A 57,671-nucleotide genomic window follows, 5' to 3' on the forward strand; every position below is an offset into this window, starting at 1 on the left:
TTGGTAATGCGCTAGAGCTTATTCAGCTTGGTAAGCAAGACGTAGTATTCGCAGGTGGCGGTGAAGAGCTACATTGGTCACTATCAAGCCAGTTCGACGCTATGGGCGCACTAAGCTCCAAATATAACGATATTCCAGCTGTGGCATCACGTACTTATGACGCAGCACGTGACGGCTTTGTAAGTTCTGGCGGCGGTGGTATGGTCGTTGTTGAAGAACTTGAGCACGCACTAGCACGCGGCGCAAAAATCTACGGCGAGGTAGTAGGTTACGGCGCTACATCAGACGGTTTCGACATGGTTGCGCCATCGGGTGAAGGCGCGATTCGTTGTATGAAGATGGCAATGCAAAATATCGATGCTCCAATCGATTACTTGAACACCCACGGCACGTCTACGCCTGTAGGCGATGTGAAAGAACTTGCGGCGATTCAAGAAGTGTTTGGCCAAGCGGGCGTACCTATTAGTGCAACAAAGTCTCTGACAGGTCACGCACTAGGTGCAGCGGGTGTAAACGAAGCTATCTATAGCTTGTTGATGATGGAAAATAACTTTATCGCGCCATCAATCAACATCGACACGCTGGACGATGCAGCGCAAGGCTTAGATATTGTTACCGAAGCACGTGAAGCAACGCTAAACACAGTGATGTCTAACAGCTTTGGCTTTGGCGGCACTAACGCAACGCTGGTTATGCAGCGTTATAATGGTTAATTAAAACCGCTTGAACCAGTAAGCTTTTTTAACTTCAGTTAAGAAGTTTCAATAAAACAAAAGGGCGTAAACCTGAGCACCGTGGGTGTTTGTGTTTACGCCCTTTATTATTGTAGATACCTATAGCTTTCTAAAATAAAGATTCCGAACACGACCGTTAGATATCCTGAAGCCATTCACCTCACCGTTAACATCGCGCTCGAATAGGATATCGCCAACTTGTGAGCTAAAAAAGTCACCTTTGACTGGCGCAACATAATGGTCGCTTAGACGGTGATGAGAAATTTTCAGCTGTTTATTTTCTGGTGAAAAGTGATAAGTGGAAGAAAGTTCAGGGCTGAAGTAACTGCCGGCGAATTGCGATAACCAGGTTTTGGTTATTTTGACTGGTGTATAGCCAACCGACACATACGTATCGATATTGTCTACCCGCACTGTCATTAAGCTTTTTTCGTCATTTTTAGTAAATTCAACATAAATCTCTCCCTCAACATTCAGCATTTTGAAGGTGTTTTCGCTGATAGGAGCGAGTTCGCTTACATCATCTTGGCCTCTTGAATACATTAGCTTACCGTTTTCTAAATATATCTCTCGTGAGTACGCTTCTGGTTCATGCCAATAGTGGCCCACATAGGCATTGAGTGTCTCTTCATCTAACTCAATAGAATCAGTTATTTGTTTAGGTGAGATCGACTCCAAAAATGCGTTAGCAATCGCATTCTGAGGGGGAGGGTTGTCTTTCTTCAAAAGCCTGTCAGCAATTTGTAGAGCCAATTCCCATGGCCTTGCATCTGCGCCATTATTTAATATTGCTATCGCTAAATTTTGTTTAGGAAATCGAGCTAAATACGAACGAAATCCTGCGTCTCCACCGCTATGCTGAATATATTTGGTACCTTTGTAATGGCTAATAAATTGCCCATATGCGCCACCAAATGTTTCTCCATTGTTTAAGGACGCAAGGGTATTCATTTGCTCGATTATAGCAGGGCTACCCACAGTCGGTTCGGTGAAATTAGCTGACCATTTCAGCAGATCTTCTGCGGTCGTAAACAAACTGGTTGCACCAACATTTGAAAAGTTCAACACACTTTTTTTGTAAGCATTACCATCGAGCTCGTATGAGTAGGCCCTATTGCTAACGATCTTCTGATGGTCGTCATAAAACAAGCTGTTACTCATATTCAATGGCGTGAACAGCCTTTCTTGTGTGAATTGAGCAAAAGATTTACCGCTAACCCGTGCAACAACCTCTGCTAATAGTGTAAACCCGGTATTTGAGTACAGAAACTCTTCTCCCGGTTTGAAGTTTAGCTCTTTTTGTCGGGCTACTATTTTTAGTACGTGTTCGGTAGTGATTACGTCATCTAATCGCCAACCAGCCATACGCAACAAATTCCATTGATCTCGCATGCCGCTTGTATGTGATGCTAAGTGTCGTAAAGTTATAGTGTGACCAAAGTCTGGCACTTCTGGAATGTATTGTCGTATGTCATCATCGAAATTTAACTCACCTTCTTCTGCAAGTAGAAGAATGGCGAATACGGTAAATTGCTTGGATACAGATGCAACGTGAAACATAGTTTCTGGCGTAACAGGTATATCGTATTCTAGGTTTGCACTACCATAACCTTTTGAAAATATAATCTCTCCACCCTGCAGAACTGCAACTGAGGCCCCTGGCTTATCAATATCATCGAATTGGGTAAATAGTCGGTCAAACTCGATAGTTTGTTGTGAAGGAATATTTAGAGGCTTTTCAGGTTTTGAAGATGGTTGGCAGGCGAATAAACCAATCAATAGCAGAAAACCAACCACTAGACGGGCTGCAAAATTAGACATTATAACGATTCCTTGTTATCACTTATTTTCAATATTTTTCCGATGAAGAGCAAACTTCAATACGCTGCAGAAAAACGTAAAAGCTATTTACAGGCAAAGGTTAGAGTAAAGTTGTTTGAATTTGTAGGCAAACATATTTTCTATTAACTACCCACTGACAAAAGTGCCTTAGTACTTATTCTTTTCACTTTGACTTGGTTGCTATTTCCTATCATTTGCTAAATATACTAAGTTTATAACGAATTTATTTAGTATCAGTTGGCCTAAAAAAGCAGTTTTACCTTTTTTTAGAGGTCGACTAGTTTGATACTTGAGCCTTATTTATTTGTTAAAACCTTCTTTCTTCGAAAGGACTTTAAATGGATTTTGTTCTTTTTTTAATTACAGCATTGGCCTTAATAATTAGCCTTATAAGAGAAATTAGGAAACGAGGCCACGACAGCATAGGCGTTGTCGTCTGGAAATATTTTAGCTATTACACAACACTTTCGAACCTTCTTGTTTTAATTTGGTTCGCAGCTTTGTCTTTTTGGCCTGAGCATTCAGTCACTCAGTTTGCTAAAAACCCTAATGTAGCTACTGCAATTACTTTTTATATAGTTACAGTTGGAATTGCTAACTACCTTATCTATGGGTGGCTTAAACTCTCATTGTTTGAACGTATTTCAGACTTATTAGTCCATGCCGTTACACCAGTAGTCACACTTTCCTACTGGTTATTCTTTGTAGAAAAAACGCAGCTTCAATACTCTAATTTAGGCTATTGGCTCATTTTTCCGCTGACTTATGCCGCCTACACAATGTCTCATGGGAAATGGACAGAATTTTACCCTTACGAATTTACAAATGTTCAAACGTTAGGGCTTAATAGAGTTTTATTAAATGGATTAATATTATCTATAAGCCTTCTCGTTGGCGGCGCTCTATTTATATTTTTAGGGAAAACGCTTGGCAAGTTCTAATAGTTCACTTTAGCCACTTGTTCTGATTGTTGGGAAGCTAATACATGGCTATGTCACATCGTTTCTAATTTTAGCCCACGCGTTATAGACCATTGGTGTGGGGGAGAAGGTCTGCTGTTTGTCTGTAGTTGCCAGAAAAGACTATTCTTCGGCTGCGTACATTTACCAGCCACTTAAGTTGCCTGTGATAATTTCGGCTTTTATTATCTCTCAATTATCAAATGCTGACATTTAACTAAGTCTGGTGTAATACTGCACCAGTGATGTCTATTGGAGTAAATGTCATGCCTCGTCAAAGTATTACTCTGACTGAAAAAAATGATGCGTGGCTCAAGAGTCATGTTGAAGATACGCGAGAATATGCAAACAAAAGTGAACTCGTGAATGATTTGATTGGCCGGGCCAGACGTGCTGAGGAAATAAATCAAAAGCTCGTCAGTGCAGAGAGAAGTGGATTCATTGAACAATCGCCTGAAGATATGCTGAAAGAATTTAAGGCTGAGTTAAAAAGATAAAGGGAAAGCTACAAGCTATCGCTGAATGCAAAAAAGGATCTTAGGCGTATTTATACATATGGATTTGTAGAATTTGGCGAACTCCAAGCAGATAAGTATTTCGAAGGTTTTTTTAGACATTTGAAAAAGTTGCGAGTGATCCATCGGCATATCAATCAGTTGACCATATTCGACAGGGGTATAGACGCTGCGCTTATGGCTCAGACAGTATTTACTATCGATACAATGGTGTTGAAGTTGAGATAATGGCAATTCTGGGTGGGCAAGACATCATTGAATGGCTCTAAATCAAGCCAACAAACAAAACTCGGTGTCCGCTCCTCTTTTTTGGCAGACCTTAAAGACGGAAACGAAGTTGCACCGCTCAATACATTACGTCACGTACAAATCCATATCTAACTAAGTAAAACCGCAAGCTCACCCTAATATTAGTAAAGGGCTACTGTGTTATTACTAAGTTTTCGGAAAATTACTACAAGGCATTCCATAGCGGAATTCTTGTATTAGTTAAAGGTTTTCAGCTAACTTTTGAATTGCTTCAACAACTATTTCTGGCTGCCTTTTGTGAATAGAATGCTGACGTTCCCCTGAAAAAATGATTGTGCTATTGGTAGAGCGAGTGGCAACGTCTTCCTGCAAAGTCGCCCATACTAAATCTCTAGTTTTTGTATTATCGATTTCAGAAGACGCTTTATTTCGCGCAACAACCACCAAAGGCAAATTGCCAAAGTTAGGCGTTAATTCACTTAATTCACTAAGGCTTGTTGGAAAGTATTCGGCTTCATCTAAGCTGGTATATTGATGTTTGGTTGTACTTTTTTTGGCTTTTTCTTCTGGATTAGTGTTGGAAAGATACAATCTGGGAATACCGACAGGGGCTGCCCACATTCCAAATTTGAAAAGGTATTTTTGAAGAAAGCTTGCCTGAGGCATTTTATTTATCTGATCTTCATGGGCAGAGTCTACCAACACCAAAGCGGCTATATATTCGGGATAGGTGAGGGCATAGCGTTGCATGTTTACCCCGCCAAATGAATGGCCTACAAGGATTATTGGTCCAGTAATGTCTTTTTTTTCTAGAACCGAGTGAAGTTCAGCGACAATGACTTTACTGTCTCTATCGTGCGGGCTTTCCTCACTCCACCCAAGTCCAGCTCTGTCATAGGTAATAACCCGAGAAAACTGTGAGACTTCCTCTGCTACTTTGTTCCAGACTGATGAGTCATCACCCATACCAGCATCAAAAATTACGGTAACTTTTCCTGTTCCAATGTCCTCGACATACAGGTTATAGCCACCGATATCTATCATTTCTCCACGCTTGTCAAAAGAGGTGGAATCGACATAGCTTGAATATGACTGATAAACAAAACCAACCATGAAAAGCAAAACTATGCTGGCAGATAAAATTTTCAATGCGAACTTTCCTTTTCTTTGCGCTTTTGCGCTTTTAGTAATATTCCACAAACTCTTGAGCGATTCAGCTAATTATTTCGGTCAAATAAACTGGTAACGACTAAATAAAGTATCTGGCTCGGGAATAGTGATTTTCCCATAATGGCGTTTCAGTAAACCTTCACTTTCAAGCTCACCTAAAAGCTGATTAACCGTTTGCCTACTGCTATTTATCATTTGCGCCAAAGACTCCTGCGAAAGCGTAAGTGTAATCGCGTTGTTTTTAGGTAAATGCTGGCCATAGCTGGTGGTAAGCATTAATAGCCGTTTCACCAGCTGGTGTTTAAGGCTAAGCCCTGCGCTTGAGTCAATAAATTGAAATGCACTGCGCACTCGCGTGCATAAAAGGCGAGTAAAATGCGGATACAGTTCTGGGTACTGTTCAAGTAATGCCTTAAACGCGTTTTTTTGAATAATAGCGACGGTGGAGTTTGTCTCACAGAAGTTGTCGTGGGTACGAGGGAGGTCGTCAAACATTGATATTTCACCAAACCAGGTGCCGGGCCCCAGCAACGCAAATAGCATTTCGCGGCCGTCTACTCCCACGGTCACGACTCTTAAGCGGCCTTCGCACACACCATAAAAACCTGCGCCGTCTTCACCTTTGGCATGCAATTGCTGTCCTGCTTTTAAGTGCTTAAGGCGCATCTTTTCGAACATAGCTTCCTGTAAATAAGAAGGGATCGCGCTAAACCAAGTAGAGCCAGCCAGAACAGGTTTAAATTTTTCCATTTAACAAATTACTTACAATGTCGTATATCCGACAGTGTATAGCAATTACTGCGCGTAATGTAAGCGCTAAGAGAAAGTAAATGGAAGTTTCATTGAAGCGCTTAAGGTGAGGAGCCTTCAGAAAGGGGCTGACAAACCAAAAACGACAAATCTCAATGGAATCATTTTAGTTATAAAAAGAGTAAAGCTATGACAGATTCAGTAAAGTCGAAGGTAAGCAGTGAAGAATGGCAAACCCGTGTTGACCTTGCCGCGTGTTACCGTGCGGTTGCTATGTATGGGTGGGATGACCTTATTTTTACTCACATTTCCGCTCGTGTACCAGGGCCTGACCATCATTTTTTAATTAACCCTTACGGTTTAATGTTTGATGAGGTTACTGCATCGAGTTTGGTAAAAGTTGATTTGCACGGTAACAAAGTAATGGAAAGTGAGTACGATATTAACCCTGCAGGTTTTACTATTCACAGCGCAGTTCATGAAGCACGTGACGATGCCAAATGCGTTTTGCATTTGCACACGACAGAAGGTGTGGCGGTTTCCATTTTAGAGGACGGGCTACAGCCTTACTCGCAGCAGTCCCTTTTTCCACTGGCGTCCCTTTCTTATCATGCCTACGAAGGCGTGGCGCTAAACCCAGAAGAAAAAGCACGGCTGGTTCGCGACCTTGGCGATACTCAATTTATGATATTGCGCAATCACGGGCTTTTAACCTGTGCTGATAATATTCCAGATGCCTTTTTGTTTATGTTTATTATGCAGCGCGCTTGTGAAATTCAGCTAAAAGCCCAGGCTACAGGTAAGCCGTTGATTCCAATTCACTCGGCAATTCTAGAGGGTATTCGCGCTCAAGCCGAGCAAGTTACCAGGCAAGCGGGTGGGTCACTGGCGTGGCCGGGCATTAAACGTCGTGTTGAGCGTCGCTTCCCTGGATACGATAAGTAATGGTTTGAAGTTAAACGTTATCTAACAGAAAGCTCTACAATGGTGAGGTAGGCAAAAAAACTAGCCTAATAGCTCTTATCTTAAAAGCTATCGTTTTAAACAGATTGTTTGTACTTCGGCCTTATCTTAAATATTGCAGCCAAACCTGTATTAAATGACGTAAATTAAAGCCAATTAAAAGCAAGTAAATTAAGGGCGCTAGGTTACTAAAAGCCTAACTTAAGGTACACTTAGCGTCATGAAAATACTTCTTGAAGATACCATTCCTTTCGGCAAAGATTACCTTAACAGCGTAGGTCAAGTTGAAACCTATGCTTGGCAGTCTCTTGTGCCAGAGATGTTGTGCGATGTTGATATTCTTGCGCTGCGTTCTACCACCAAGGTTACCCATGAACTGTTAACGAACGCTAACAAGCTTAAGTTTGTTACCACAGCAACGGCAGGAACCAATCATCTAGATAAAATACATCTAGACAAGGTCTGTATTGCCCATAGCAGCGCAGCAGGGTGTAATGCCGTGGCAGTTGCTGAGTACGTATTAAGTGTTTTATTACATGCACAAAAAGCCCAAAAGCTCGACTTATACGATGCGACAGTAGGTATAGTAGGGGCCGGTAACGTGGGAAGTGCGCTATCACGTATTTTAACGGCAATTGATGTTAAACACTGCTTGTACGACCCTCCGCTACAACAAGCGTTAGCAAGTACTGGTAAAACACAGCACAACGGTCAGTCGTTTGTAGATTTAGCACAAATCGCAAAGTGCGACGTTATTTCCCTTCACGTGCCTTATATTAAAGGCGGTGAATATCCCACGTATCAGATGATCGACAAAACTTTTCTTGAAGCATTATCGCCTGACCAGCTGCTTATCAATGCATGTCGGGGTGAGGTTATAGATGAAGAAGCGCTACTTAACCTGCTTCAACAAGAACAGGCGCCAACGGTGGTGCTCGATGTATTTGATAATGAGCCCACAATAAACACAGCGCTATTTGACCATGTTTGGTTCGTTACGCCACATATTGCGGGTCACTCTGTAGAAGGCAAAGTGCGCGGTACACAAATGATTTACGAGCAAATTTGTGAGGTAGTGGGTACAGCACCAGATAAAGAGCTCAGCGACTTTCTAGATAAGACCAACCCAATAAACGCTGAGTTAGCATCGCCAGAAGCATCTCGCTTATCGGTTGAAGATCTTACTGCGGTATTTCACAAGGTGTACGATGTCGCTATTGATGACGAAATAACGCGAAACGCTTTTCCATCAACATCAAAAAATAACGAAAAGACGAAATCTGATGTAGCGAATACGTTTTCTGCACTGCGCAAACAATATAGAGTACGTCGCGAGTGCAGCGCCTATGCGTTACAATTGCCAAAGAACACCAGCAAACAAATTCAAAACACTTTCACCAAACTAGGCTTTTCCGTTAGTCTGGTTTAGATATTTTTTTATTAGGAGCATAAAGCATTATGTCGCAAGCGTTTGACGTAGCGGTACTTGGCGCCACTGGTTTAGTGGGCCAAACCATGATTGAACTATTAGAAGAGCGAGACTTTCCGGTAAACCGTTTGTATCCGCTTGCCAGTAAACGTTCAGCTGGTAGTACTGTATCGTTTAAAGGCGAAGACATTGAAGTATTAGATGCTGACGACTTCGATTGGTCATTAGTACAATTAGGTTTTTTCTCAGCCGGTGGAAGTATCTCAGCAAAATTTGCGCCGCTAGCAGCAGAAGAAGGCTGTATTGTAATCGACAATACTTCAGAGTTTCGTTACGAGCCTGATATCCCTCTTGTAGTGCCAGAAGTTAACGCGCATGCACTGGCAGAGTTCCGCAATAGAAACATAATTGCGAACCCAAACTGCTCAACAATTCAAATGTTAGTAGCTCTTCAACCAATCCAAGAAGCTGTTGGTATTGACCGTATTAACGTGTGTACCTACCAGTCAGTGTCTGGCGCAGGTAAAGAAGCCATGGAAGAGCTGGCTAAACAAACTGCGGGTTTGCTAAATGCGCGTGAAGTGAAGTCAGAGTCATTTAGTCGACAAATTGCCTTTAACGTTATCCCTCAAATCGACGTTTTCCAAGATAACGACTACACCAAAGAAGAAATGAAAATGCTGTGGGAAACCCAAAAAATCATGGGTGACCAAAGTATTTTGGTAAACGCTACTGCGGTACGTGTGCCTGTATTTTACGGTCATGCGGAAGCAATTCACTTAGAAACACGTTCTCCGATAGATGCACAGCATGTTAAAGAGCTTCTAGCCGATGCACCAGGTGTTACCGTGTACGACGGAAATGAGCAGTTCCCAACTCAGGTTAGTAGTGCTAGCGGTAACGACATTGTGCACGTGGGCAGAATTAGAAACGACATTACACACCCTTGTGGCTTAAATTTATGGGTAGTTTCTGACAATATCCGTAAAGGCGCAGCAACAAACAGCATTCAAATTGCTGAAACGCTAATTCGCGATTACCTGTAAACGGTTCAACAGAGGTTCTGCCTCTGATTAATCGGATAAGCACAGGAAAAGGTAAACATTTTTCTGTGCTTGCCGATACGCAAAATAAGCAGGGTGTTTGGTGCGATGTAAAAAATGCGTCTGTTGCACTGTAAAAGAGATAATGTGTGTAGCGAAGTTGGCGTACTTGACGCAATGGGAAGATAAATCTAAGGGCATTAAACAAGCAGCATTTAGAAAAACTTTAGGCATTAGATTAGACCAATACTACTGTCTAACTAGATCACCCTTAATAACTGGTTTATAGTTTGTAGGGTTAGGAACAGAACAACGTTAAAAACAATAGTCAGTCAGACACTTAGGCGAAGAGTAAGAACTCTAAAAAGCGCAAACAAATCTTACTGCCAGGGTCATATTAGACTGAAAAACGCTAGCTTGACGATTAATGGTTTCAAGGTGGCTTAAGAATAAAAATAAAAGCCAATAAATTTTTCTGTAGTGATTGGCTAAAAAATCCGCCCATACGACCGGGTGGTAAAGACGCTTGAGGGCATATAGGACTGCTATGAAATTGCATTTGACGGGCTTACTTTTACTCACATTATGTTTGTCTGGCCCTATAATCACTGTTGATGCACAAGAACGCGCTACCTTCTTAAAAGGTCCTAAAGACGCAACTGATCAATATTCGGGTCTAGAGTACGGACCTATAGACGCTAACGATACCCTGTGGCGTATCGCCGAGCGCTATCGCCAAAACAATAACCTGAGTGTTTATCAGGTTATGACTGCTATCTATGAGCTCAACCCCAACGCATTTGAAAATGGCAACTTAAACTTGTTAGTAGATGGCGCGATTTTGAAGCTGCCGTCTGAGCGTTATATTGCCAGAATCGACAAACAAAAAGCCCAAATGCGAGCTGAGCAAGACGATAGGGCATTCGCTGAAACGCTTAACAAGCCTGGTAGCAGCGTAACGAATATTAAGCCAGCATCCCCACTAGTCAACCAACAAGACCTCACTCAAACACAAACTGACATTGAGCAAAAGATCACCCGCTTAGATCAAGAACAAACCCGTCAGTTTGACGAACTGCGTATGCAGTTTGCCGCCTCACTAGAAAATGTTGAAGCGATTCTTAACGAAAACAGACGCTTGTACGAGCGTGTTGAGGCCGTTAATGGCGAACTAGAAACCTTGCGTAGCCAAGTTGAAGGTGACGTTAAGAGCCAGCTTGATATGCAAGTGGCGCTGCAGCAAGAACTGCTCGATATGATTAAAGCCGAGCAAGCGCAGCGAGAAGCAGAAAAACAGTCTTCGTTTTTAAGCGCACTTACCAGCCCGCTAAGCTTAATCATCGGTTCTGCAATTCTGTCCCTGTTGTTGGTAGGTGGCCTCATAATGTGGCTGCTGAAACGCAACAGCAAGCCGGAAGAGGCGCCTGCACCTAGCCCTACTATTACCGCTGATAACGATGAAGTACCGGTTCCAGATGCTGATATTGATGATCTTTCAAGCGCATTAGCCCCTGATCTAGATGATAAAGCGGAGTTGTCAGATGATGATTTGTTCAATGATGACGACCTGCTTGATGACGTTCTGACTTCAGATTTAGAAGAAAGTCTCGATGACGAGCTAGAAACCTTTGCTGACCTTGAAGATGATATGTTAGTGCCAGACGATGGTGGAGACGATCTGTTCGAGGCTGGTGATGATGAGCTTGACCAGAGCGAGTTAGACAGCTTGTTTGATGATGATGACCTGTCAGACAAGGTGTTAAATGACAAAGACGCAGATGACCTAGAAGGCTTTGACCTTTCAGGTGATGACGACATTTTTGATGAAGATGCCGTAGATGATAGCGAGCCTGAGGCCGCGGCTACTGAAGAAGCTGTATCAGTAGATGACGACGATTTTGATATTGATGATTTGCTTGATGATGTACAAAGTCAAGGCACCGAAGAACCTGAAAGTAATGAACTCAATGAGTCAGGTGATATAGACCCTGATGATATCCTTGCTGAGGTTAACGGAACTGCCGATTCTGAAAACGTCGACGAAGACGATATAGACGCCTTGCTTGCAAGTTCTGTTGATTCGGTATCAGAGGCTGGAGACGAAGAAGAAAGTAATGCATCATTACCGAATGTAGAAGATGAAGACGATAAGCCAGAGATAAGTATTGACGATTTGCTTGAAGAGCATGGCGTTGATGCAGGCCTTACCGATGAGTTAGACAGTAACGATGACCTTATCAATGAGGACATGCTGAGTAAGCTCGACGATGAGATAAATCAGCAAAACAACGAAATAGATAAGATCACCGACGATTTGCTTAACGAAATAGAGCAAATTGAAATGATGGGTGGTTTAGGCGAAGAAGATGACGAAGACGATATTGAAGATGAAATAACTACATCGGCACCGTCACCTCAGTCTATCCAAAGTCTTGATGCTATCACTGATGATTTAGATGAAATAGTCACCGATGAAATAGAAACGGATGCTGATTTTAGTGACCCTCTATCCGACGACCTTATCGCTGAACTTCAGGCAGAGGATGAACTTGCGGAAGAGCCCTCAGCGGGTCAAATGCCTTCAGCGGATCAAATACCTTCAGCGGATCAAATACTCTCAGCGGATCAAATGCCTGAAGATGAAAACACTTCAACTGAGTCACCTTCTCAAGCAGAAGATGAAGGGGATTTTGAGGACCCGTTAACTGACGAGTTACTCGCTGAGCTCGAAGCCGAGCTGGAAGGTGAACCAGAAGTTAGCCCAGACGCTCACGATGAAGATACCGACTTAACTCTTTCTGACGGCGAAGAAAACGAAGATGACTTTAGCGACCCTCTAACTGATGAGCTTCTCGCTGAACTAGAAGCTGAGGAATCTAACACCAGCGAAGACGTAGATCAGCTAACAGACGAACTGCTTTCTGAACTTGAATCTGAAATAGAGTCTGAAAATGACACAGATGCAGAATTTAATGCTGAAGACGAAACCGTTACACAGCCTGAAGAAACAGAACCAGCGCTAGAAGAGCAATCTGAATTGGGCACTGAAGTAGAGCCTGAACAAGATGCCGATATAGAGTCAGAATTAGAGCCTGAATTAGAAGCAGAGCTAGAGTCTCAGCCAGAACCTGAAGCAGAACTTGAATTCGATACTGCATCAGAAGAAGGCGAATTAGCACCTGCAGAGAAGGTTGAGGCGGAAGCTGACGCTGATAGCGAGCTTGAAGATAATGTAGAGCCACAGTCAGAACCAGAATTAGAGCCAGAAGCGCAACCAGAGTTGGGCACTGAAGCAGAGCCTGAACAAGATGCCGATGTAGATTCAGAACCCGAGCCTGAATTAGAAGCAGAGCTAGAGTCTCAGCCAGAACCTGAAGTAGAACTAGAGTTTGATACTGAATCAGAAGAGGGCGAATTAGCACCTGAAGAGAAGGTTGAGGCGGAAGCTGACGCTGATAGCGAGCTTGAAGACAATGTAGAGCCACAGTCAGAACCAGAACTAGAGCCAGAAGCGCAACCAGAGTTGGGGGCTGAAGTAGAGCCTGACCAAGATACCGATATAGAGTCAGAGCCTGAACTAGAAGCAGAGCTAGAGTCTCAGCCTGAGCCTGAAGCAGAGTTGGAATTCGAGGAAGAAGTAGAAGCTGAGATAGAGCCGGAACCTGAACTCGAAAGTGCCAATGAGAGCGCCGAAGACAATACGGAAAGTGATGCAGACGATCCGTTAGATGACGCCATCGAGGCGTTTGAAAAGCAAATGATGGATGACATTCCTTCTTTCGGTGAGATAGAGCCTTCAGCGGACGAAAAGCCTTCAACTGAGCAAGAGTTATCAGCTGAACAAGAGCCTTCATCGGATGATTTTGCCCAAGATGAATCTGAGTCACCGGCAGAAGAAGACAGTGATGATTACGACGACAGCCTGTTAGATGAAGCATTTGATGAAATAGACAGCTTTGAACTTGAGCAAGAGGTCGACGGCGTTGATGAAAGTGATCAGCAACTCGAAGACTCTGGTAACGCTGAAAACATGGACTCAGTCCAAGGGCCAGATTCAAGCGAGATTGACTCAGAAGACAGTAAAGAAAAAGAATACAACGAACTTGATGACGTGCCTGGTCTTGACGATTGGTTGTCAGGCTCTGACGAAGGCGATGCTGTTGACGACAACGAGATACTCGATGACTTAGACAGTGCTGAGTTTGATGAACTTCTTCAAAGCCTTGAGTCAGATGACGCCGTAGATGCAAGCGACATCGAAAGTGAAGATACACAAGAGTCAGTTTCCGAAAATAATGAAGATACGCTCGAACTTGAACAGGAAGCTGATGATGAGGCCACGTTTGAGTTGGAAGATGATGTCGCTGACAACCTTGAAGCAACTGAAAACCTTGAACCAACGGAAACTGACGATACCTTCGAGCTAGATGAAAACGACGAAACTTTCGAGTTAGATGATGGCGATGACATAGAATCAGCGCTGGATGATAGCGAAGAAGAAACTTTCGCCCTTGAAGACGATGACTCTGAACTAGCGTTAGACGACCTCGACATTCCAGATGATGTGGACTTAGATATCGCCACGCCTATGGAAATTGAAGAGGACCAGCAGGGTGCTGAACAAGCTGAGCCTGAAAAGGAACAAGAGGAAGAGCTGAAGCTTGATAATCCTGATTTAGATTTAGCTGCTTTACTAAGTGATGTCGACGCGGATAGTGAGCCTCAAACGGCATCTGAAGATTTTCTTGATGTAGAAGCATTGATGGACGATGGCGACGACTCTGACGAACTTGACCCAGATAGCCAGGCGCTAGATCTCGATGTGAGTTTATCTGACTTTACTGGCGTTTCTGACGAAGACACAGTAATTGACATAGATAAAGACGCAGGGCAAAACGCCAATTTAGATTTGGCTCGTGCATACATTGAAATGGAAGACGCAGATGCTGCGAAAGAGTTACTTGAAGAAGTAATGAAAGATGGCAGCGAAGAGCAGAAACAGGAAGCGGCCTCAATTCTACAAAAAATTACTTAATTCACTTGTAGAAGTAGGCGTAAACCTGCATTGGTTGTCGTATTAAGCGGCCTGTATATTGATAAGATATACAGGCCGCTTTTGATTTCGTTAACTTGCTTTTATTTGCCACGCAGTAGCTGGGCTTTGATTATAAGCAGCATTGCATGTTGTAAGCGAGATGACTACACTTAGCGCCTTTTAAGAAACGGGGTAAAACTGATATGGGGCGAATTGCCTTAGGTATTGAATACGACGGTGCTGCTGTTTACGGTTGGCAACGCCAGCGCGAAGTACCGAGTGTTCAAGAGCATCTTGAAAAGGCACTATCGACAGTAGCCAATCAACCTATTGAAGTGCAATGCGCTGGACGCACTGATGCTGGTGTGCACGCGACTGGGCAAGTGGTTCACTTCAGTTGTGATGCTCCACGTTCAGAGCGCGCATGGACGCTTGGGGTTAACGCTAACCTTCCAAACTCTGTTGCTGTTACTTGGGCGAAAAACGTAAGCGATGATTTTCATGCTCGTTTTTCTGCTACCCATCGCCGCTATCGCTATGTTATCCATAATGCAAAAATGCGCCCAGCAATTTTGAACTCGGGCGTTACCCACATTCACCGTGAATTAGACGAGAGAAAAATGCACCTTGCTGCCCAAGCGCTATTGGGTGAACAGGACTTTACGTCGTTCCGTGCGGCGTTGTGCCAAAGTAAAACCCCGTTTCGTAATGTGACCGATGTAAGTGTGTATCGCCAAGGTCGCTATGTGATTATTGATATTCGTGCCAATGCATTCTTGCATCACATGGTTCGCAATATCACAGGCGCGCTAGTTGAAATTGGGGCAGGGGAGCAAGACGTGAATTGGATTGCTCACTTATTAAGCCTAAAAGATAGAAGCAAATCAGCAGCCACGGCAAAGCCAAATGGTTTGTATCTGGTAGATGTAACTTACCCTGAAGAGCATAACTTGCCTAAACCGCCGTTAGGCCCGCTTTTTCTTCCAGAAGTATAAGCCTTTCGCCTCGCGGCCGAAAAAACTCTCGCCTGAGTTAGCTGCCTTTTCTACGGTAGTTAACTTGGGCAAAATCAAATGGACCACCCTCAAACCATTACTTGCCAACTTCTAAGACCAGTTTTGTTTTTTCCATTTCGTTGTATTGTGGTCTAATAGCGCGCTATATTAGGTAGCTGTTCTATTGTGTTACGTATTTTTTCTTTGTAATACAGTATGAAACTTAAAAATTTAATGTGTTGTTGACCACAAGTATGAACAAACATTAATCGTCATGGTCGGCAAACAAAAACAAAGGATTCAATTTCCATGAGCTGGATTCAAAAAATTCTTCCTCGCACGCAAACTTCAACCAAAGGTAATGTGCCAGAAGGTATCTGGACAAAGTGTGGTTCATGCCAAGCCGTGCTGTATAAGAGCGAACTGGAAAAACTTCAGGAAGTTTGCCCTAAATGCGACCACCACATGCGAATTACTGCACGCCGTCGCATCGATGCGTTTTTAGACGATGGCGATCGCGTTGAGTTAGGTGCAGAGCACGAGCCGCAAGACGTACTTAAGTTTAAAGATTCTAAACGCTACAAAGATCGTATTGTTGCAGCGCAAAAGTCGACTAACGAAAAAGATGCCCTAGTGGTAATGCAGGGCAAGTTAAAAGGTATGCCTGTCGTCGTTGCATGTTTTGAATTTGCGTTTATGGGCGGTTCAATGGCCTCAGTAGTAGGTGCACGTTTCGTTGCCGCTGTTAATGCATGTTTAGAAAATGATATGCCGCTAATCTGCTTTAGTGCAAGTGGTGGTGCGCGTATGCAAGAAGCGCTTATGTCACTAATGCAAATGGCTAAGACATCGGCGGCGCTTGCTAAGATGAGCAAAAAAGGTTTGCCTTATATTAGTGTGCTTACCGACCCAACAATGGGTGGTGTATCTGCAAGCTTGGCAATGCTTGGTGACGTAAACGTAGCAGAACCGAAGGCGCTTATTGGCTTCGCGGGCCCTCGCGTAATCGAGCAAACAGTAAGAGAAAAGCTGCCGGAAGGTTTCCAGCGTAGTGAATTCCTTGTTGAGAAAGGTGCAATTGATATGATCATTGACCGCAGAGATATGCGTGATAGATTACACAGCCTGTTGGTTAAGTTGCATAACAAGAATTAGTGAATAACGAAAACAATTTAAAACCTGGCTCAGTGCCAAATAAAGAAGGCGCCTCTGCGCCTTCAGCTTCGCAAAAAAGCCTGAGTCAGTGGTTATCCTACCTAGAATCTATTCATCCTAGCGCCATCGATATGGGGCTAGACAGAGTGAAAGAAGTGGCTAACGCCATGGCATTATCGCTCAGTCAGTCGTTGGTTATTACCGTCGCAGGAACAAATGGGAAAGGCACAACTTGCCGCTTGCTTGAACAAGCCATGTTATCGCAAGGCAAAAGTGTTGCGGTATACAGCTCACCTCATCTAACCGATTACCGTGAACGGGTGCGTTACAATGGCGAATTACCGCCTGCCAGTGAATTTGTCGATGCTTTTGAATTTGTAGAAAGTGCGCGAAAGAGCAATGCTGACGAACCCATCACCTTAACTTATTTTGAATTTGGTACGCTCGCTGCAATGAAAATGATGCAGTCATGGGCAGTCGATGTAGTTATTCTTGAAGTTGGTTTAGGTGGACGCTTGGATGCCACGAACATTATAGACCCTAATCTTGCCGTTATTACGACTATTGACCTTGATCATCAGGATTGGCTTGGCAATACACGGGAAAAAATTGCTCGTGAGAAAGCCGGTATTATGCGTAAAAATGGTAGTGCAGTAGTGGGTGAACTGTTTCCGCCATCTTCTCTTTACGATGTGGCTAATGAGTTACAGGCAAACGTACGCTGGGCCACGCAAGACTTCGTCACAGTAGTGGCAAGTGACTACAGCGAGTGGAGCTGGAAAGGAAAGAGTAACAGCTACGCGTCGCTACCTTATCCCAAAATCCCTCTACAAAATGCAAGCACAGCATTAGCAGCACTTGAGCTTTTAGACTTACTGCCCGAAGAAAGCGTGGTTAGGGACATTATCGAAAATACCACTATGCCGGGACGCCAACAAACAATTAGTGAATCGCCTCTCGTTGTCGTAGATGTCGCCCATAACCCACAAGCTACCACGGCCATGCAAGAGTGGCTAAATCGTTACGACGTTAGCCAGATGCGCGTTGTTGTGGGTATGCTTAAAGATAAGTCAATTGCTGAAACCTTGGCGCCTCTTTCAGGGCTTAACGCAAAGTGGTACTTAGCTTCAACAAGTGGGCCGCGAGGTTGCAGTGCAGAAGTACTTGAAAATGCACTTGTTAATGCCGGCACAACCATAGAGAATATAGATACGTTTCAAGACGTGACTTCAGCATATCAACGTGCGCTTGCAGATTATCAAACTGGTGAACTTATTCTCGTTTTTGGTTCTTTTGTTACCGTTGCAGACGTACTTGCTGAGCAAAACTAACACGCGCATTGTAAGTAAAACCGTGTATTCAAGCAGGAGAGCACAGTGACATCGGCATTAAAGAATAGACTGGTGGGGACAATTATTGTTGTCGCCCTAGCGGTTATCTTTTTACCAGACTTTCTTGATGGCAAGAAGCAAACGAACAGAGAGCCCTTTGTCTCTGTTCCTGCAAACCCACCTAAAAAGCCCATCGTAGAGCCTGAATCTTTCCCATCAGAGCGGGTAGCGAAAGCTGCGGTTCCGGCGGTGGAGATTGAAGATGAAACAGCGTTAGATGAAGAGCTGCTTGCATCAAGTACTGGTAACAGCAAAAGTACTGACCAAGCTACTGCTGCTAAAGCGCCAGTGCCAAAAGCATTTGAAGAAGAGGACGAGTTAGCGAGCCAAACGGTTGTTGATACGAAAAGTGCCACTGCCGATGATGACGCAGGCTGGGTTATTCAACTTGGCAGCTTTCGTCATGAAAAAAACGTAAAGGCATTGTTGGCGAAGCTAGAAAAGGCTGGGTATCGCGCGTTCAGTCGCAAAATTCAAACCAGCTCTGGGCCGCTCAATAAAGTTTTTGTAGGCCCTGATTTAGATAAAAAGAAACTGGAATCGGCACTTCCCCATTTGAAAGAGCTAACGAAACTCAAAGGGAAAGTCACCACGTTTAAAGTTGAGTAGGGCGTATTCTTTCTACTTAAACCACGCTTACTGAAAGGAAGTGTCACGGATTGCATTACAGACTAGTAATATTTCTATCTTCTGTTAGAATGCGCGCCATCTCGCCAAAGGCTCGTTGCTTCATCACAAAAAGCAACATCAACGCAATAAAGAGACGATGAACTGGGTAGACTTTTCCATACTGGGTATCATTGCGGTATCTACCTTAATAAGCCTTATTAGAGGGTTTGTTAAAGAAGCCATCTCGTTAGTGGTGTGGTTTGCTGCACTCTTTATTTCAAGTAATTTCTACGCTGACCTTGCCGTTTACTTTACAGCCATTGACGATCCTTATCTGAAAAACGGCGCTGCAATCGCTGCGCTATTTATTACAACGCTCATTCTGGGCGGCATGATCAATTACGTCATAAGCCAATTGGTACAAGCAACGGGGGTGTCTGGCACAGACAGGGCCCTAGGTATAGTTTTTGGTGCTCTGCGTGGCGTGCTGATAGTTAGCGCATTGCTCTTTTTTATGGATACCTTCACCGGCGCCGCTTCCTCTAATTGGTGGCAAGCATCGGTGCTCATTCCAGAGTTTGGTGTCATCATTGAGTGGTTTTTCAGTTATGTGAAAGACTCCTCCAGTTTCTTAAATCCCGCTTGAAATAGGTAACGCACATGTGTGGTATAGTCGGAATAGTTGGTAAAACGCCCGTAGCTCAGTCACTGTACGACGGTCTAACGGTTATTCAACACCGTGGACAGGATGCCGCAGGCATTATGACTATCGACCAAAATATGTTTAATTTGCGTAAGGCAAATGGCTTGGTTCGAGATGTTTTCCATACGCGTCATATGAAAAGGTTATCAGGCAACATGGGTATTGGTCATGTTCGCTATCCAACCGCGGGTACGTCAAGCTCTGCGGAAGCACAGCCATTTTATGTAAACTCGCCATTTGGTATTGCCTTTGCTCACAACGGTAACCTAACCAATGCACATGAGTTACAAGAAGAAGTGTTCCGCATAGCACGCCGTCACATTAATACCACGTCAGATTCCGAGCTATTGCTTAACATCCTTGCTCACGAACTACAGCAGGTAGCAGGCTTAAGCGTAAGCGCTGAACACATATTTGAAGTGGTAACTAAAGTTCATAAGAAAATACGCGGTGCGTATGCTGTAGTTGCAGCCATTATCGGTCAGGGTATTGTAGCTTTTCGTGACCCCCATGGTATTCGTCCGCTTGCACTTGGTAAGCGTATGAGCGAACTAGGTGAAGAGTGGATGGTAGCCTCTGAAAGCGTTGCGCTTGATGCTGTAGGCTTCCAATTTGTTCGCGATGTAATGCCAGGTGAAGCGGTATTTATTACCGAAGAAGGTCAGCTTCATACCAGATTGTGCGCCGAGAACCCGGTAACGTCACCATGTATCTTCGAGTTTGTATACTTTGCTCGTCCAGATAGCTTTATTGATGGTATTTCAGTTTATGCGTCCCGCGTAAACATGGGCCGCAAGCTAGGTGAGAAAATTAAGCGTGAATGGGCAGATCTTGATATCGACGTAGTTATCCCTATTCCTGAAACGTCGATGGATGTAGCGCTGCAAATTGCGAACACGCTTGAACTGCCTTATCGTCAGGGGTTTGTTAAAAATCGCTATATCGGCAGAACCTTTATTATGCCTGGCCAAACCATGCGTAAAAAGTCAGTGCGTCGTAAACTAAACGCCATCTCATCTGAGTTTAAAGGCAAAAGTGTATTGCTTGTAGATGACTCTATTGTACGCGGTACTACATCGGGTCAGATTATTGAAATGGCCCGAGAGTCTGGTGCTAAGAAAGTGTACTTTGCGTCGGCGGCACCAGAAATTCGCTTCCCGAATGTATACGGTATTGATATGCCTTCGGCAAATGAGTTAATTGCATACGGACGAGAAATCGATCAGATTGCAGAGCTTATTCAAGCAGACGGTCTTATTTTCCAAGATATTTCTGACCTGGTTGAAGCCGTTCGCGAAGAGAATGATACGATTCAGCGTTTTGAAACATCAGTATTTGACGGTAACTATATCACTGCCGATATCAACCAAGAGTATCTTGAGCGCATAGATATGTCGCGGGGTGAGGCAGCAAGAAAAGCACCTGTGGTGCAAGCTGAACTGAGTAACCTTGATGTACATAACATTGATGCCGCTGATTAGCATCTTTGAAATAAGTTGATAGTGAACGGGAAAAGCCGCTTTTAGAGCGGCTTTTTACTATCCTATCTTGTGTATAACTGAAAGCCTTAGTGCACGAACACTGGCCCGCCAGTTAACCCCCACACTAATACCGAGCCTGTCATTAAAATAACCAGTAAAACTAGCCCACATGTGACTACCGAGCTTGAGTAAATGAAACCTTTGTCTTCTGGCATATGCATCAAAATAGGTACGCCGGAATAGAGTAGGTAAACTGAGTAGCTAATACCCACTAGCAGTGCCGTCATCACTACCCATAGTTCAGGATAAAGACCTGCAAAGCCGACCATGAACAATGGTGTTGCGGTATAAGCCGCAAGTTCTAGTGACTGGGTATACGTAGGCGTTGCATCGAACGCTTTAGCCAACTCATGAATTAACACTGCCAGCGCCACAACACCAGCAATTAAGCCAAAATACATACCGATACCCATCAAAATAGCGGTATTCTCGCTTAGCCGTATTATGTCTCCAGCACCAATGCTCCACCCTGTATGCGCACTAGAATAATAGGCTACGAGGGAAGGAATAAGTGCAATAAAAGCAATGTGGGTAAGCGCGTAAAAATAGGTTTCGTGTTTGGTATCAATGGTTTGCCATTCTTCTCTTGGGTGAGTGTAAATACCAATTAGGTGATTTAAAATCATAATGTCCCGCCTTGTTCACCAACGTTATTATTTTAAAGAATATTGTTGTGAGGCAGGGTAAACACACGGACTAACCGTAAAACTAAGAAAACACGAACACGACGCAAGGCGTCAAACACTGCCATTAACAATATGTTTACAATCTGAGTGTGCAGCAGAAAAGCAAAGCCGTCAATAAAAATTGATTAATTTATAAACGGCCATGGGGCTAGCTGGATTGAGGAACCCCGGAGTGAAAACGCAGTTCCTTATCGTCACTTTCAATAAGTGATTTTTCAACACTTCCAAAATGAGCGATGCGCTCTGAAATATCGGTTTTGGCGATTTGCTCGGCAAGGGTAAGATAATCTTCAAAGTGTCTGGCTTCTGAGCGTAACAGCGACACATAAAATTTGCCTAAACCTTCGGAAACATAGGGTGCGAGTTTGGCAAAACGCTCGCATGAGCGCGCTTCAATGTAAGCGCCACAAATAAGCTTATCAACCAGCTTTTCAGGCTCGTAAGTGCGCACGTGACGTAACAACCCATTCGCATAACGGCTTGATGTCACTGACTTATATTCAAAGCCTAACTCGTGCATAATTTCGAGTACTTGATAAAAATGGTGAAGCTCTTCTTTAATAAGCATGACCATCTTATCTAACATGTCTTTTTTAAACGGATCTAAACCTTCAACATTAAACACGTTTTTAGACAGGTGTTTAGTATTTAGCAATTGCCAATCGCCCTCATGGCGGTAGGTGAAGTCTTCATAGGGCTTCAGCCAGCCAAGCAATACTTTACTCGTTTCCTCATCTGCCACATAGCGACGAAGTAAATACATAGCGGACTGCGCTGCTTTAAGCTCGCATATTAAGTGATCGGTAAGAATAACCCGAAGGTTTTCTTCTTTCTGCGCTTCGTCAATCCACGACTGCGGCGTCTCGCAATGCAGAAAATCATTGACGGGGGACAGAAGAGAAGTGACTTCAGAAGAAGATATTACAGACATGTTGAAACTCGGTTTTAAGTGCTACGAATTTTCAGTTACATTTGAATTTGTCAAACTTCCAACATTAATGTCGACAAGGCAGTTGTGCGCGCTCTAGACTGAGACTATCCAAATTCGATGCTTCTGAACTAAGCACCGATTTTACTTGATACCCGCAAGCCGTTACAACTTAAAATAGAGGCCAATAAATTACAAAATGAATTACCTTGCTCACCTTTTTTTAGCGCGTCCTACTGCCGACTCCCACTTTGGTAATTTACTTGGCGATTTCAGGCGTGGTGTTGATATAAACACATATGGAAAAGCGGTACAGCTAGGCCTTAAAAACCACTACGAAGTGGACAAGTTTACGGATAGTCACGACAGTGTTTTGGCTGCAAAAGAACTATTTGATAAAAAGCGCAGGCGATTTGCGCCTGTGGCGCTAGATATTTATTTCGACCACTTGCTAATAAAGCATTGGTCAACGTTCACGTCGCAAAGCTTTGATGAATTTCGAGAGCAAAGTTTTTCCTTGCTAGAACAGAGACTGCCCGCTATGCCAAGGGCAATGCAGCATAGCGTAGGACACATGATAACCCACGATTGGTTTGAAGATTATGCCAAAGAAGAGGGTATTGCTAGGGCTATTTCAGTCGTTGCTAAACGAATTCGGTTTGCGAACACTTTTCATCACGTGGTAGATGATATAAGTGCGAATAAAAAGGAAATAGAAGCGAGATTTTTAACATTTTTCCCAGACCTCATCGCTCATATAAAAGACAGGGGCCCTGAAAATAGCAGTGAGAATTAGCCATCTTAACAGGAACGTATCGAAGAAATTGGTAGTTCTATCGTTGATTGCTAAGTTCACTTATTAACAGCGATATAGTCTTAATTGATAGGTTCTCAAATATAGTGCAATGCTGGTCTGTATGAAAAACAGGTTAGCTTGCGCTCAACAAATACAAAACCAATAACTAACGACACACAAAAGACGAAAAAATGAAAAATCATCTCTCTTTCAATAGAAATACAGGAGACCTGCTATTCAGTCAGGTTAACTCAAAACACAAATCACAAATTCACCGTTTACTAGCGCGTGCTAAAACAACTCACCGTCCATCAGCGTGGCTAATGGCAGTCATGATTGCTTTCATCGGTTTAACAACCGGTGCTTCAGCCCAAGAGGAAAGCTCGGCCTCTCACGCTCGCGCGATTAAAATTGATAGTAGTGTAGTAACAGAACATGAAACCAAAATTCTTGGTAAGCGCGTAAAGTACAGCGCCACGACAGGTACACAGCCGGTTTGGAATAGTAAAGACGAAGCGGTTGCCACTTTGTTTTATACGTACTACCAGCGAACCGACGTAAAAGAAAATACCGAGCGCCCGCTTATCATTTCTTTCAACGGTGGTCCGGGCTCTGCGTCAGTGTGGATGCATGTAGCATACACAGGCCCACGTATTCTAAATATTGATGACGAAGGTTACCCCGTTCAGCCCTATGGCGTTCAAACCAACCCTTATTCTATTTTAGATGTTGCTGATATTGTATTTGTTAACCCGGTAAACACAGGGTATAGCCGAGTACTGCCGAAAGCTGATGGCAGCATGCCGTCGAAGGATGAACAAAAGAAGATGTTCTTTGGCGTAAACGCGGATATTAGCTATTTGGCCGACTGGGTGAATACCTTTGTTACACGTAATAATCGCTGGCGTTCGCCTAAGTATCTTATCGGTGAAAGTTACGGAACAACACGGGTTTCAGGCCTAGCATTAGAACTTCAAAATCGCCAGTGGATGTATTTAAACGGCGTCGTTTTGGTCTCACCAACAGATATTGGCATTGAGCGCAACGGGCCAGTAAAGGCCGCTAATCGCCTCCCTTATTTTGCCGCTGCTGCTTGGTACCACAATAAACTTGAACCAGAACTGCAAAATAAAGACCTAACTGAACTCTTACCCGAAGTCGAAGACTTCACTATCAACACGCTTATTCCGGCACTCGCTAAAGGTGGCTTTATTAGTGATACAGAGAAGCGTGATGTACTAAAACAAATGGCGCGTTATTCTGGTTTAAGCGAAGCGTCTATTGCGCAAAATAACTTAGATGTAAGCACAGCTTTCTTCTGGAAAGACTTATTGCGAGACGAAGGGAAGACCTTAGGCCGTTTGGATAGTCGCTATTTGGGCATAGATGCTAAGGAAAGTGGCGATCGCCCTGACTACTGGGCTGAATTGACCTCATGGCTACATTCCTTCACGCCCGCTATTAATTACTATTTGCGTGAAGAGTTAAACTACAAAACCGACATTAAGTACAACATGTTCGGAAACGTGCACCCATGGGATAGAAGTAACAATCAAACGGGGCAGAATTTACGATTAGCTATGGCGCAAAATCCATATCTAAATGTAATGATTCAAGCGGGTTATTACGATGGTGCAACGAATTACTTTGATGCCAAATATACCATGTGGCAGCTAGATCAAAGTGGCACCCTAAAAGACCGTTTAAGCTTTAAAGGTTATCGCAGCGGACACATGATGTACCTGCGTCGTGATGACTTAAAACAGTCTAACCAAGACCTACGTGAATTTATTGAAGCAAGCACACCGAGTAAAGGTGCGCCTGCGATGTATAAGAGATAGTCAGAGGTAAATGCCTGCTTTTTTGAGCTGCGCTAAACACTCGGCGCAGCGCGCTTTTAGCATATCTCGTAATAGCCTAACCGCTGGTGTAATAGACTGGCGGCTTGGGCAAATAAGCCAAAGTTGCGTGGGCTTCGGTTGGTAGTCTGGCAACAAGGTAACAAGCCGACCATTTATGATGTCGTCGCAGGTATCTAAACTTGATTTAACGGCGACGCCGTTCCCTGCTACAGCCCATCTTCTTACCATCTCACCGTCATTGGCTGTTCTGTTGCCCTGCATTTTTACCTTTACCGGTTTATCGCCGTGTACGAAATCCCATTCGTTATACACTTTATCGTGCAGCTGATAAAAAAGGCCGTTGTGACCTTGCAGGTCTTCGAAGTTTTTAGGTGCCCCATAAGTGCTGATATAAGACGGAGAGGCAACAAGTAAGCGTGGTACATCACATATTTTAAACCCATAAACGCTCGCATCGTCAGGCGAGCCATAACGTAAAGCTAAGTCTATTGGGTCGCGATAGAAGTCGATATTACTGTCATTTAAATTGAGCTTAACGCTTATTTTTTCATGCTCTTCCATAAAATCGTCAAGCCAAGGGGCAATCACATTGCGGCCTAGATCAGACGATAACCCAAGCCTTAATTCACCTTCAATAACGCCGGTATCACCTTTTAAGTTCTGCTTGGCGGTAGTCAGCATCGACATGGCTTGTTCGCATGTTGGAAGGAAACGTTCACCTGCAGAAGAAAGCCTAAGCGAACGGGTTGTGCGAATAAACAATTCAGCGCCAAGTGCTTGCTCTACACGTTTGACCGCCGCACTTGCCGTTGCGGTTCGCATATTTAAATGAGTTGCTGCTGCGGTAATGTTTCTAAATTCGGCTACTTTTATTACAACATTTAAGTCATCGAGTAACATGATTTTCAAAAACCATTTGATAATGTTTCTAGTATTGTGCTGTTTATACAAATTTAATCAAGGGTATGATGGAAATATTATTTAAAGGAGAAACGAATGATGAAAGCTATTGGCTATACCCGCTCGCTCGATATAAATGAACCTGATGTATTGATGGACTTAGAAGTCGATAAACCTAGTGCTTCAGGTAGAGACTTGCTTGTAAAAATAAGTGCGATAGCGGTTAACCCAGTTGATTATAAAATTAGGCAGCGAGTAAACCCAGAGGGCGGAGAACCCAAGATACTAGGCTGGGACGCAGTAGGTGAAGTAGTTGATATTGGTGCTGATGTTACCGAATTTACGGTAGGCGACAGGGTTTACTATGCTGGCGATCTAACACGAGCCGGTTCAAATGCTGAATTTCAACTGGTCGACGAACGTATTGCCGGTAAAGCACCTAAATCTTTATCTGACAGCGATGCAGCAGCACTTCCGCTAACCACAATTACTGCTTATGAATTATTGTTTGACCATCTTGCCCTTAAGCAGCAGGACGAACAAAGCGACGAAGTGGTGCTTGTCGTAGGCGCGGCTGGTGGTGTGGGCTCTATTATGCTTCAGCTTCTCAAAACGCTTACGGGTGCAACGGTTATAGCTACTGCATCGCGAGAAAGTTCTAAACAATGGGTTCAGGAATTAGGTGCCGATTACGTGGTTGACCACAGTAAACCCATGGCAGAGCAAATTAAATCGTTAAAAATTGGTGAAGTGACACACGTTGCAAGTTTAAATAATACCCACCAGTACATCGATACTTACGTAGAGGTGATGAAACCGAAAGGTAAGCTTGCATTAATTGACGACCCAGAAAGTTTGGATGTAGCAAAGCTTAAACAAAAGAGCTTGTCGTTACACTGGGAATTCATGTTCACCCGCTCTATGTTTGAAACTGATGATATGGCAGAACAAAGCCGTCTTCTCACTCACGTAGCAGGGCTCATCGATGAGGGCAAAATTAAGACTACCGTAGGCAAACACTTGGGGAAAATTAATGCTGCCAACCTAATAGAGGCGCACAAGACTTTGGAAGAAGGGCGCGCAATTGGTAAGCTTGTACTAGAAGGCTTCTAGCCTTTTACTTCCATTTGTCTCATTCGTTAATTCGCTTTTCTCAATGCTAAATAAAAAGCGATTTAGCCACATTGGCTTAGGGCGAAATGACTGCCCTAAGCCTTGTCCCAAATCATGTAAAACTTTCTAGCCTTTTTGTAAAAGTGACGACTTTTATAGCTTTCTTTTTGTTAAGTGATTGATAATTAATGGTTTAATCCATGGAATCTAACTTGCTGTAGATGGTACGCATAGCATTAAAAACAATGTGAAATGTGTTCAATCTTAAATGACAAGGAAAAATCATGGCTGAATCATTCAAATATGAAGGAAACAAGGGAAAAGGCGGCGAATTACATCAAAAAGCAGGGGATGGGTATCCGACTATGACGACCGCCCAAGGCTGCCCTGTACATGATGACCAGAACTCTTTGAAAGCTGGCGTACGCGGACCAACAGCTTTAGAAGACCACGTAATGCGTGAAAAGATATTTCATTTCGACCACGAGCGCATTCCAGAAAGGGTAGTTCATGCAAGGGGCTATGGTGCCCACGGTTACTTTGAAACGTATGAGTCACTTTCGGATATAACTTGCGCCGATATTTTTCAAGAAAAAGGCAAAAAGACCCCAGTATTCACTAGATTTTCTACCGTAGCGGGTAACCAAGGTTCTCCAGATTTAGCGCGAGATGTACGTGGTTTTGCTGTCAAATTTTATACCCAAGAGGGTAATTGGGATTTAGTTGGCAACAACATTCCTGTTTTCTTCATTCAAGATGCTATCAAGTTTCCAGATCTAATTCACTCGGCTAAACAAGAGCCTGACCGAGGTTTTCCACAAGCGCAAACCGCGCACGATAATTTCTGGGATTTCGCAAGTTTGAGCCCGGAGTCCGTTCACATGCTTATGTGGGCTATGTCAGACCGTGCCATTCCGCGTTCATTCCGCTTTATGGAAGGTTTCGGCGTTCATACCTTCAAACTGATAAATGCTAAGGGTGAAATGAAATATGTGAAGTTTCACTGGAAACCGAAGCAGGGCATGCAGTCAGTTGTGTGGAACGAAGCACTCAAAATTAACGGTGCTGATCCAGATTTTCACCGTCGGGATCTGTGGAACTCTATTCTTGCTGGTGACTTCCCAGAATGGGAATTGGGTATGCAGATATTCGACCAGGAGTTTGCAGATAATTTTGAGTTTGACGTTTTGGACGCAACCAAGCTTATTCCAGAAGAGCAAGTACCAGTAAAAATTGTAGGTAAAATGGTACTTAATAAGGTGGTAGATAACTTCTTCGCTGAAACTGAGCAAGTTGCATTTTGTACACAAAACATTGTGCCTGGTATAGATTTTACCAACGACCCACTACTGCAGGGGCGTAATTTCTCTTATCTAGATACGCAGCTAAAACGTTTAGGTAGTACCAATTTCACTCATCTACCCATTAATGCGCCTAAATGCCCGATGCGTCACTTCCAGCAAGACGGCCACATGGCAATGCATAATCCGAAAGGGCGGGCTAATTACGAACCGAATTCTTGGGAAGCTGATGAAGACAATCCGCGCGCGTGTCCTGCTCATGGATTCCAGTCACATAATGAAGAGGTTTCTGGTGAAAAGGTTAGACATCGTTCAGAAACTTTTGCTGACCATTACAGCCAAGCTCGTCAATTTTATATTAGTCAAACTGAGACTGAGAAGGAGCATATTCGCGATGCATTCGCTTTTGAGCTATCCAAAGTAGAGCGTTTAGCGATTCGTGAAAGAGTTGTTTCACATCTGCTAAATGTTGATAAGGATTTGGCTAAAGCGGTTGCTGAAGCGCTAGGCTTTAGCGAAATGCCAGAGCCAGCAGAAGCTGCAATGGAAACTAGAGAAGATCTTGCTGAATCTGATGCGTTAAGTATTTTGAAGAATGCGCCTGATACGTTTAAAGGTAGAAAGCTGGGTATCTTAGTAAGTGATGACCTTGACGGTGAATTACTTGGTAATGTACAAACTGCCTTAGACAATGAAGGCGCTATGTATGAAATTGTTGCACCGCAGATTGGCGGCGTTACCTGCGATAAAGGCAATTCAGTAGATGCACAGCAGAAGGTCGATGGCGGACCGTCAGTATTGTACGATGCAGTTCTGCTGTTGATGTCTAAGTCAGGAGCCGAAAAGTTAGCGAGCAAGCCTGAAGCAAAAGACTTTGTTTCAGATGCATTTGCTCACAATAAGTTTATCGGCTACACAGATGCTGCAATGCCACTTATCAAGGCAGTTGGCTTAGATAGCATGATGGATGACGGTTTTGTGGACCTTAAACAAAAGTCAGCAGACGAATTTATTAAGACATTACGTGGTATTCGTTACTGGGCTAGATCTTAACCCAGCCTTTGTACTTGATTAGAAATAGAAGGGCGCTTTTTTAAGCGCCCTTTTTTATTGCGTGCCCCGTCCTGTAATTGACCAGTCCTGAACTACGTTAAGATTAAGAACACTTCTTTATAAGGACACTAGATAACTCTAAATCTCGGTGGTTCTGTACTTATTTTTCAATGGTAAGAATGTTTTACTGACAACAATATCTTAAAACAGTTTTACTGTTCTCTATATTCTAAAGATAGAAATTGCATTCGAAATTTGTTGTTTTAATTCAATTGCCTATGACTTTTTTGATGCTTTTGGTTGCAGTGAGCGAATCTTTAATATCTTGTTCCTTCGGCATGGGTCATGCACCCATAAGAATGTGTATATTCATTAAGGAGGAACAAATATGTCAAAGCAAGACCAATACACAATGACCGACCCTCGTACTCAATATGATAACGATGGAACCCATTACAACGATGACCAACCTGATCCTGCATTAGATAAAAAATTAGATCCGTCAGCCGACCATGGCGAAAATACTTATCGAGGTAGCGATAGGTTGAAGGGGCGAAAAGCGCTCGTAACAGGCGGAGATTCCGGCATAGGTAGAGCAGTTGCTATCGCTTTTGCTAGAGAAGGCGCTGATGTCGTCATTAATTACCTTCCCTCTGAACAGGAAGATGGTGATAAAACCGTTGCTATTCTAGAAGAAGCAGGCGTAAAAGCTAAGGGCATAGCCGGAGACATCAAAGACGAAGACTTCTGTGTTTCCCTTGTGGAAGAGGCGAATACCTTTTTGGACGGTCTCGATATTCTTGTAAATAACGCCGGCAAGCAGAAGTTTGTTGAAAATATTGAGGATATCACTACCGAGCAATTTAGAACTACGTTTGAAACTAACGTTTTCGCTATGTTTTGGATTACCAAAGCAGCAGCTAAGCATATGCCCCCAGGTGGTAGCATTATCAATTCTACATCTATTCAGTGTTATCAGCCTTCACCCGGCCTTCTGGATTATTCATCAACTAAAGGTGCTATTACTTCGTTTACCAAGTCGTGCGCTAAAATGTTGATAGAAAAAGGTATCAGAGTGAACGGCGTAGCCCCTGGACCCATTTGGACACCCATACAGCAAAGTGGTGGGCAAGCACCGAGCAAGCTTCCTAACTTTGGTGAAGATACGCCTATAGGCCGTGCAGGGCAGCCCGCAGAACTTGCGCCGGCGTATGTGTATCTAGCGTCTCAGGAATCTAGCTATGTCACTGCCGAAATACTAGGCGTAACAGGCGGGAAACATCTTCCGTAATAATTTTTTTAAAGAAATTTTATTTTCTAAAAAGATATTATTCAAAGAAGGGGCGTAATATAACGCCCCTTCTTTATTTTCTTAAAGCTATCGGCTGTTCCGAAGCGCTAAAACAGCGCGTTCGCAAGTGCTTTGCAACTACAATCTGTCAGCAGCGTCAGAGAACCATTGCTTATGGCGTTTCTCATCTGCCCAATGTCTTTCTATTGTTGCTCGCTCTTGCGGTGTAAAATCGTCATGGTCTAAAGCCTTTTCATACGCTTTGGTTGTGACCTCTTCATTAACAACCATTGCTTTCAAAATCGCTTTATCGTTGATAAGACCCGCGATGACAACTTTTCCCTTGGTCAGCACTTTCTTAAAATCAGCTTCAGTAACTCTATCCTCACTCCGTTGCACTAGCATTTGGTTTAGTGATTCTATATGCGCTTGATGGTCGTCTCGGAACATCGCTATTGTTTCCTTGAGACTTGGCTCTTCTATACGTTCTAGCGTTGCCTCGTAGGCGGCAAGAGCATCAAAGTCTAATTGGCATAGTTCCGATATCACTGTTGAAGTAGATGACATAGTTCTCTCCTTAATATGTCGGTTAAAATTATTTGTACCGGCATATCTCGGTAGAAGATTAACTATATTTAATTATTTTCTGTACACAGAGACTCGGGTCTAGTTAGCCCTTTTGAAGAGCTTCTATAATTTCTTGTGGTTCGGCTCGCGTTCTATAATCTACATCAACGTAGCGCCAAATAACTTGGCCATCTTTATTTAAGATGAATGTTGCGGGTATTGGAAGGATATTGCTATTCCCATTATTAATTGCTTCTAAGTCAAGCTGGCGGTCGTTACGCATATGCTCAAGTAAAAATTCTGGCACTTCCCACGCTACGCCATACGTAGCAGCAACTTTTGCCCCCTGGTCAGATAAGACAGTGAAAGGTAACTGCTTGATTTGCTCCGCGCTTAAACTGCTGTCGGGGCTCTCTGGACTAATGGCGACTAGTTGCGCGTCTAACGCTTTAATTTCGCCATTGATATTTTGCAGTGCGTTCAGCTGTAAGTTGCAATATGGACACCAACTGCCTCGATAGAACGTGAGTACCACTGCACCTTTATTTAGCGCTTCAGATAGCTGAAAAAACTCTCCCGTCGCAGAGGGAAGCGTGAAATCCGGCGCAGTGCAATTAATATCAAGCGCCTTTTCACCCTGCTGGAATGTACGCGCCTTTTCGATTTCTCTATCAACACCCTCCATAAAGGCAGGGTTGTTTTTTCGTCCTGCGTCGACTTTTGCTTGAGTTTGCGATTTAAGAGATGACATAGAGTACCTGACCTTATTTTTCAGCAACTATAAATTAGTGCTATTGAGTTAACTAAGCATTTGATAGTTGACAGGTAATACCTTTGTTTGTTCCTCGTTACTATAGTGTCGTAGCACCTTTGCGATAAATGCACAGGCAGACTCGGCTGTCAGCATGAACACTGTTAGGTTTCCATAAATATCGCTTTGTTTTGAGTTAATGCGACAAGGCTGCCATTACGGCAGCCTTTGCGTTCAACAAGCTAAAGCTTTACTAATGTTCTGCCTGACAGCTCGCCTTTTAATATGGCATCTATTTTTTGGCTAACGTCATCTAGCGACACTTCTTCAGTTAAATCGTCAAGACAGTCTAGTTTCCATTCGCTAGCTAATTTATCCCATAGCCTCAATCTAGGCGGCATGCGGCATTGCACCGAGTCGATACCTAGCAAAGACACGCCGCGTAAGATAAAGGGAAATACACTTACATTAAGATCAGCAGAAGCAGTCAGCCCGCAACACGTTACCGAACCACCATATTGGGTGGCCTTAATAGCCTGCGCTAAGTATTCGCCGCCTACAGTATCGACAGCGCCCGCGTATAGCTCTTTCAACATAGGGCGCTCTTTACTTTCTAACAACTCGTCGCGAGTGATTACTTTATTTGCGCCGAGGGTTTTCAAGAACGACTCATGTTCTTTTTTGCCGGTACATGCCACTACAGAAAAGCCAGCTTTCGCTAGTAGTGCAACTGCCACAGAGCCCACGCCACCTGTAGCACCCGTTACCAAGATATCACCTTTATCAGGTGTTATGCCGTGTTCAACTAACCCTTGTACTGATAGCCCAGCTGTGAAGCCAGCAGTGCCAATAACCATAGACTCCCTTAACGTTAGGCCATCTGGCTTAGGTACCGCCCATTCACTGGGTATACGGATGTACTCGCCAAAGCCACCGGAGGTATTCATGCCAAGGTCATAACCTGTGATGATAACCTCATCGCCTTCTTTGAACTGACCGTCATCACATGACACCACAGTGCCCGCTGCATCGATGCCAGGGGTATGGGGAAAATTTCTGCTAACACCAGGGTTACCTGTCGCAGACAAGGCATCTTTATAGTTAAGTGATGAATACTCAACCTTGATGAGCAGTGAGCCGTCTGGCAAATCATCGAGTGAACGCTCCGTGATGGAGCGAGTAAATGATTTGTCTTCCTGTTTTTCTACAAGCAAAGCCTTAAACGATGTCATACCTGTCTCCGTTGGTCGAAAATTTACACTACCCATTGTGACTATATATGAATTTTGTGCAAGTATGCACTTTTTAGTATGGTAGTACCCTAAAAGATACTATTGAAGTTGTATTTAGCTTTTTGCTTGTGTGCTTTTGCAAAAGGCGAGCTGATATTGAAGCAGTATCTTTTGCTTGATTGAGCTGAGAGGGCGAAATGGCAACAAATTTGAAAAGTGTAGAAACAGAGCCGTGCGATACGATTACTAAAGTCGAAGGTAACGCCGCGAATGCAAAACAGTGCGCTAATGAAAGCTCAAACGACCCTAAGCAATACATTTGCGGTGTAGCGGTATCGCTTGAGATTATCGGTGGTAAATGGAAAGGCGTTATTTTGTGGCATCTCTGTCATAAAACACTACGTTTCAGTCAATTACGAAGACGTTTGCAAGGCGTCACTCAAAAAATGCTTACTCAGCAGTTAAGAGAGTTAGAGCGCGATGGTTTGGTTAACCGGAAGGTGTATGCTGAAGTACCTCCTCGTGTGGAGTACTCACTTACTGAATTAGGTCGCACGTTAGAGCCAACCCTACGACAGCTATGTGATTGGGGTAGGGCCTACAACGATAACTACAGATAATGCGACTCAGGCTGCCAAATAAACTTGTTTTAGCTGAAAATAATGAAAACGTTAAACAACGAATTAGGTAAGGACGGCTAAGAACGGCGAGTACTGAGCAGATCAGCAGTACTCGCCTTAGTAGTCTTGTATTTTATGACTTAAGCGATTAACGAACTAATAGACAATGCGCTTTCTTCACCGTCTGCAACTGTCTTAATAGTCGCGTCCATCACGCTAAAATCTACGTGTAGTGACGCTGCATTGTTGCCATTTGCCCAAGACAGAGTCAAAACATTATCACTGTAATTTACGTCAAACGTGCCATTAAAGGCATCGCTTTCGTTTCTTAGGGTTATTAGCTGCATTAAGCCTTTAACTACTGGCTTTTTAACTGCCTCTTCGACCATAGTGGAAGACAAATAAGGGCGGTTAATGTCACGACCAACATTGGTGTTGGCGAGCAGTTCCATATCGTTATGGGCCGCAAGTAAGCCACCGTAATAAACCTGAGGAATACCCGGGCTAAAGAACTGAATAGCGCGAGCAACTAAATAGGCGAAATCATCCTTACCCAATGCGTCATAATAGGTGCAGTTAACCTGGTAAAGGTCGACATTGTTCGCCGCTGCGCCTGTGGCTTTCTTAGATTCACCGTTAGAATTTTCATGTATTTGGTCTACAAGTGCGTTAATTGCTTCAGCATTTAAAAGACCAGGTTTGTCACCACTTCCACCGACGTCGACAATCCCAATACCGTCGTGGGTATCAAGTACGGTAAAGCAGTTTCGTGGCGAAATAGAAAGCCAGTGTGCCAATGCGTCTGCATTTTTAGTAAACAAGGTGTGCAGTACAAGTGGTGGTAAAGCAAAGTCGTAGACGCTGTCGCAACGTGCGGCAATATCAATTTGAGTCTGATAGTGGCTGTGTATTTCTACTAAGCACTGCATGCCCATGTTACGCGCTCGGTTTGATAACTCTTCAATAAATTCAAAGGTTTCTTCAAGCATAAAGCAGTTCGAGCCTGCGCGTTTTATGGCGTAGCCTGCTGCGTCAAGGCGTATAAGGTCAACATTACTTTCAGTAAACGACTGAAGAATAGATGATAGATAGTCTTTGCCCAGCTGTGACTCTACATCAATGTCGATTTGATTAGAGGTAAAGGTGGTCCAGAATGGAACCGTCTCTGGGTTACCAGTTTCTGTGCCTACTTCATAATCGCTAAAAAATGGTGTTGGGCGAGGGCGGAACACTTGTGCTATTTGTTCGTCGATTAGCGCTGGGTCATTACCCTTGAAAATATCTTCTTTAGTTAAAAACAGTGGCCAATAGGTAGATTCGCGCCCGTTTTTCAACACGTCTTTAAACGCCTCGCTTTGGCCAGACATATGGTTAACAATAAGGTCAGCCATAATATCGACAGATTCACCCAGCTTTCTAACGCTGTTCCAATCGCCCAAGCGCTCATCCACTGACGTGTGGTCAATAGGGTCAAAACCTGCGTCTTCACCATCGTAAGGATAGTAGAAAGGAAGAATGTGAACACCGGTAAACAGGCCATTCAATGGACCTTCAAGTATTGCTGTCAGGCTCTCAATGTTGCCATCGCCAAGTCGATCAGCATAGGTGATTAGTTGAACGCCATTGCGTATAGACATGATAATTCTCCAAAACTCAGCATGCGCTAGCTCGTACTGCTCTTGTTCGCGAGTACACATTCCTACGGGTTAGGCACTATCAGCCTGACAGGCTTATAGTTGACCGTATAAAGGGCTTAGCTTAATTCTTAATGTTTTACCGTGGTTTCAATCAATATGATTGTAATACCCATTAAAGTGAAATCTTAATCGATTAAGTTAAAATAGCAGTAGAAAGAATATTTGTAAATGAGAAGTTTAAAAAATGGAACGCTTGAACTGCTATGCGGCGTTTTTGTTCACGCATAACTCCCGCATGTATTAGAGCAAGGTAGTAAATTTGAGGGCTGCCTAGTAGTAGGTAATAGTAATAGCGAACACGATAATCCCAAGAACGAGCGGACCGTTACTCCTGTGCCCCAGTGTTGGATGACTCACTATTATTTAATTCGTCGAATTCTCGCTTTGCTTCTTTCCACTTATCAAGTTTTTCAAAATACACGTCCCAAATGCATGGGCAACACGAACCACCGCCGCAACAATCGTCTCTTAATGGTTTTTCCGGCTCTTCAGGTAGCGACTTCATAAAAATTTAGTCTGCCTTTTTTATTCAAATATGCCTATGCACTAAGAGTATTCTTTATGTTCAACGTCAACCCTAAGCGCAGGAAATCAAAGCTGCATAACATGATATTACTCGTAAAAGCGCCCGAAAACAAAAAGCCCCGTTAAATAACAGGGCTTAGCTCATTATAGTGCACTATTTTTTACTAGTAAGCGTTATTCAATAGGTTGGCCGTCCTGCGCTTTATGGCCATTTAGGTTTTCTGGTGCAGCTACAACCGGCTTGGGCTTAACTGCGCCGGCTTTAGCCAAGATATCGCTGTTGCCGGTAACCAAGTCTGCTAAAGAGCCATTGTCGGCATCGACTAAACCCACTTCACGCAGCATAGAATCTACTAGTGGGGCGTTAGCACGGTAATTTAGCGCTGCCTGCGTTACTTGCTCAGCCAAGCCGTTGCCCGAGGTTGCAACGGTGTGCTCACCTTTTGCACCGCTACCTTGGCCGTAGCCTTGTAAAATTTTAATACCTTCAATGTTTTCAAGAGGCTTAACCGCTTGCTCAACAAGTTCAGGTAATATCTTAAGCATCGCAAGGGCTTTTTGTAGCTCAATTTGTTCGGTTTTGAGCGTATTCTCAGCTTCGTAAAGCGCTTGTTTACCTTGCGCTTCAACGGCAAGCACTTTCTCGTCCGCGTCGGCTTGCAGCATTTTAGCATCGGCTGCAGCTTTGGCTTCCGTAAGAATTGCGGCAGCAGAGTTTTCAGCCGCTTCTTTCTTAGCTTGCGCTTCAACAGTTATACCTACAGCTTCACGCTCCGCCTCTTTGCGAGCATCGATAACTTCAATTTGCTTCTTACGCTCAGCTTCTGCTACCGATTTAGCGGTAAGTACTGCTTCTTCTTTTTCCACTTTTTGCTTTTCAGCTTCTGCAGCTTTAGCGCGAGCAGCAGATTCTTCTTCCGACTTGGTAGCAACAGCAATTTGCTTCACTTGCTCTGAAACTTCAACTTCTTGCTGCTGGCGAATGCGCGCTTGTTCTAGCGCCTGGCGCTTGGCGATTTCCTGAGTTTCTATTTCACGAGACTTCTCAATTTCTGCCGCTTCGATAGCGCGGTTTTTAGCAATTTCTGCTTCGCGCTCTTCACGTTCTTTCATTTCTCGTTGCTTAGCAATTTCAGCTTTTTGCTCTTGGCGTTTAAAAGCAAGTACCTGTTCTTGCGCAAGGCGGGCTTCTTCTTCATCGCGTTTTACGTCTAACGATTGTTTCTCGGCAGCTAGGTTACGCTGCTCGATGAAAATACGGTTTTCTTGCTGAATGTCGTTCGTTTCTTTGCGCTTTTCTTCAATGATTTTAGTCAATCGAGCGCGGCCTTCAGCATCGAATGCATTGTTTTCATTGAAGAACTGAAGGTCTGTCTGATCGAAGCCAGTTAAACTTACCGATTCAAGTTCTAAACCGTTCTTCTCAAGGTCGTTAGCTACACTCTGCTGAACTTTTTGTACAAAATCAGCGCGCTGCTCGTGCATTTCCGTCATGCTCATTTCAGCAGCTACGGCACGTAATACGTCAACAAACTTCGACTCCATTAATTTTTTGACTTCTTCAGCGCGGGTTGTGCGAGTACCTAGCGTTTGCGCAGCCATTGAAATGCCGTTGGCATTCGGTGCTACACGCAAATAGAAGTCTGCTTTAACATCAACACGCATACGATCTTTAGTGATTAACGCGTCTTTTTGTATTTTCTCTACCTCTATACGAAGGGTATTCATGTTCACCGGAATAATTTCGTGAACAACAGGTAGAACCAAAGCGCCACCGTCTTTTATCACTTTTTCACCGCCTAGACCGGTTCTTACGAACGCAGTTTCTTTGGTAGCGCGGGTGTAGAGTTTGGCAAATATAAGGCCTATAACAATAAGCCCTACAACGATAGCACCGGCAATAAAGAGTATTGACGGCAAGTTAGATGGTTGAATTGTATCCATACTTTTATCTCTTTTAGGTTATAGATAGCGGGTGGCTAACCAGCTGTGTTGTTTTTTCTGAACTAAAATGACGCGCTCTCCCTGTGCGAACAATTCTTCATCTTCGAATGGTTCAACTAACACAAAATGAGGCTGAGAATAATGATCAGTAAATTTCGCTTCTGCCGGATTACCACGGCTTGCTTTACCAATGGTGATTTCCGCCACGGACCCGATAAAATCTTCGCTATTGACCGCACTAGACTCAACGCTTGGTAATACACTGGCGATAATTTTTACGGTTTTGGCTGCAACAAACAGCCCAACACCGAAGGCGAGAGGAACAGAGATAGCAGCAGGCAAAGTAATTTTAAATATGCTGGCTGTTAAGCCGTTTAGCATTAGGCCTGCAAGCCCAAATAAAGTAAGTAATACAACTAGGTATATGAGGAAAGGGACTTTATTGATATTTAACCAGTTAGCCAACGATGTACTTAAAAAGCCTTCGCCATCGACTTCAGCAAAGTCGTCGCCAAGCCCCAAAAAGCTCGCACCGAAAATAGTACTTATGAGTTCTAATATAAAAACAAAGAATACGGCTATAAGCGCAATGCTAAACCAGAAATTTGCAGGGGAAAGAAGAACATCTGTCATTTACACCGTCCATGATGACTAACTTGCTTTTATTCTTTATACCACAGAACAAAAATTAAGCCAGCGCGTAACGCATGTACTTTGGACTAGTTTGTAAGAAATGATGTTCGGCAAAACGCTAGTATTACCTAGATGGCTTGTAAAAAGAGGAAGACTTGATTCGTTCGAAAGACTGCTATTTACTAAAGTTATGTTGCTGCAGCATCACGTCGTTTCCTGTAACCTTTAAAACGCTACCTTGATCGTACCAATCACCCAGTACAATTCGCGTGGCAGGTTTGCCATTAGCTTCAAGGCTGTGAATGTTTGGCCTGTGTGTATGGCCGTGGATCATGCGCTGCACACCCCACTTTTCCATCACTTTCACCACCTCTTCAGGGGTAACATCCATGATATCTGGTTTAAGGTTTTGTTGCTTAGCCTTACTTTCCTTACGGCCATTATCGGCAACACGCTGTCTATACCATAAAGGAAGGGCAAGCATTAAACGAGGCCACCACCAACCACGAGATTTCTTGCGAAACTTCTGATAGGCAACATCACGAGTACATAACTCGTCACCGTGGGTCAGCAGGGTAGGCGTGCCGTACAAGTCTATGACCTCTTGTTCGTTTAACAGGGTCATGCCTGCTTTTGATAGCCACTTTTCTCGTATTGCGAAATCGCGATTGCCGTGTATAAAGTAAATCGGGCAGTGCTGACTAACTTCCTTAAAGGCTGTCGCTATAGCAGTATTAAACGGGGTAACATTGTCGTCGCCAATCCACACTTCAAATAAGTCACCAAGAACATATAGTGCGTCGGCGTTAATCGCGTCTTCTTTTAAGAAGCGCATTAAACACTCTGTTATATCTGGACGGTCTGCACTTAGGTGTAAATCGGCAATGAAGTAGGTGAACGACATAAATCTTCTTAAGTGTGGTTTAAAAAGCCGCGTTAACGATCACGCGGCTTTTATGTAACTAAAGGCTTGTTTTGAACAGCATGCCAGACAAGCCAATATTTAGTTAGGTATTTGACAGTTATCTAAGCAGTTACTTAGGCTACAACTGCTTTTTCAATGATCACTGGCTCAACAGGTACATCCTGGTGGTAGCCATGGTTACCGGTTTTAACCGCTTTGATCTTCTCTACCACGTCCATACCTTCAACCACTTTACCGAAAGCACAGTAACCCCAACCGTTTACAGACTTACTAGTGTGGTTAAGGAAGTCGTTGTTGTTCACGTTAATGAAAAACTGTGCAGTAGCTGAGTGTGGGTCTTGAGTACGCGCCATCGCGATGGTACCTACTTCATTTGCAACACCGTTGTCTGCTTCGTTTTCGATAGGCTCTTTAGTATCTTTCTGTTCCATATCAGGCGTAAAACCGCCACCTTGAACCATAAAGTTGTTAATTACACGGTGAAAGATAGTGTTGTCGAAAAAGCCGTCTTCTACGTAAGAAAGGAAGTTAGCTACTGTTTTAGGTGCTTTATCTTCAAAAAGCTCTAGGGTGATGTCACCGAAATTTGTTTTTAACGTAACCATTGTGGTTTGTCCTGTGTGTTAGCGTATATGTAAAGTGGGGGCATTTTAGCGCAAAACGAGTCAATAGCGCAAAACGGGTAGCAAGCGCAAAGAGACGGGTATGGCAAATAACAGCAATATCGCTGCAAAAGGCTTGTACCATTTAAATCGTGACAGTGCTAAACTTTGCGCCCCAAAATTATGACAAATAGGAAATATAGACATGCTACATCTTTACAATACCCGAACCCGTGAAAAAGCGAAGTTTGTTCCGCTTCAAGAAGGGAAAGTGGGTTTGTATGTGTGTGGTATTACTGTTTATGACCTAAGTCATATGGGTCACGCCCGTACCTACCTAAGTTTCGATGTTTTAGTACGCTACTTGCGTCACCTTGGTTTAGAAGTGAAGTACGTGCGTAATATCACGGATATCGACGATAAGATTATCGCTCGCGCCAATGAAAATGGCGAAAGCTTTGAGGCACTAACTGCACGTACTATCGCTATGATGCACGAAGATTTTGCGGCGATTAACTTACTAGAACCAGACGTTGAGCCAACAGTAAGTGGCCATATGGATGAGATCATTGAAATTATTCAACGTCTTATGGACAAAGGCTACGCTTATCAAGCTAAAAGCGGCGATGTGCTATTCGACGTAAGCAAGTATGAAGATTACGGCAAGCTGAGTAAGCAAGACCTAGAGCAGCTTAAAGCAGGTGCCCGTGTTGAAGTGGCGGCAGGTAAAGACGACCCGCTAGATTTTGTATTGTGGAAAACTACCAAGCCGGGAGAGCCTGCGTGGCAGTCACCATGGGGCGAAGGTCGTCCGGGCTGGCACATTGAGTGTTCTGCTATGAACCACAAGCACCTTGGCGCACACTTTGATATTCATGGCGGTGGTTCAGATTTAACCTTCCCGCACCATGAAAACGAAGTAGCTCAGTCGTGCTGCGCATACGATACGCCATACGTAAACGTGTGGATGCATGCGGGTATGGTGCAGGTTAATGATGAAAAGATGTCTAAGTCTTTAGGTAACTTCTTTACCTTGCGCGATGTGCTGAAAGAGCACGATTCAGAAACCTTGCGTTTCTTCTTGATGTCAGCGCATTATCGTAGCCAGTTAAGTTACTCTCAAGACAACATAACTCAAGCGAAGGCAGCCCTAGAGCGTTTATATACTGCGCTGCGTGGTGTAACCGTAGACGAGAGCACAGACCTTAGCTACGGTGGCTATTTAGCACGTTTCGAAGCAGCTATGAATGATGACCTAAACGTACCTGAAGCGTTTTCTGTATTGTTCGATGTTGCACGTGAGCTTAATCGCCAAAAAGACAATGCTGAAGAGGCAGGTAAACTGGCTGCTGTTCTCAAAGGGTTAGGTGCTATTTTGGGTATGCTTCAAAGCGACCCAGATACTTACCTTAAGGGTGGTGAAGGCAACGATGACGAAGCGGCTGAAATCGAATCGTTAATCAAACAGCGTAATGACGCTCGTGCAGCTAAAGACTGGGCAGCTGCAGATGCTGCGCGTGATGCCTTAAACGCAAAAGGCGTAGTGTTAGAAGACGGCCCAAGCGGCACGACGTGGCGTAAAGCCTAATTAGCAGCCTGTACCATTTGACAGAAAGAAAGCCCGCAATTTTGCGGGCTTTTTTATTTGGTAAAGAGAAACGTTTAATAGCTTCTATGATTGGGATACCGTATTAGGCTTAAACCTCAGAAAGTAAAATTGTATTTCCGGAGCTTAGGTTTAGCGCTTGTGCAGTTTGTTGAGAGATAATAGCAATTTCGCCTTGCTCATTCACTTCGACCACCATGGCATAAAACGGTTGGTTTCGGGTTGCCACAAGCATTAACCTGCCTTTTGTAACACTATGAACGATTTCTACCTTGATTTGTTTCGTCGTTTGAACAGTCTTAAGCGCTGCTACTTCAGCTTCCATACTTGGTGCACCGTCAAAAATGTCGATGTAGTTGGTAAACTTAAACCCTTCTTTTTCCAGTAATGCCATGGCAGGTCGTCCATCATTGTGAGGCTTTCCAATGGCGTGTTGAGCATCGTCAGGTAGCATGTTCACGTACAAGGGAAGCTTAGGCATTAAATCAGCAATAAATTGGTTGCCGTTAACGGCGCCGTATAAATCTGCCTCGGCATAAGTCATTGGAAAGAAATGGTTACCTAAAGCGTTCCAAAAAGGGGAGTGGCCTTCCTCGTCAACGTACCCTCGCAAATCGGCCATTACGTTTTTGGGAAAAACACTTTGATGCAAGCCCATGAATAGATACCGTACTTTAGTCAGTAGTTTGCCGTTAAAGTCTTTTCGGTATTGGGGGAGAAGAAAAAGCGAAGCCACCTCTGCATAGCCTTCAAAATGATGACTAAGGTGCAGCACATCGTGGGTGTATTGTACACCAAGCGCGTTATTGCGCTGTGTTACTTTTTCTCGTTTATAACTATAGAAACTATCATCTTTTCCCAACTCACCAAAAATGGCAGATGTACCAACTAGCTCGCCGGAATGAAGCTCCTCCAAAACGAATAACAAATAATCAGGTCGTTCTTTTTTATACAGTTTTTGCTCTTCGATTATTGAGCGTTTTAGCTTGGAGTTAAGTGTTAATCTGTCGGGTGGGAATGTGGTCATGCCCGGTGAAGCAGCTCGTGCTAGTGCAAGTAAGCCCTCCAAATCACCTTCTTTTACCAACCTAATACGTGTCTGTGGGCTTGGTCTACTTGTCTCGTTTACTTTGCTATCAACCACCTTGCGTTGAAGGTGTATACCAGCCACCATACAGCGTACGGAACCACCTCCCATTTCAATAGTGGGAACAGCGATAGGAAGCAAAGTAAGATCGGTGGGGAGCAAAGCTCGCTGCGTTTCATCTAATGAATTAAAAGCGGTTTGTGATACGAGTAATAAACGTTTTCCGCTGTTATTCAATAGCTCAAGGCAGTTTCCAGCAAATGCATTTACTTGCGCTTCGTTAATTTCTATTACAGTTTTACCCGATTCCTTAAGTGTTGATAGCACCAAAGGCCTGTCGCAGTCTTTTATCATGCTAGTCGCAACAATGGCAAAGTCGCTACCCACACTCATCATCACATTAGTGTGATAAACGGCGGTACCGTTGGCGTCAAAGGCGCTAAAAAATACAGGTGTTAAACCAATTAATTTGCACGCCGCTGTTACAGCTTTTTTGTTGGCTCGTTGAGAAAGGCAGACATAGGCTAACTTGCTTTCATGATCGATTACCATGGCCCCTGTTCCTTCCACAATCAGGTTGTCTTTTTCTAGATAAGACAAATCCGTTGTTTGCGCTACGCCATAGTGTTTTTGCAGATAGCTGACTATGTCACCTCGCCTTTCATTTCTGCGGTTTTCGCAGTACATAGGGTAGGTGACAAGCAAACCATTGGGGTGTGTACTTAACCAATTGTTCGGAAACACGGAATCAGGTGTTTTTTCGTCTTCAGTTTCAAATACTTCAACTATTATATGGTTTTTGCGTAAAGTGCGAACCATCTCATCAAATTCTATGCACGCATTCTTTGATATTTCCTCTATATTTTCTCGCTTCAATACAAAGGGCTTTTGAAAACTATTGTCTTTGGCTGTTTGCTCGTTTGGACGAAAGTGACAGGGGCGTACCATTAAAACGGAATTTGGTGTAGTTAATCGTGATTTTTTGATGTGACTGGCTTGCATATAACGTCCTACAGACCTTAGCTAAGTTATTTCCACTGAAAAGAGCGTGTATTTTATTCTCTGGAGAATTCACTTAACCATGCGCAAGGTGTTGCAAGTTGTCATTTAGTTTAAGCATAATGCTCAATAGTTTTATCATTATGCTTTTACTAGTTAGTCTTCGTGATTTTTTAATGACTCAACGGTTCGTTTATCTATAGGAAAAATGGCTATGTATGTAGATTTAGATGCGAAAGATCGCGAGCTTCTCGATATATTGAAACGCGATGCGCGAACACCTGTGACCGTGCTTGCTGAAGTCCTCTCGTTATCGCGAAATACGGTGCAAAAACGAATCGACAGGTTAGTAAATTCGGGGGTGATCGACGGTTTTACTATTCGCGTTAATGAGCAGCTGCAACCAGACAAAATAAAAGCTCTTATGTCAGTCGAGCTTGAAGGGCTGAGTACTACACAGCTTATTAGTAAGCTTAGGCAGGTGAATGGTGTTGAGCGGTTTCATACTACAAACGGAAATTGGGATTTACTTATTGTTATCACCGCCGAAAGTCTCGCGCACTTAGATGGCATTTTAAAAGAAGTGCGCGGCGTTAGAGGCGTGCTTAATAGCGAGACTAGTATTATTCTGTCTACTACTGAAAAATAGTGTGTCGCCTTATCAGTCTTAACAGCTATTGTCGCCATTTATCCATCGATTTACATCATCACTTAAATTTAAGTCTGTGCCTAAATTAAACTCACCTTCTCGAACAGATACCTCGCTGCCGTAGGTTGAGTGGGTAACGGTGACGTGTAAAAAAGGATATTGCGGGGTGCTCCCTTCTTTACGACTGGCCGTGAGTTTGTAGCCGTTTTGTATTGTATACGTGTTTACAACTATATCGCTATGAATTGGCTGATGCAGTGTGGACCAGCATCGGTTTGCATTGTATTCAATGCGCTCCACTATTTTTTCAGGTTCTTGATTGGTGGAAATAGAAGAGGTCGGCAAGATCACCATGCAGCCTGAAGCAAATGCCGTTATACAACTAGCTAGTATTACGCGGTTATCTGAGCGGCTGAATATTCTGCAGCGTTTAATTTTCATCATAAGTCCCTAAAATTGTTATAATTATACTCGTAAGGGCTTTATATTAGCTTATTTGTATGAACGACGGCTGAATAAAAATATGGCTAGTCTTCACCTTAACTCTAACGCTTTCCTAATTAATTAAATCTTGGGTTTGTCAGTAGGGATAGCCGATTCTTTTTCGGTGAGATGTGACTTCCAACGCTGCTGGGCAACGTGCGCTTTCACCAATTCCAAGCATTCATTTACAACGTTAAGCACTTCTTTATCTAGTGCGTCAGCAGTAGGAGTGTAGTCGTGCATGCCAACTGAAATGAAATGGTCGATGCGCTCTGCATCTAAGTCGCTCAATAGGTTTACTAGCGATGTAGTAACAATATCGGTGACTGACTCTTCCAACGTATTTTCAATGGTTTTGCCGATAACAGGAAGATAATGCAGCGAGGATACTTGTGCATTGCTTCTCACCGCTTTTCCCACGCTTTTTCGTACATGCTCTCGAATCACCTCACCATGTTCTTCACTTTGGATAGATTGCCCTAAATGGTTGATAACGCCTGCCATCCATTGGGTTATGACAGGACGACGGGGCGCTAGCACCTGTGCATTGATATCGTCTAATAAGGGCGAGCCCGCTGAAATATCCTTTTGCGCATCGCTTAGCACCTTAACAACAATCCGGTCGCTAAGTTCTTCAACAAACACGTCGTAATAAAAGGCAAAAAAGCGAAAGACGGCGGTTTGATTTAAATCGATAATTTCGAACTTGTGCAAGCGGTGTAGTATGGAGAATATTCGCAAGAAGCGAAACAGACGAGTAGGGCCAGTTGGTATTAAGCCAATAATGTCGTACCAATGCAAAAACGGAAAGAAGTACCAGCGCAAGTGCTCTTTACGAACAATAGCAACGGCCCAACGAAAACAGAACTCGGTAAAGAATATGGCAATGAAGACTAAATCGACCAACAAAAAGTTGGCGTGAATTGGGTCGTAAGCGTTTAAAAAGGCGGGGAAATATGTACCTAAAAGGCCGTATACAAAATCTGTAGCATAAAGCGCATCGAAAATAAGCCACGCTAGATTTACAAACAGTATACCTAGCATGACTAAATCTAAAATTAACCAAGGCGTTTCGTGACTATTTCGCAGATTTTCTCGGTTAATTCTTAGCATTTCCATATCCTTTTCGTGATTTAACGTATGATATGACCGCTTAAAGGAAAACGCGTTAATGCTAATCTAGGCCGAGTCACTAGCTCGATGCGTTCAACCTTGTCACGTCTACATACAGTTTAAGTCTTTGACCGGGTTGCAGATAGCGCTTAGTGTTTAGCGAGTTCCACTTGCCAATGTCACTTACCTTAACATTGAACTTGCTGGCGATACGAGATAACGAGTCACCGCTTCTTACTGTGTAGGTCAGTTTTTTTGTAACCCCGGCTTGCGCTTTGCCTTTCTGCCAAATAACCAAAGTTTTTCCTGGACGAAGCGTATCACCCGGCGCCATGCCGTTCCATTTAGCTAACTGCTTAGTACTTACTTTGTACTTACGCGCAATATCCCATAGCGTATCACCGGATTTAATGGTGTGACGCACTTTTTGCTGAGACGAGCTGTTGTTTTGTAAACTGGCTAAACGTTGCTCTTGCGACAAGGTATAGCTGTCTAACTCTTGAAGCGCTACAGGTACCATTATCGCTTGACCTATTCTGATCATTGATGAGTCTAACTCATTTATCCTTTTCAGCACTTTCACTGTTGTGTGATATTGCTTTGCAATTTTACCTAAGCTATCGCCAGACTTAACGGTGTGACGTACCCAGTTAAGACGCTCTTTTTGATCAATCTTAGCAAGGGCTTGCGAAAACGCAGCAGCTTTATCAAGGGGAAGTACTAAGCGGTGTGGTCCATCTGGGGATGTAGCCCAGCGATTGAACCCAGGGTTTAATCCATGAAGCTCTTTCAAAGACATGCCGGCAAGCTCGGCCGCAAACGCTAAATCGACCTGAGAGCCAATATCGACTACCTCAATAACGGCAACGTTTTCCACTTCTGGCCATGAATACGCATATTCATCTTTGTTTTTAAGAATATCAGCAAGGGCTAATAACTTAGGCACATACGCACGTGTTTCCTTGGGTAAGTTCAAGTTCCAAAAATCGGTAGGTTTGCCTGCACGTTTGTTAGCTTTAATCGCTCGTTGAACACGGCCTTCACCACTGTTATAGGCTGCTAGTGCATGCAACCAGTTACCGTCAAACATCTCATTTAAATAGGTAAGATAATCCAGTGCACCTTGTGTTGATGCAACAACGTCGCGGCGCCCGTCGTACCACCAGTTTTGGTCCATACCAAACCGCTTACCGGTGCCTGGGATAAATTGCCACATACCGGCTGCCCGACCATGAGAATAGGCGAAAGGGTCGAATGCGCTTTCTACGATGGGCAAGAGAATTAACTCCATCGGCATGTCACGCTTTTCAATTTCTTCTGCGATGTAGTAAAGAAATGGCTTGGCACGTTTAACAACGCGAGCCATGTATTCAGGGTGCTTTAAGTACCACTTTCTCTGTGCATTTAGACGTTTATTGTCAGGAATGGGTAAAGCAAAGTTTGCGCTAGCACGTTCCCATACGTCTGTTACGACAGCTTGTGTATGTAAGTCAGGCGTATTGGTAAGTTCGGCACCTTCTTCTAGCGTATCGTCATTTGGGTGCACAACTTCAACAACGCCATCTCTTGCTAGCTCACAATCAGAAATAGCTTCTTCATTGCTATGTATTTCACTGCACGCTTCTAGCGAAGCATTTTCGTTACTTTCTAATTGCGCATTGTCACTATTATTATCTGTTATCTGACAACCCGTTAAACCTATCGCCAACAACAATGGCGATAGAGGGAAAAACTTCAACTGCATATATGAAGAAACCTCTTGGAGCACTGCAAACCGGCAATATTACGATAATCGGCTTACTTTTGCATCAAAACTCATCTTTCCAGCGGCGAACTGCAGCAAATACCGCTACATCGTCAGCCAGGTTATTTTCGCAATAGGCTTCGGCAGCAGTTTTTACAGAAAGTTCATGAGCTCGTAAAAATGGGTTTATGCTTTTTTGCTCTTTAAGGGTACTCGGTAAAGTAGGTTGATTCTGTTCTCGCTTATCGTTGACCCACTCTGCGTAGTCGTTTAGTGCCGAATTATCGGGCTCAACGGCAAGAGCAAATGCAACATTTGCTTGCGTATACTCGTGAGCGCCGTACACCCTGGTAGTGTCAGGCAATCGCTTTAACTTATTCAGAGAATGATGCATTTGTTCTGGCGAGCCTTCGAATAAACGTCCGCAGCCAGCGGAAAACAACGTATCACCACAAAATAGTACGCCATGACCAAAAAACGCAATGTGATCTAGCGTGTGACCCGGCACCTCCATAACTTGAAGTGCCATTTTGAATACGGGAAGAGAAACGGTGTCGCCCTGCGCCACTGATTTAGTGATGCCTCTTATATGGTTGCCTCTTGGGCCTATTACCGGTAAATCCGGTACGGTAGATACTAGCTTAGCAATGCCACCAGTATGATCTCTATGATGGTGGGTGATAAGAACCGCACTAAGTATCAATTTATTGGTTTTAAGAAAAGCCAATACAGGTTCAGCATCGCCAGGGTCAACGACTATAGCACTGTTACCGTTGTGAATGCACCAAATGTAGTTGTCAGTAAAAGCGGGGATAGGATGAATTGTTACATCTGAAGGAAGCGTTTCTGCCGTCATAAGAGTACCTGCTTGTGTAGGTAGAATTATGCGTTACTATAGGGACTTGTGAACAGCAGAGCAACCTAAGAGCGCGCAGTGTTAATGAGATCGGCCTTTAGAGCCAAACCGCCTCGCTACCCGACAAGCTGGGATGATTTCCCCGCAGGTGAGCATATCCGCGATGCCGTAAATACAGTGTGTAGCGATTATGCTGAGCGCATATTTGGGTATCACTTTGCTAAGCTAGGCTCTTTAAGTGCCGTGATTAATTTAAATACTAGCCCTATTAGGCACCACATCAATCAAGTGCCATTTGATAATCAATTTGGCTGCCAGTCAGACGACAACACTGCATCTATTAATACCACAGACAATAATGTTGCACCTTCACAATCAAAGGACGAAAGCCGCGAATCAACCATTAGCAGAGAAAATACCATTGTAGGACAGTCGCATTCCTTACCTTTTTCTGAAAATAGTATTGATGGCTTTCTATTGGCTAACGAGTTAGATTTCGCTCAAGACCCTCACGAGATATTAAGAGAGGTAGACCGTGTTATTACGCAAAACGGTTATGTCATCATCAGTGGCTTTAACCCATTAAGTCTTGCCGGTATCGCCAAGTTCTTGCCCGTTAAGCGCGGAAATATTTTGCACGATGCACGTTTTTTTACATCCTATCGCATTAAAGATTGGCTTCAGTTACTTGGTTTTGAAATTGTTGAGCAGCGTCAGGTACTGTTTTCTACGCTGTTTTTTCAGCAGCGGTGGAAAGGGGCCGCTAAGCTTCAGCACTATTTAGCGTCTTACTTGCCTTGGTGCAGCGCGGTATATGTAATACTCGCGAAAAAGCGGGTGATCCCTATGACGGCCATAAAACCTAAGCGCAGTTTAAAGCCACGTTTTTCGGCGGTGGGGGCCAGTGTAAGAACGTCTACGGTGAATCGTTCAGGCCGCTAATTTTGAAGCTAGTCATTTTTGAATGTACGAGCCAATAAAAAAAGCCACGAAAGGTTTAACCCCGCCGTGGCTTTGTTGTTTGGGAGGGCCTAAACCCAGTCCTAAACCTTAGTTCATGTTTTTAATGGCTTACTTAACGCGCATACCAGGCTTTGCACCTTCGTGCGGCTCAAGAATGTATAGCTCGTCGCCACCTGGGCCTGCGGCTAACACCATGCCTTCACTTAAACCGAAACGCATCTTACGAGGTGCAAGGTTCGCTACCATTACAGTATGCTTGCCGATCAGGGCTTCAGGCGAGTAGGCCGACTTAATACCAGCGAAGACTTGCTTAGTTTCGCCGCCTAAATCTAGCTCTAAACGTAAAAGCTTGTCTGCTTTTTCTACGTGTTCTGCGTTAGCAATACGGGCAATACGTAGATCTACTTTCGCGAAATCATCAAACGAGATAGTGTCGCTGATAGGGTCTTTAGCAAGCGGGCTGTCTGGGTCGATAGCCGGTGCAGCTGGCGCTAGGCTTTCTTTTGAATCTTCAACCATGGCGTCGATTTTCTCCATTTCTACACGCTGCATCATAGGCTTAAACTTGTTGATGGCGTGGCCTTTCAATAGGGTTTGCAGTGAATTCCAGTCAAACGAGTCGTTTAGGAATTCTTCTGCTTTTTCTGCGAGTACCGGTAGTACAGGCTTTAAGTAAATAACCAACAGACGGAACATGTTAATACCTAGCGAGCACACATCGTGTGTGAACTGCTGCTTAGTCTCGTCTTTAATCGTTACCCAAGGTGCATTGTTGTCGATGAACTGGTTTGCTTTGTCAGCAAGGGCCATAATTTCACGCACAGCTTGGTGGTACTTACGCTTCTCAAATAGTGCAGCAATACTTTCAGATGCGTTTTGGAACTCAGCAATAAGTTCTGGCTCAATCACGTTTTCAGACAGCTTTCCGTCAAAACGCTTAGTGATAAAGCTTGCACAGCGGCTTGCAATGTTAACCACTTTACCTACCAAGTCTGAATTCACTTTTTGTGCGAAGTCAGTAAAGTTTAGGTCGATGTCGGTAACACCGTCGCCCAACTTAGAGGCAAAGTAGTAACGCAGATATTCTGGGTTCAAATGGTCAAGGTAAGTACGGCCTTTAATAAAGGTACCGCGCGACTTTGACATTTTCGCACCGTTTACGGTTACGAAACCGTGAATGTTTACGCCAGTAGGCTTGCGGTATCCCGCGCCTTCAAGCATGGCAGGCCAGAATAAGCAGTGGAAATAAGTAATGTCTTTACCAATAAAGTGATAAAGCTCAGCCTCTGAGTCTGCTTTCCAAAAATCGTCAAATTCTAGGTTGTTCTGTTCGCAGAAGTTTTTGAAACTAGCCATGTAGCCAACAGGCGCATCTACCCACACGTAGAAGAACTTGTTAGGTGCACCTGGAATTTCAAAACCGAAGTAAGGCGCATCACGGCTGATATCCCACTGCTGAAGACCTTCAGTGAACCACTCTTGTAGCTTGTTTGCCATTTCTTCTTGCAGGGCACCCGAGCGGATCCACTCTTTTAACATGCCTTCAAATTTTGGCAGGTCAAAAAAGAAATGCTCAGACTCACGTAGTACTGGTGTAGCACCAGACACCACGCTGCGCGGGTTTTTAACTTCAGTAGGGCTATACGTTGCGCCACATACGTCACAGCTATCGCCGTTTTGATCTTCTGCGCCACAGCTTGGGCAGGTACCCTTAACGAAACGATCTGGCAGGAACATTTCTTTTTCAGGGTCGAACAGTTGGTTAATAGTGCGCTTGCTAATGTAACCCGCGTTATCTAGACGAGTATAAATTTCTTCACACAATGCCTTGTTTTCTGGCGAATGGGTTACATAGTAGTTGTCGTAATCAACGTGAAAATCAACAAGGTCTTGGTGGTGTTCAGCACGGGTTCTAGCCACCATTTCTTCTGGTGTAATGCCAAGCTCTTGGGCTTTAAGCATAACCGGTGTACCGTGTGCATCGTCGGCGCAAACACTGTAACATTCGTTTCCGCGAAGGCGCTGAAAACGAGTCCAGATGTCGGTTTGAATGTGTTCTAGCAAATGACCTAAGTGAATAGAACCATTTGCGTATGGCAACGCACTGGTTACCAGAATTCGGCGTTTTTCTGACATAATGACGTTATTGATTCTTTGCGTTTCAAAATGGCTGCAAATACTAGCGGAAAACCGCGTTTTTTGCATCTCGTAATTCACACAATTCTACTACTAGTAAGGCATTTTATGTTCTTTTCTCGCAAAGCAGAGCCGCTAACGCAAAAGGTTGCTGCTATTTTAGCCAAGTATTTCTCGCTAGACGTAGACGATACCTTACCTTGGTGTGCTTTTAGTCAGCCAGAAAATGAAGATGCAGGCGTTACGGTTACTTTGCCATTTTGCATTGCTACACAGTTAGATACGCTTAACCAAGAAGTGCTTAACCAGCTCAAAGGTAAGCTAGATGCCGATAAGCTTAATTTTAAGCAAAACGTTGCCAGTGGCGAAACTGAAGTAGCCCCTGTTACTAATATCAAAAATATTATAGCGGTAGCTTCGGGCAAAGGTGGTGTGGGTAAGTCTACAACCAGTATCAACCTTGCGTTTGCGCTTATGCAAGAAGGCGCGAAAGTAGGTATTTTAGATGCTGACATTTACGGGCCATCTATTCCTATTATGTTGGGGAACCCTGACGCACACCCTGAAAGTGAAGACAATAAGCACATGCAGCCGCTTATGGCACATGGGCTGGTAGCAAACTCTATCGGTTATTTAGTACCACAAGAAGACGCGGCAGTATGGCGCGGACCCATGGCAAGCAGGGCGTTAAAGCAATTATTAGATGAAACCTTGTGGCCTGTACTCGATTATTTAATTGTTGATATGCCACCCGGTACCGGCGACATTCAGCTTACTATGGCACAACAAGTGCCCCTAACCGCTTCTGTGGTAGTGACTACGCCGCAGGACTTAGCGCTAGCCGACGCCCAAAAAGGCATAAGCATGTTTGAAAAGGTCAATGTGCCAGTACTTGGGCTGATCGAGAACATGAGCTATTACCAATGCAGAGCATGCGGCACCAAAGACTATGTATTTGCAAAAGACGGAGGAGAGGCACTGGCTGAGCGCCATGGTTTGCCACTGTTAGGGCAGCTACCGCTTGATATTCATATCCGCGAACATGGCGATGCAGGTACACCTTTGTTAGTAACCTCGCCTGACAGTGCCTTAAGTGAAAGCTACCGTGAAGCTGCGCGGGCATTGTCTATGCAATTAGCCCTTACCGTTGAACCACGCAAAGGGGCGGTTAAACACATCAAAGGCGACCCAATTGGCATTATTGGGAAAGATTGAAAAAGGGGAAAGATTGAGAAAGAGTGGGTTAAGTAATAACAGGTGACGCACAATAGTGTTGAATGTTTAGTTTAAAGCCTAGTTAGATGCTGAACCAAGGAAAAATAGAGGCAAGTTTTGGCGCTTAAATTCAAAATTGACTAAAACTTTATAAAAATTGCGCAAAAGCAGATAAAACAAGCCTTTGAGCAGTTGAATGCATGCGGTGACATACGCATAATAGCGGCCTAACGAAATGAGGAATACACCATGCGCTTGTGCGACCGCGATATCTACCAACATCTTCAAGATGGGAAAATAAAAATTGAGCCTACACCTAATTATGATCAGATTAGCGGCGTAACGGTAGATATCCGCCTTGGTAACAAATTTCGTGTGTTTGAAGACCATCAAGCACCGTTTATCGATTTAAGTGGGCCAAAAGCGCAGGTACAAGAAGCGCTGGACCACGTAATGAGCGACGAAATTGAACTAGAAGAAGGTAAAGCCTTTTTCTTACACCCAGGCGAATTAGCACTGGCCATTACTCACGAGTCAGTAACGCTGCCGGATAATATCGTTGGTTGGCTAGACGGGCGCTCTTCACTGGCGCGTTTGGGCTTAATGGTTCACGTGACGGCGCATAGAATCGACCCAGGTTGGTCTGGTAACATCGTTCTTGAGTTTTACAACAGCGGTAAATTACCTTTAGCGCTTCGCCCTAAGATGAAAATAGGCGCACTAAGCTTTGAAGTATTATCAGCCCCAGCTGAAAAACCTTATAACGCCAGAGTTGATGCGAAATATAAAGATCAAGCCGGTGCAGTAGCCAGCCGTATTTCGTCAGACGACGAAAGTAAGTAAAACAACCTAAAAAAATTTTTTTGGAAAAGCCTCGTGCGTTTCCCGCTAATTACTGATAGAAAATATAAGAGCAATAATTAGGGCCTATAGCTAAGGCCCTAGCACTTATAATAAAGCGATTAGTAACGGGAAGCGCAATGCACACAAACTCTGAACCTTCTTCAGAAACTCTACAACGAAAGCCAACACGTAAGAATACTATTATTCTTTTCGCGTTTATCGCCTCCGTTCTTAGTGGCATGGGCTTGTGGGCTGTAAATCAGCCCAGCGAAATTATATTTACCGCTGCGATCACCCTTTTTGTAGCAATACTTTGGGTAACCGAAGCGCTCCCCATTCCCGCTACTTCGCTTCTGCCATTTGCGTTATTTCCATTATTCGGCGTGCTGTCGCATAGCGAAGCTGCATCTGCCTTAGGAAGTCATGTCATTATTTTATTAATGGCAGCTTTCATGCTTTCAAAAGGACTTGAACGTGCGAACTTACACAAGCGATTTGCTATTTACATGCTGCGGGTAACAGGCAGCGGCAGCCCGCTTAAACTGGTACTGGGTTTTATGCTCACCACCGCCGTCCTTAGTATGTGGATTAGTAACACCGCCACGGTGTTAATGATGTTGCCAATGGCCATTGCCATTATCAATGCGGTCGATAACCCCCGATTTGGCGTGGCCCTTATTCTAGGTATTGCTTATTCGGCAAGTTTGGGTGGGGTAGGGACGCCCATTGGCACGCCGCCTAATATTATCTTCATGAGCGTGTATGAAGAAACACAAGGTATGGAATACAGCTTTATTGAATGGATGAAAACTGGTGTACCGATTGTTGTTTTAGGTGTGCCTATTATGGCCTTGTGGTTAGCGCGAGGAATTAGAGAAGTGGGCAACATAGATTTGCCTGTACCTAGCGCATGGACTAAAGCAGAAAAGCGCGTGCTTGCCATTTTCGGTACGGTAGCAATGGCTTGGATATTCAGACCTTTTTGGACTGCTTGGATAGGCGTAACCACCATCAGTGATAGCACCATAGCCGTTGCAGGCGTTGCCGCTATGTTTTTTACCAATAGTGGCAATGACAACGGCGAAGTAGACGCAAAAGGCAACAACGACAAGCTACTTAATTGGGAAACGGCAAACGATATTCCTTGGGGAATGCTACTGCTGTTTGCAGGTGGAATTTGTATTGCAAAAGCGTTTATGTCGTCGGGTTTGAGCGTGTTAATGGGCTCTTGGTTAACTGGGCTCGCTACCTTGCCTGTGTTATTGCTAGTACTGGGTATTTGCTTATTCGTGACTTTCCTAACGGAAATTACTTCAAACACAGCAACATCTACATTGCTAATGCCAATATTGGCTGCAGCAGGTTTAGCGGTAGGCGTTGACCCTAAATTACTTATGATACCGGCGGCCATAAGCGCAAGTTGTGCCTTTATGCTGCCAGTAGCAACAGCGCCTAACGCCATTGCGTACTCAACTGAAAAGTTCGATATTAAAACAATGGCAAGAGAAGGAATAATGCTGAACGTGCTGGTGGCCTTAGTTGTAACTGCAGTGTGCTACGTTACGTTAGCCTGATAACAAAAAACGGCAACTAGGTGTTTTAATGCAGAAATTTGCTAAGGTGGTTAGCAATTGAGCGCTTAAACAGGCTTATTGCTAATTCTCGTTGCATTGTGAACAAATTTGAGTAGACTTACTCGCTCTTTCGGTCGGTGTGTAGCGCAGCCTGGTAGCGCACTGTCATGGGGTGTCAGGGGTCGGAGGTTCAAATCCTCTCACACCGACCAACTTATTCCACCCCATTCAATAGCTTACGTTACTTTTTAGGGCTCTACCCCATAAACGGGGGATCAGCATTCACCTTACACGATTGATAACACCATCCCATCCTCAATTGTCACATTATACAGTAGTCGTCAGTCTCACGATTTCCATCATTGTTTTATTAATTCAACATGCAATTAAATCGGACTATTTTGCTGGTACGCAAGATTTATGCAGGTCTGAAATAGCAAAGTTGTCCTTATACCAAACTAGTTATCTCTGAGGTTTACCAACTGAGGACTTAACTATGTCTAAGAAGACAAATAACTCTGATCTGCAAATCACGTTCATACATCAATTTAAACGCAGTACGCGAACCGAATGGCCTGAAAAGTTTAGTGTTTGTTGGTATTTCAATCTAGAAACTCTGAACTATATCTACGAACATAAGAATGAAGTATTTGTCACCGACGGACTTGTTCTATCGGATTGGCTTAGGGAGCAACTGCCTGAAGAATTCAGGAGAAAGTATCTTGAGCCTGGCGAAAGCTCTTGTTGCTTCTGCTTTTCGAAGTTCAGATTACTAACTTCATAAATTCTGAAGAAGTAGACGAATACGAGTTTGAGAATGTGTTCGGGCTTAAGCGCCGCTACTTTTAATTGGAAGCTAATGATAAATGGACTGAATAGATCGAAAAACGTTTAGGGCTGCTTTGCGGCCTTTTTTGTGTTAGTCATTATCACTTTTAATCTGTACTGAGTCATACATGCTCGGCTTGTCCGCAACTGATTGACGGCCGAAAAGAGCAAATAGCGGAAGTGACGTGTGCGCGTAAACAATGGAGGTTAGCTGCTCATGGAATAACTTCTAAACTCATGTTAAATACCATATATTAGTTGAATCGACATTAATGCATTTATAAAGAAATCACTGTGAATTCTCGCTCACAAGCTTCTAGGCTCTATTCGTCGCACAAGGAACAATTAGTGAAATATCATAAGAAAATACTATCAACTATCGGAGAAGTTACTTCAGATCACTTTGCAGAAATGCTTATCGCTACAGTGGTGAATGGTGATGTAGTGGATAGTGTTGGCTATGATATAAAGTGTAAAGACGGAAGGTTAATAGAGGTTCGTTTCCGAGTAGAGGGTACTAATGCAAAACCCCGCGCGTTACCCTGACTCCAACGAAAATGAAGAAGTGTACAGATGTTGTGGCTTTCAGGTTTAACCGGAAATACGAGCCTATCGAAGTCAAACTCGTGCCAAAAATGTCTCTCGAATTCCTGTTCAAAAAGTATCTCCAAAATGATGAAAAAACAGCCCACATTAATTGGGCAAAGTTTTGCGGCTGTTCAGGTGCGGTAGACCTTTTGCCTCAAGTTAAAAAAGTTTTTCAGGCACTTTAAATCTAACAAGGCACTCATTTTGTGGCTCACTGTGAAAGTAAAGGAATCAAGAAATAACAATGAAAACTCCAAGCTCTCTTAATGGGTGGATAAAATTATTTTTAATATTAGGGGCCGTTGCTACATTTGGATGGGGGTATTACAGTTTATTACTATGTAAAATACTTTAGCAGAGACCAAAAAAATTGAGGCAACTAAACCGTTTCTTGAGCGTCAATTAAAGTTGCACTCTGACGCTGCGCAAACTGCTGCAACACTTGCTAAAATATTCATTACTATGAAGCTTTAATTGA

The 57,671-nt window shown here is 43.7% G+C and carries 47 protein-coding genes and 1 tRNA gene (1 of these 48 cut by a window edge); 27 read left to right on the forward strand and 21 right to left on the reverse strand.

All coding sequences use genetic code 11. The features are described 5' to 3' along the window. A protein-coding gene (fabB, locus tag IW644_RS11810) for a beta-ketoacyl-ACP synthase I (RefSeq protein ID WP_269917776.1) crosses the window boundary here: on the forward strand, positions 1-713 show its 3' portion. Its footprint begins 502 nt before the window's first position; only the last 713 of its 1,215 coding nucleotides appear in the window; the start codon falls outside the window, past its left edge; it ends in the stop codon at positions 711-713. Positions 714-833: 120 nt separating this feature from the next. Here the strand turns inward: fabB and IW644_RS11815 are convergent, their stop codons facing one another. Continuing rightward, entirely contained in the window at positions 834-2,555 is a 1,722-nt protein-coding gene (locus IW644_RS11815; RefSeq protein ID WP_269917777.1) for a serine hydrolase domain-containing protein, read from the reverse strand. Positions 2,556-2,914: 359 nt separating this feature from the next. Here IW644_RS11815 and IW644_RS11820 point away from each other — a divergent pair, with 359 nt between their 5' ends. Next, positions 2,915-3,517: a Pr6Pr family membrane protein gene (locus IW644_RS11820; protein WP_269917778.1), complete on the forward strand. Its 603-nt coding sequence runs from the start codon at positions 2,915-2,917 to the stop codon at positions 3,515-3,517. 284 nt (positions 3,518-3,801) lie between these two features. Next, positions 3,802-4,032 carry a ribbon-helix-helix domain-containing protein gene (locus IW644_RS11825; protein WP_269917779.1) on the forward strand — a complete coding sequence of 77 codons (231 nt, stop codon included), beginning with the start codon at positions 3,802-3,804 and terminating at the stop codon, positions 4,030-4,032. A 507-nt stretch (positions 4,033-4,539) separates the two neighbouring features. Here the strand turns inward: IW644_RS11825 and IW644_RS11830 are convergent. Both IW644_RS11830 and IW644_RS11835 read right to left on the reverse strand, forming a co-directional pair. Then, positions 4,540-5,448, reverse strand: a complete 909-nt coding sequence (locus IW644_RS11830; RefSeq protein WP_269917780.1) for an alpha/beta fold hydrolase — start codon at positions 5,446-5,448, stop codon at positions 4,540-4,542. Between the two features lie 81 nt (positions 5,449-5,529). Further along, positions 5,530-6,219 (reverse strand): Crp/Fnr family transcriptional regulator, encoded by a 690-nt coding sequence (locus IW644_RS11835; RefSeq protein ID WP_269917781.1) that lies wholly within the window; start codon positions 6,217-6,219, stop codon positions 5,530-5,532. 189 nt (positions 6,220-6,408) lie between these two features. On the opposite strand from IW644_RS11835, the gene IW644_RS11840 reads away from it, so the two are divergent. The 10 genes from IW644_RS11840 to purF all read left to right on the forward strand — a co-directional run bounded on the left by IW644_RS11840 (position 6,409) and on the right by purF (position 21,023). Further along, the gene (locus IW644_RS11840) at positions 6,409-7,164 is read left to right on the forward strand and encodes a class II aldolase/adducin family protein (protein ID WP_269917782.1); all 756 of its coding nucleotides are present in this window, start codon (positions 6,409-6,411) and stop codon (positions 7,162-7,164) included. 238 nt (positions 7,165-7,402) lie between these two features. Then, positions 7,403-8,611: a 4-phosphoerythronate dehydrogenase gene (locus tag IW644_RS11845; RefSeq protein ID WP_269917783.1), complete on the forward strand. Its 1,209-nt coding sequence runs from the start codon at positions 7,403-7,405 to the stop codon at positions 8,609-8,611. Between the two features lie 29 nt (positions 8,612-8,640). Beyond that, on the forward strand, positions 8,641-9,657 hold the full coding sequence (locus IW644_RS11850; protein ID WP_179983824.1) for an aspartate-semialdehyde dehydrogenase: 1,017 nt from the start codon (positions 8,641-8,643) through the stop codon (positions 9,655-9,657). A 544-nt stretch (positions 9,658-10,201) separates the two neighbouring features. Beyond that, complete coding sequence (locus IW644_RS11855) at positions 10,202-14,689, forward strand: FimV/HubP family polar landmark protein (protein WP_269917784.1); 4,488 nt, start codon at positions 10,202-10,204, stop codon at positions 14,687-14,689. Between the two features lie 203 nt (positions 14,690-14,892). Next, on the forward strand, positions 14,893-15,684 hold the full coding sequence (gene truA / locus IW644_RS11860) for a tRNA pseudouridine(38-40) synthase TruA (protein WP_179983822.1): 792 nt from the start codon (positions 14,893-14,895) through the stop codon (positions 15,682-15,684). Positions 15,685-15,993: 309 nt separating this feature from the next. Further along, on the forward strand, positions 15,994-16,839 hold the full coding sequence (gene accD / locus IW644_RS11865; protein ID WP_269917785.1) for an acetyl-CoA carboxylase, carboxyltransferase subunit beta: 846 nt from the start codon (positions 15,994-15,996) through the stop codon (positions 16,837-16,839). Further along, on the forward strand, positions 16,839-18,170 hold the full coding sequence (gene folC, locus IW644_RS11870) for a bifunctional tetrahydrofolate synthase/dihydrofolate synthase (RefSeq protein ID WP_269917786.1): 1,332 nt from the start codon (positions 16,839-16,841) through the stop codon (positions 18,168-18,170). The genes accD and folC overlap by 1 nt, the downstream gene beginning before the upstream one ends. Positions 18,171-18,215: 45 nt before the next feature. Continuing rightward, positions 18,216-18,839: an SPOR domain-containing protein gene (locus IW644_RS11875; RefSeq protein WP_269917787.1), complete on the forward strand. Its 624-nt coding sequence runs from the start codon at positions 18,216-18,218 to the stop codon at positions 18,837-18,839. A gap of 157 nt (positions 18,840-18,996) precedes the next feature. After that, complete coding sequence (locus IW644_RS11880) at positions 18,997-19,485, forward strand: CvpA family protein (RefSeq protein WP_269917788.1); 489 nt, start codon at positions 18,997-18,999, stop codon at positions 19,483-19,485. 14 nt (positions 19,486-19,499) lie between these two features. Continuing rightward, positions 19,500-21,023: an amidophosphoribosyltransferase gene (gene purF / locus IW644_RS11885; RefSeq protein ID WP_118493769.1), complete on the forward strand. Its 1,524-nt coding sequence runs from the start codon at positions 19,500-19,502 to the stop codon at positions 21,021-21,023. Between the two features lie 86 nt (positions 21,024-21,109). Here the strand turns inward: purF and IW644_RS11890 are convergent, their stop codons facing one another. Next, complete coding sequence (locus IW644_RS11890; RefSeq protein ID WP_179983817.1) at positions 21,110-21,709, reverse strand: Yip1 family protein; 600 nt, start codon at positions 21,707-21,709, stop codon at positions 21,110-21,112. A 208-nt stretch (positions 21,710-21,917) separates the two neighbouring features. After that, positions 21,918-22,700 carry a tRNA isopentenyl-2-thiomethyl-A-37 hydroxylase MiaE gene (gene miaE / locus IW644_RS11895; protein WP_269917789.1) on the reverse strand — a complete coding sequence of 261 codons (783 nt, stop codon included), beginning with the start codon at positions 22,698-22,700 and terminating at the stop codon, positions 21,918-21,920. Between the two features lie 196 nt (positions 22,701-22,896). On the opposite strand from miaE, the gene IW644_RS11900 reads away from it, so the two are divergent. Both IW644_RS11900 and IW644_RS11905 read left to right on the forward strand, forming a co-directional pair. Further along, positions 22,897-23,493 carry an acyl carrier protein phosphodiesterase gene (locus tag IW644_RS11900; protein ID WP_269917790.1) on the forward strand — a complete coding sequence of 199 codons (597 nt, stop codon included), beginning with the start codon at positions 22,897-22,899 and terminating at the stop codon, positions 23,491-23,493. 323 nt (positions 23,494-23,816) lie between these two features. Next, positions 23,817-25,334: a S10 family peptidase gene (locus IW644_RS11905; protein WP_442864435.1), complete on the forward strand. Its 1,518-nt coding sequence runs from the start codon at positions 23,817-23,819 to the stop codon at positions 25,332-25,334. Here the strand turns inward: IW644_RS11905 and IW644_RS11910 are convergent, their stop codons facing one another. Then, positions 25,335-26,255: a LysR family transcriptional regulator gene (locus IW644_RS11910; protein WP_269917815.1), complete on the reverse strand. Its 921-nt coding sequence runs from the start codon at positions 26,253-26,255 to the stop codon at positions 25,335-25,337. It abuts the gene before it with no gap. Positions 26,256-26,354: 99 nt separating this feature from the next. Between IW644_RS11910 and IW644_RS11915 the strand changes: the two genes are divergently transcribed. The 3 genes from IW644_RS11915 to IW644_RS11925 all read left to right on the forward strand — a co-directional run bounded on the left by IW644_RS11915 (position 26,355) and on the right by IW644_RS11925 (position 31,013). Further along, the gene (locus tag IW644_RS11915) at positions 26,355-27,368 is read left to right on the forward strand and encodes a zinc-binding alcohol dehydrogenase family protein (protein ID WP_269917816.1); all 1,014 of its coding nucleotides are present in this window, start codon (positions 26,355-26,357) and stop codon (positions 27,366-27,368) included. Positions 27,369-27,652: 284 nt separating this feature from the next. Beyond that, positions 27,653-29,722, forward strand: coding sequence for a catalase (locus IW644_RS11920; RefSeq protein ID WP_269917791.1), 2,070 nt, complete (start codon positions 27,653-27,655; stop codon positions 29,720-29,722). A gap of 388 nt (positions 29,723-30,110) precedes the next feature. Next, positions 30,111-31,013: an SDR family oxidoreductase gene (locus IW644_RS11925; RefSeq protein WP_269917792.1), complete on the forward strand. Its 903-nt coding sequence runs from the start codon at positions 30,111-30,113 to the stop codon at positions 31,011-31,013. A gap of 138 nt (positions 31,014-31,151) precedes the next feature. Here the strand turns inward: IW644_RS11925 and IW644_RS11930 are convergent, their stop codons facing one another. The 3 genes from IW644_RS11930 to IW644_RS11940 form a co-directional block, all read right to left on the reverse strand. Further along, on the reverse strand, positions 31,152-31,580 hold the full coding sequence (locus IW644_RS11930) for a ferritin-like domain-containing protein (RefSeq protein WP_269917793.1): 429 nt from the start codon (positions 31,578-31,580) through the stop codon (positions 31,152-31,154). 103 nt (positions 31,581-31,683) lie between these two features. Continuing rightward, positions 31,684-32,331 carry a peroxiredoxin family protein gene (locus IW644_RS11935; protein ID WP_269917794.1) on the reverse strand — a complete coding sequence of 216 codons (648 nt, stop codon included), beginning with the start codon at positions 32,329-32,331 and terminating at the stop codon, positions 31,684-31,686. 242 nt (positions 32,332-32,573) lie between these two features. Next, complete coding sequence (locus IW644_RS11940) at positions 32,574-33,563, reverse strand: YhdH/YhfP family quinone oxidoreductase (RefSeq protein WP_269917795.1); 990 nt, start codon at positions 33,561-33,563, stop codon at positions 32,574-32,576. 197 nt (positions 33,564-33,760) lie between these two features. Between IW644_RS11940 and IW644_RS11945 the strand changes: the two genes are divergently transcribed. After that, positions 33,761-34,183, forward strand: coding sequence for a winged helix-turn-helix transcriptional regulator (locus tag IW644_RS11945; protein WP_269917796.1), 423 nt, complete (start codon positions 33,761-33,763; stop codon positions 34,181-34,183). A gap of 140 nt (positions 34,184-34,323) precedes the next feature. Here IW644_RS11945 and gtfA read toward each other — a convergent pair whose 3' ends face one another. The 6 genes from gtfA to IW644_RS11975 form a co-directional block, all read right to left on the reverse strand. Further along, positions 34,324-35,820, reverse strand: coding sequence for a sucrose phosphorylase (gene gtfA, locus IW644_RS11950; protein ID WP_269917797.1), 1,497 nt, complete (start codon positions 35,818-35,820; stop codon positions 34,324-34,326). A gap of 385 nt (positions 35,821-36,205) precedes the next feature. Next, on the reverse strand, positions 36,206-36,385 hold the full coding sequence (locus IW644_RS11955; protein WP_179983806.1) for an oxidoreductase-like domain-containing protein: 180 nt from the start codon (positions 36,383-36,385) through the stop codon (positions 36,206-36,208). A gap of 194 nt (positions 36,386-36,579) precedes the next feature. Further along, positions 36,580-38,349, reverse strand: coding sequence for a flotillin family protein (locus tag IW644_RS11960; RefSeq protein ID WP_269917798.1), 1,770 nt, complete (start codon positions 38,347-38,349; stop codon positions 36,580-36,582). 18 nt (positions 38,350-38,367) lie between these two features. Next, positions 38,368-38,982, reverse strand: a complete 615-nt coding sequence (locus IW644_RS11965) for an OB-fold-containig protein (RefSeq protein WP_269917799.1) — start codon at positions 38,980-38,982, stop codon at positions 38,368-38,370. Positions 38,983-39,157: 175 nt separating this feature from the next. Then, on the reverse strand, positions 39,158-39,886 hold the full coding sequence (gene lpxH, locus IW644_RS11970) for a UDP-2,3-diacylglucosamine diphosphatase (protein WP_269917800.1): 729 nt from the start codon (positions 39,884-39,886) through the stop codon (positions 39,158-39,160). 134 nt (positions 39,887-40,020) lie between these two features. Continuing rightward, entirely contained in the window at positions 40,021-40,512 is a 492-nt protein-coding gene (locus IW644_RS11975; protein WP_269917801.1) for a peptidylprolyl isomerase, read from the reverse strand. Positions 40,513-40,714: 202 nt separating this feature from the next. Here IW644_RS11975 and cysS point away from each other — a divergent pair, with 202 nt between their 5' ends. Next, the gene (cysS, locus tag IW644_RS11980) at positions 40,715-42,097 is read left to right on the forward strand and encodes a cysteine--tRNA ligase (RefSeq protein WP_269917802.1); all 1,383 of its coding nucleotides are present in this window, start codon (positions 40,715-40,717) and stop codon (positions 42,095-42,097) included. Between the two features lie 109 nt (positions 42,098-42,206). On the opposite strand, the gene ctlX is transcribed toward cysS, so the two are convergent. Then, positions 42,207-44,204: a citrulline utilization hydrolase CtlX gene (gene ctlX, locus IW644_RS11985; RefSeq protein WP_269917803.1), complete on the reverse strand. Its 1,998-nt coding sequence runs from the start codon at positions 44,202-44,204 to the stop codon at positions 42,207-42,209. A 211-nt stretch (positions 44,205-44,415) separates the two neighbouring features. On the opposite strand from ctlX, the gene IW644_RS11990 reads away from it, so the two are divergent. Beyond that, the gene (locus IW644_RS11990) at positions 44,416-44,850 is read left to right on the forward strand and encodes an Lrp/AsnC family transcriptional regulator (protein ID WP_269917804.1); all 435 of its coding nucleotides are present in this window, start codon (positions 44,416-44,418) and stop codon (positions 44,848-44,850) included. 18 nt (positions 44,851-44,868) lie between these two features. Here IW644_RS11990 and IW644_RS11995 read toward each other — a convergent pair whose 3' ends face one another. From IW644_RS11995 to gloB, 4 genes are all read right to left on the reverse strand, one after another. Continuing rightward, positions 44,869-45,291 carry a halomucin gene (locus IW644_RS11995; RefSeq protein ID WP_269917805.1) on the reverse strand — a complete coding sequence of 141 codons (423 nt, stop codon included), beginning with the start codon at positions 45,289-45,291 and terminating at the stop codon, positions 44,869-44,871. A 123-nt stretch (positions 45,292-45,414) separates the two neighbouring features. After that, a complete protein-coding gene (locus tag IW644_RS12000; RefSeq protein ID WP_269917806.1) occupies positions 45,415-46,446 on the reverse strand; it encodes an ion transporter in 1,032 nt (343 codons plus the stop codon). A gap of 79 nt (positions 46,447-46,525) precedes the next feature. Next, entirely contained in the window at positions 46,526-48,190 is a 1,665-nt protein-coding gene (locus tag IW644_RS12005) for a lytic transglycosylase (RefSeq protein WP_269917807.1), read from the reverse strand. A gap of 64 nt (positions 48,191-48,254) precedes the next feature. Next, complete coding sequence (gene gloB, locus IW644_RS12010; protein ID WP_269917808.1) at positions 48,255-49,046, reverse strand: hydroxyacylglutathione hydrolase; 792 nt, start codon at positions 49,044-49,046, stop codon at positions 48,255-48,257. Positions 49,047-49,130: 84 nt separating this feature from the next. On the opposite strand from gloB, the gene IW644_RS12015 reads away from it, so the two are divergent. Then, on the forward strand, positions 49,131-49,988 hold the full coding sequence (locus IW644_RS12015) for a class I SAM-dependent methyltransferase (RefSeq protein WP_269917817.1): 858 nt from the start codon (positions 49,131-49,133) through the stop codon (positions 49,986-49,988). 129 nt (positions 49,989-50,117) lie between these two features. Here the strand turns inward: IW644_RS12015 and metG are convergent, their stop codons facing one another. Beyond that, the gene (metG, locus tag IW644_RS12020; protein WP_269917809.1) at positions 50,118-52,145 is read right to left on the reverse strand and encodes a methionine--tRNA ligase; all 2,028 of its coding nucleotides are present in this window, start codon (positions 52,143-52,145) and stop codon (positions 50,118-50,120) included. A 108-nt stretch (positions 52,146-52,253) separates the two neighbouring features. On the opposite strand from metG, the gene apbC reads away from it, so the two are divergent. The 5 genes from apbC to IW644_RS12045 all read left to right on the forward strand — a co-directional run bounded on the left by apbC (position 52,254) and on the right by IW644_RS12045 (position 57,151). Next, entirely contained in the window at positions 52,254-53,360 is a 1,107-nt protein-coding gene (gene apbC / locus IW644_RS12025; protein ID WP_269917810.1) for an iron-sulfur cluster carrier protein ApbC, read from the forward strand. A gap of 249 nt (positions 53,361-53,609) precedes the next feature. Further along, on the forward strand, positions 53,610-54,203 hold the full coding sequence (dcd, locus tag IW644_RS12030) for a dCTP deaminase (protein ID WP_179983793.1): 594 nt from the start codon (positions 53,610-53,612) through the stop codon (positions 54,201-54,203). A 137-nt stretch (positions 54,204-54,340) separates the two neighbouring features. Beyond that, on the forward strand, positions 54,341-55,777 hold the full coding sequence (locus IW644_RS12035) for an SLC13 family permease (protein ID WP_269917811.1): 1,437 nt from the start codon (positions 54,341-54,343) through the stop codon (positions 55,775-55,777). 135 nt (positions 55,778-55,912) lie between these two features. Beyond that, positions 55,913-55,989 (forward strand) — tRNA-Pro (locus IW644_RS12040). 964 nt (positions 55,990-56,953) lie between these two features. Further along, positions 56,954-57,151 carry a hypothetical protein gene (locus IW644_RS12045; protein WP_269917812.1) on the forward strand — a complete coding sequence of 66 codons (198 nt, stop codon included), beginning with the start codon at positions 56,954-56,956 and terminating at the stop codon, positions 57,149-57,151. Positions 57,152-57,671: the final 520 nt, after the last annotated feature.

The organism is Alteromonas sp. PRIM-21 (genome assembly GCF_027563165.1).
Taxonomy (GTDB): Bacteria; Pseudomonadota; Gammaproteobacteria; order Enterobacterales; family Alteromonadaceae; genus Alteromonas; species Alteromonas macleodii_A.

Excerpts from the sequence above, each read along its gene's own strand:
- IW644_RS11815 (WP_269917777.1), bottom strand. The coding sequence starts at position 2,555 with ATGTCTAATTTTGCAGCCCGTCTAGTGGTTGGTTTTCTGCTATTGATT.
- IW644_RS11820 (WP_269917778.1), top strand. The coding sequence starts at position 2,915 with ATGGATTTTGTTCTTTTTTTAATTACAGCATTGGCCTTAATAATTAGC.
- IW644_RS11825 (WP_269917779.1), top strand. The coding sequence starts at position 3,802 with ATGCCTCGTCAAAGTATTACTCTGACTGAAAAAAATGATGCGTGGCTC.
- IW644_RS11835 (WP_269917781.1), bottom strand. The coding sequence starts at position 6,219 with ATGGAAAAATTTAAACCTGTTCTGGCTGGCTCTACTTGGTTTAGCGCG.
- IW644_RS11840 (WP_269917782.1), top strand. The coding sequence starts at position 6,409 with ATGACAGATTCAGTAAAGTCGAAGGTAAGCAGTGAAGAATGGCAAACC.
- IW644_RS11845 (WP_269917783.1), top strand. The coding sequence starts at position 7,403 with ATGAAAATACTTCTTGAAGATACCATTCCTTTCGGCAAAGATTACCTT.
- IW644_RS11850 (WP_179983824.1), top strand. The coding sequence starts at position 8,641 with ATGTCGCAAGCGTTTGACGTAGCGGTACTTGGCGCCACTGGTTTAGTG.
- IW644_RS11855 (WP_269917784.1), top strand. The coding sequence starts at position 10,202 with ATGAAATTGCATTTGACGGGCTTACTTTTACTCACATTATGTTTGTCT.
- truA (WP_179983822.1), top strand. The coding sequence starts at position 14,893 with ATGGGGCGAATTGCCTTAGGTATTGAATACGACGGTGCTGCTGTTTAC.
- accD (WP_269917785.1), top strand. The coding sequence starts at position 15,994 with ATGAGCTGGATTCAAAAAATTCTTCCTCGCACGCAAACTTCAACCAAA.
- IW644_RS11880 (WP_269917788.1), top strand. The coding sequence starts at position 18,997 with ATGAACTGGGTAGACTTTTCCATACTGGGTATCATTGCGGTATCTACC.
- purF (WP_118493769.1), top strand. The coding sequence starts at position 19,500 with ATGTGTGGTATAGTCGGAATAGTTGGTAAAACGCCCGTAGCTCAGTCA.
- IW644_RS11890 (WP_179983817.1), bottom strand. The coding sequence starts at position 21,709 with ATGATTTTAAATCACCTAATTGGTATTTACACTCACCCAAGAGAAGAA.
- miaE (WP_269917789.1), bottom strand. The coding sequence starts at position 22,700 with ATGTCTGTAATATCTTCTTCTGAAGTCACTTCTCTTCTGTCCCCCGTC.
- IW644_RS11900 (WP_269917790.1), top strand. The coding sequence starts at position 22,897 with ATGAATTACCTTGCTCACCTTTTTTTAGCGCGTCCTACTGCCGACTCC.
- IW644_RS11905 (WP_442864435.1), top strand. The coding sequence starts at position 23,817 with ATGGCAGTCATGATTGCTTTCATCGGTTTAACAACCGGTGCTTCAGCC.
- IW644_RS11910 (WP_269917815.1), bottom strand. The coding sequence starts at position 26,255 with ATGTTACTCGATGACTTAAATGTTGTAATAAAAGTAGCCGAATTTAGA.
- IW644_RS11915 (WP_269917816.1), top strand. The coding sequence starts at position 26,355 with ATGAAAGCTATTGGCTATACCCGCTCGCTCGATATAAATGAACCTGAT.
- IW644_RS11920 (WP_269917791.1), top strand. The coding sequence starts at position 27,653 with ATGGCTGAATCATTCAAATATGAAGGAAACAAGGGAAAAGGCGGCGAA.
- IW644_RS11925 (WP_269917792.1), top strand. The coding sequence starts at position 30,111 with ATGTCAAAGCAAGACCAATACACAATGACCGACCCTCGTACTCAATAT.
- IW644_RS11930 (WP_269917793.1), bottom strand. The coding sequence starts at position 31,580 with ATGTCATCTACTTCAACAGTGATATCGGAACTATGCCAATTAGACTTT.
- IW644_RS11935 (WP_269917794.1), bottom strand. The coding sequence starts at position 32,331 with ATGTCATCTCTTAAATCGCAAACTCAAGCAAAAGTCGACGCAGGACGA.
- IW644_RS11940 (WP_269917795.1), bottom strand. The coding sequence starts at position 33,563 with ATGACATCGTTTAAGGCTTTGCTTGTAGAAAAACAGGAAGACAAATCA.
- IW644_RS11945 (WP_269917796.1), top strand. The coding sequence starts at position 33,761 with ATGGCAACAAATTTGAAAAGTGTAGAAACAGAGCCGTGCGATACGATT.
- gtfA (WP_269917797.1), bottom strand. The coding sequence starts at position 35,820 with ATGTCTATACGCAATGGCGTTCAACTAATCACCTATGCTGATCGACTT.
- IW644_RS11955 (WP_179983806.1), bottom strand. The coding sequence starts at position 36,385 with ATGAAGTCGCTACCTGAAGAGCCGGAAAAACCATTAAGAGACGATTGT.
- IW644_RS11960 (WP_269917798.1), bottom strand. The coding sequence starts at position 38,349 with ATGGATACAATTCAACCATCTAACTTGCCGTCAATACTCTTTATTGCC.
- IW644_RS11965 (WP_269917799.1), bottom strand. The coding sequence starts at position 38,982 with ATGACAGATGTTCTTCTTTCCCCTGCAAATTTCTGGTTTAGCATTGCG.
- lpxH (WP_269917800.1), bottom strand. The coding sequence starts at position 39,886 with ATGTCGTTCACCTACTTCATTGCCGATTTACACCTAAGTGCAGACCGT.
- IW644_RS11975 (WP_269917801.1), bottom strand. The coding sequence starts at position 40,512 with ATGGTTACGTTAAAAACAAATTTCGGTGACATCACCCTAGAGCTTTTT.
- cysS (WP_269917802.1), top strand. The coding sequence starts at position 40,715 with ATGCTACATCTTTACAATACCCGAACCCGTGAAAAAGCGAAGTTTGTT.
- ctlX (WP_269917803.1), bottom strand. The coding sequence starts at position 44,204 with ATGCAAGCCAGTCACATCAAAAAATCACGATTAACTACACCAAATTCC.
- IW644_RS11990 (WP_269917804.1), top strand. The coding sequence starts at position 44,416 with ATGTATGTAGATTTAGATGCGAAAGATCGCGAGCTTCTCGATATATTG.
- IW644_RS11995 (WP_269917805.1), bottom strand. The coding sequence starts at position 45,291 with ATGAAAATTAAACGCTGCAGAATATTCAGCCGCTCAGATAACCGCGTA.
- IW644_RS12000 (WP_269917806.1), bottom strand. The coding sequence starts at position 46,446 with ATGCTAAGAATTAACCGAGAAAATCTGCGAAATAGTCACGAAACGCCT.
- IW644_RS12005 (WP_269917807.1), bottom strand. The coding sequence starts at position 48,190 with ATGCAGTTGAAGTTTTTCCCTCTATCGCCATTGTTGTTGGCGATAGGT.
- gloB (WP_269917808.1), bottom strand. The coding sequence starts at position 49,046 with ATGACGGCAGAAACGCTTCCTTCAGATGTAACAATTCATCCTATCCCC.
- IW644_RS12015 (WP_269917817.1), top strand. The coding sequence starts at position 49,131 with ATGAGATCGGCCTTTAGAGCCAAACCGCCTCGCTACCCGACAAGCTGG.
- metG (WP_269917809.1), bottom strand. The coding sequence starts at position 52,145 with ATGTCAGAAAAACGCCGAATTCTGGTAACCAGTGCGTTGCCATACGCA.
- apbC (WP_269917810.1), top strand. The coding sequence starts at position 52,254 with ATGTTCTTTTCTCGCAAAGCAGAGCCGCTAACGCAAAAGGTTGCTGCT.
- dcd (WP_179983793.1), top strand. The coding sequence starts at position 53,610 with ATGCGCTTGTGCGACCGCGATATCTACCAACATCTTCAAGATGGGAAA.
- IW644_RS12035 (WP_269917811.1), top strand. The coding sequence starts at position 54,341 with ATGCACACAAACTCTGAACCTTCTTCAGAAACTCTACAACGAAAGCCA.